49 protein-coding genes, 1 tRNA gene and 1 pseudogene (2 of these 51 cut by a window edge) are annotated in these 56,396 nt (G+C 62.1%); 24 read left to right on the forward strand and 27 right to left on the reverse strand.

Annotated elements, in window-relative coordinates; translation table 11 throughout:
* The 4 genes from tldD to IWX85_RS02835 all read left to right on the forward strand — a co-directional run.
* Positions 1 to 1,402, forward strand: partial view of a metalloprotease TldD gene (gene tldD, locus IWX85_RS02820; protein ID WP_231379483.1) — the 3' portion only. 125 nt of this gene lie to the left of the window's left edge; 1,402 of the gene's 1,527 nt are visible here — the last part of the coding sequence; its start codon lies off the left edge, out of view; the stop codon is at positions 1,400 to 1,402.
* A gap of 240 nt (positions 1,403 to 1,642) precedes the next feature.
* Complete coding sequence (locus IWX85_RS02825; RefSeq protein WP_196868682.1) at positions 1,643 to 2,764, forward strand: 3-deoxy-7-phosphoheptulonate synthase; 1,122 nt, start codon at positions 1,643 to 1,645, stop codon at positions 2,762 to 2,764.
* Between the two features lie 134 nt (positions 2,765 to 2,898).
* Positions 2,899 to 3,213 (forward strand): hypothetical protein, encoded by a 315-nt coding sequence (locus IWX85_RS02830; RefSeq protein ID WP_036809083.1) that lies wholly within the window; start codon positions 2,899 to 2,901, stop codon positions 3,211 to 3,213.
* A gap of 305 nt (positions 3,214 to 3,518) precedes the next feature.
* Positions 3,519 to 4,685, forward strand: a complete 1,167-nt coding sequence (locus IWX85_RS02835) for a hypothetical protein (protein WP_196868683.1) — start codon at positions 3,519 to 3,521, stop codon at positions 4,683 to 4,685.
* A gap of 173 nt (positions 4,686 to 4,858) precedes the next feature.
* Here IWX85_RS02835 and mpl read toward each other — a convergent pair whose 3' ends face one another.
* Entirely contained in the window at positions 4,859 to 6,286 is a 1,428-nt protein-coding gene (mpl, locus tag IWX85_RS02840) for a UDP-N-acetylmuramate:L-alanyl-gamma-D-glutamyl-meso-diaminopimelate ligase (protein ID WP_196868684.1), read from the reverse strand.
* A gap of 232 nt (positions 6,287 to 6,518) precedes the next feature.
* Between mpl and IWX85_RS02845 the strand changes: the two genes are divergently transcribed.
* From IWX85_RS02845 to IWX85_RS02875, 7 genes are all read left to right on the forward strand, one after another.
* The gene (locus tag IWX85_RS02845; protein ID WP_196868685.1) at positions 6,519 to 7,115 is read left to right on the forward strand and encodes a hypothetical protein; all 597 of its coding nucleotides are present in this window, start codon (positions 6,519 to 6,521) and stop codon (positions 7,113 to 7,115) included.
* Positions 7,116 to 7,118: 3 nt separating this feature from the next.
* Positions 7,119 to 7,655 carry a TlpA family protein disulfide reductase gene (locus IWX85_RS02850; protein ID WP_370584182.1) on the forward strand — a complete coding sequence of 179 codons (537 nt, stop codon included), beginning with the start codon at positions 7,119 to 7,121 and terminating at the stop codon, positions 7,653 to 7,655.
* A gap of 336 nt (positions 7,656 to 7,991) precedes the next feature.
* Entirely contained in the window at positions 7,992 to 8,447 is a 456-nt protein-coding gene (gene accB / locus IWX85_RS02855) for an acetyl-CoA carboxylase biotin carboxyl carrier protein (protein ID WP_036809094.1), read from the forward strand.
* A 73-nt stretch (positions 8,448 to 8,520) separates the two neighbouring features.
* Positions 8,521 to 9,870, forward strand: a complete 1,350-nt coding sequence (gene accC / locus IWX85_RS02860; protein ID WP_036809096.1) for an acetyl-CoA carboxylase biotin carboxylase subunit — start codon at positions 8,521 to 8,523, stop codon at positions 9,868 to 9,870.
* A 423-nt stretch (positions 9,871 to 10,293) separates the two neighbouring features.
* A complete protein-coding gene (prmA, locus tag IWX85_RS02865; protein ID WP_036813259.1) occupies positions 10,294 to 11,184 on the forward strand; it encodes a 50S ribosomal protein L11 methyltransferase in 891 nt (296 codons plus the stop codon).
* A 65-nt stretch (positions 11,185 to 11,249) separates the two neighbouring features.
* Positions 11,250 to 12,347 carry a zinc-ribbon and DUF3426 domain-containing protein gene (locus IWX85_RS02870; RefSeq protein WP_196868686.1) on the forward strand — a complete coding sequence of 366 codons (1,098 nt, stop codon included), beginning with the start codon at positions 11,250 to 11,252 and terminating at the stop codon, positions 12,345 to 12,347.
* A 17-nt stretch (positions 12,348 to 12,364) separates the two neighbouring features.
* Positions 12,365 to 13,267: a carbohydrate kinase family protein gene (locus IWX85_RS02875; protein ID WP_036809102.1), complete on the forward strand. Its 903-nt coding sequence runs from the start codon at positions 12,365 to 12,367 to the stop codon at positions 13,265 to 13,267.
* A 249-nt stretch (positions 13,268 to 13,516) separates the two neighbouring features.
* On the opposite strand, the gene IWX85_RS02880 is transcribed toward IWX85_RS02875, so the two are convergent.
* The 8 genes from IWX85_RS02880 to IWX85_RS02915 form a co-directional block, all read right to left on the reverse strand.
* Complete coding sequence (locus tag IWX85_RS02880; RefSeq protein WP_196868687.1) at positions 13,517 to 14,146, reverse strand: histone; 630 nt, start codon at positions 14,144 to 14,146, stop codon at positions 13,517 to 13,519.
* 206 nt (positions 14,147 to 14,352) lie between these two features.
* Positions 14,353 to 15,519 (reverse strand): ribonucleotide-diphosphate reductase subunit beta, encoded by a 1,167-nt coding sequence (locus IWX85_RS02885; RefSeq protein ID WP_036809107.1) that lies wholly within the window; start codon positions 15,517 to 15,519, stop codon positions 14,353 to 14,355.
* Positions 15,520 to 15,677: 158 nt separating this feature from the next.
* A complete protein-coding gene (locus IWX85_RS02890) occupies positions 15,678 to 18,587 on the reverse strand; it encodes a ribonucleoside-diphosphate reductase subunit alpha (protein WP_196868688.1) in 2,910 nt (969 codons plus the stop codon).
* Positions 18,588 to 19,029: 442 nt separating this feature from the next.
* Positions 19,030 to 19,629 carry a 1,6-anhydro-N-acetylmuramyl-L-alanine amidase AmpD gene (gene ampD, locus IWX85_RS02895; RefSeq protein ID WP_196868689.1) on the reverse strand — a complete coding sequence of 200 codons (600 nt, stop codon included), beginning with the start codon at positions 19,627 to 19,629 and terminating at the stop codon, positions 19,030 to 19,032.
* Positions 19,616 to 21,064, reverse strand: coding sequence for a sigma-54 dependent transcriptional regulator (locus IWX85_RS02900; protein ID WP_196868690.1), 1,449 nt, complete (start codon positions 21,062 to 21,064; stop codon positions 19,616 to 19,618). The genes ampD and IWX85_RS02900 overlap by 14 nt, the downstream gene beginning before the upstream one ends.
* A gap of 6 nt (positions 21,065 to 21,070) precedes the next feature.
* Positions 21,071 to 22,777, reverse strand: coding sequence for an ATP-binding protein (locus tag IWX85_RS02905; RefSeq protein ID WP_231379484.1), 1,707 nt, complete (start codon positions 22,775 to 22,777; stop codon positions 21,071 to 21,073).
* Between the two features lie 12 nt (positions 22,778 to 22,789).
* A complete protein-coding gene (locus tag IWX85_RS02910; protein WP_196868692.1) occupies positions 22,790 to 23,032 on the reverse strand; it encodes a PP0621 family protein in 243 nt (80 codons plus the stop codon).
* Entirely contained in the window at positions 23,029 to 23,829 is an 801-nt protein-coding gene (locus IWX85_RS02915) for an inner membrane protein YpjD (protein ID WP_036809119.1), read from the reverse strand. Before IWX85_RS02915 ends, IWX85_RS02910 begins: the two co-directional genes overlap by 4 nt.
* Before the next feature lie 76 nt (positions 23,830 to 23,905).
* Between IWX85_RS02915 and ffh the strand changes: the two genes are divergently transcribed.
* The 4 genes from ffh to IWX85_RS02935 all read left to right on the forward strand — a co-directional run bounded on the left by ffh (position 23,906) and on the right by IWX85_RS02935 (position 28,905).
* A complete protein-coding gene (gene ffh / locus IWX85_RS02920; RefSeq protein ID WP_196868693.1) occupies positions 23,906 to 25,264 on the forward strand; it encodes a signal recognition particle protein in 1,359 nt (452 codons plus the stop codon).
* A gap of 549 nt (positions 25,265 to 25,813) precedes the next feature.
* A complete protein-coding gene (locus IWX85_RS02925) occupies positions 25,814 to 27,007 on the forward strand; it encodes a hybrid sensor histidine kinase/response regulator (protein ID WP_196868694.1) in 1,194 nt (397 codons plus the stop codon).
* A gap of 3 nt (positions 27,008 to 27,010) precedes the next feature.
* The gene (locus IWX85_RS02930; protein WP_196862091.1) at positions 27,011 to 27,430 is read left to right on the forward strand and encodes a hypothetical protein; all 420 of its coding nucleotides are present in this window, start codon (positions 27,011 to 27,013) and stop codon (positions 27,428 to 27,430) included.
* Complete coding sequence (locus IWX85_RS02935; RefSeq protein ID WP_196868695.1) at positions 27,427 to 28,905, forward strand: ATPase domain-containing protein; 1,479 nt, start codon at positions 27,427 to 27,429, stop codon at positions 28,903 to 28,905. Before IWX85_RS02930 ends, IWX85_RS02935 begins: the two co-directional genes overlap by 4 nt.
* 48 nt (positions 28,906 to 28,953) lie before the next feature.
* Here IWX85_RS02935 and IWX85_RS02940 read toward each other — a convergent pair whose 3' ends face one another.
* From IWX85_RS02940 to IWX85_RS02985, 10 genes are all read right to left on the reverse strand, one after another.
* The gene (locus tag IWX85_RS02940; protein ID WP_196868696.1) at positions 28,954 to 30,108 is read right to left on the reverse strand and encodes a sensor histidine kinase KdpD; all 1,155 of its coding nucleotides are present in this window, start codon (positions 30,106 to 30,108) and stop codon (positions 28,954 to 28,956) included.
* Positions 30,109 to 30,356: 248 nt separating this feature from the next.
* Positions 30,357 to 32,342: a glucans biosynthesis glucosyltransferase MdoH gene (gene mdoH / locus IWX85_RS02945; RefSeq protein WP_196868697.1), complete on the reverse strand. Its 1,986-nt coding sequence runs from the start codon at positions 32,340 to 32,342 to the stop codon at positions 30,357 to 30,359.
* Positions 32,318 to 33,916 (reverse strand): glucan biosynthesis protein G, encoded by a 1,599-nt coding sequence (locus IWX85_RS02950; protein WP_196868698.1) that lies wholly within the window; start codon positions 33,914 to 33,916, stop codon positions 32,318 to 32,320. The genes mdoH and IWX85_RS02950 overlap by 25 nt, the downstream gene beginning before the upstream one ends.
* 202 nt (positions 33,917 to 34,118) lie before the next feature.
* Positions 34,119 to 35,516 carry a sigma 54-interacting transcriptional regulator gene (locus IWX85_RS02955; protein WP_196868699.1) on the reverse strand — a complete coding sequence of 466 codons (1,398 nt, stop codon included), beginning with the start codon at positions 35,514 to 35,516 and terminating at the stop codon, positions 34,119 to 34,121.
* Complete coding sequence (locus tag IWX85_RS02960; RefSeq protein WP_196868700.1) at positions 35,513 to 36,199, reverse strand: hypothetical protein; 687 nt, start codon at positions 36,197 to 36,199, stop codon at positions 35,513 to 35,515. The genes IWX85_RS02955 and IWX85_RS02960 overlap by 4 nt, the downstream gene beginning before the upstream one ends.
* Positions 36,183 to 37,604: a sensor histidine kinase KdpD gene (locus IWX85_RS02965; RefSeq protein WP_196868701.1), complete on the reverse strand. Its 1,422-nt coding sequence runs from the start codon at positions 37,602 to 37,604 to the stop codon at positions 36,183 to 36,185. Before IWX85_RS02965 ends, IWX85_RS02960 begins: the two co-directional genes overlap by 17 nt.
* Before the next feature lie 41 nt (positions 37,605 to 37,645).
* Positions 37,646 to 38,989, reverse strand: a complete 1,344-nt coding sequence (gene miaB, locus IWX85_RS02970; RefSeq protein ID WP_196868702.1) for a tRNA (N6-isopentenyl adenosine(37)-C2)-methylthiotransferase MiaB — start codon at positions 38,987 to 38,989, stop codon at positions 37,646 to 37,648.
* A gap of 94 nt (positions 38,990 to 39,083) precedes the next feature.
* A complete protein-coding gene (locus tag IWX85_RS02975) occupies positions 39,084 to 39,509 on the reverse strand; it encodes a hypothetical protein (protein ID WP_196868703.1) in 426 nt (141 codons plus the stop codon).
* Positions 39,510 to 39,691: 182 nt separating this feature from the next.
* Positions 39,692 to 40,327, reverse strand: a complete 636-nt coding sequence (locus tag IWX85_RS02980) for a UbiX family flavin prenyltransferase (protein WP_051984255.1) — start codon at positions 40,325 to 40,327, stop codon at positions 39,692 to 39,694.
* A gap of 169 nt (positions 40,328 to 40,496) precedes the next feature.
* Positions 40,497 to 41,114 carry a hemolysin III family protein gene (locus IWX85_RS02985; protein ID WP_036809151.1) on the reverse strand — a complete coding sequence of 206 codons (618 nt, stop codon included), beginning with the start codon at positions 41,112 to 41,114 and terminating at the stop codon, positions 40,497 to 40,499.
* A 247-nt stretch (positions 41,115 to 41,361) separates the two neighbouring features.
* Here IWX85_RS02985 and IWX85_RS02990 point away from each other — a divergent pair, with 247 nt between their 5' ends.
* Positions 41,362 to 41,643 carry a hypothetical protein gene (locus tag IWX85_RS02990; protein WP_196868761.1) on the forward strand — a complete coding sequence of 94 codons (282 nt, stop codon included), beginning with the start codon at positions 41,362 to 41,364 and terminating at the stop codon, positions 41,641 to 41,643.
* Positions 41,644 to 41,881: 238 nt separating this feature from the next.
* On the opposite strand, the pseudogene IWX85_RS20870 reads toward IWX85_RS02990, so the two are convergent.
* Positions 41,882 to 42,468 (reverse strand): annotated as a pseudogene (locus tag IWX85_RS20870) (hypothetical protein); the annotation flags it as partial.
* 91 nt (positions 42,469 to 42,559) lie between these two features.
* Here IWX85_RS20870 and IWX85_RS03000 point away from each other — a divergent pair.
* Complete coding sequence (locus IWX85_RS03000) at positions 42,560 to 43,351, forward strand: hydroxyacylglutathione hydrolase (RefSeq protein ID WP_036809160.1); 792 nt, start codon at positions 42,560 to 42,562, stop codon at positions 43,349 to 43,351.
* A gap of 269 nt (positions 43,352 to 43,620) precedes the next feature.
* Here IWX85_RS03000 and IWX85_RS03005 read toward each other — a convergent pair.
* Both IWX85_RS03005 and IWX85_RS03010 read right to left on the reverse strand, forming a co-directional pair.
* Positions 43,621 to 43,697, reverse strand: a tRNA-Met gene (locus tag IWX85_RS03005).
* Positions 43,698 to 43,735: 38 nt separating this feature from the next.
* Positions 43,736 to 44,524 (reverse strand): enoyl-CoA hydratase, encoded by a 789-nt coding sequence (locus IWX85_RS03010; protein ID WP_036809164.1) that lies wholly within the window; start codon positions 44,522 to 44,524, stop codon positions 43,736 to 43,738.
* 105 nt (positions 44,525 to 44,629) lie between these two features.
* Here IWX85_RS03010 and IWX85_RS03015 point away from each other — a divergent pair, with 105 nt between their 5' ends.
* Positions 44,630 to 45,448, forward strand: coding sequence for an enoyl-CoA hydratase-related protein (locus tag IWX85_RS03015; RefSeq protein WP_196868704.1), 819 nt, complete (start codon positions 44,630 to 44,632; stop codon positions 45,446 to 45,448).
* Between the two features lie 147 nt (positions 45,449 to 45,595).
* On the opposite strand, the gene IWX85_RS03020 is transcribed toward IWX85_RS03015, so the two are convergent.
* From IWX85_RS03020 to IWX85_RS03035, 4 genes are all read right to left on the reverse strand, one after another.
* Entirely contained in the window at positions 45,596 to 47,479 is a 1,884-nt protein-coding gene (locus IWX85_RS03020; RefSeq protein WP_196868705.1) for a M61 family metallopeptidase, read from the reverse strand.
* A gap of 44 nt (positions 47,480 to 47,523) precedes the next feature.
* Complete coding sequence (locus IWX85_RS03025; RefSeq protein ID WP_036809170.1) at positions 47,524 to 48,216, reverse strand: MarC family protein; 693 nt, start codon at positions 48,214 to 48,216, stop codon at positions 47,524 to 47,526.
* Positions 48,217 to 48,372: 156 nt separating this feature from the next.
* A complete protein-coding gene (locus IWX85_RS03030) occupies positions 48,373 to 49,110 on the reverse strand; it encodes a DsbC family protein (protein ID WP_196868706.1) in 738 nt (245 codons plus the stop codon).
* 34 nt (positions 49,111 to 49,144) lie between these two features.
* Positions 49,145 to 50,254 (reverse strand): FAD-dependent monooxygenase, encoded by a 1,110-nt coding sequence (locus IWX85_RS03035; protein ID WP_036809173.1) that lies wholly within the window; start codon positions 50,252 to 50,254, stop codon positions 49,145 to 49,147.
* Between the two features lie 145 nt (positions 50,255 to 50,399).
* Between IWX85_RS03035 and IWX85_RS03040 the strand changes: the two genes are divergently transcribed.
* The 3 genes from IWX85_RS03040 to IWX85_RS03050 all read left to right on the forward strand — a co-directional run bounded on the left by IWX85_RS03040 (position 50,400) and on the right by IWX85_RS03050 (position 53,521).
* Positions 50,400 to 51,299 carry an MOSC domain-containing protein gene (locus tag IWX85_RS03040; protein WP_196868755.1) on the forward strand — a complete coding sequence of 300 codons (900 nt, stop codon included), beginning with the start codon at positions 50,400 to 50,402 and terminating at the stop codon, positions 51,297 to 51,299.
* 221 nt (positions 51,300 to 51,520) lie between these two features.
* On the forward strand, positions 51,521 to 52,612 hold the full coding sequence (gene ychF / locus IWX85_RS03045; RefSeq protein WP_196868707.1) for a redox-regulated ATPase YchF: 1,092 nt from the start codon (positions 51,521 to 51,523) through the stop codon (positions 52,610 to 52,612).
* A gap of 153 nt (positions 52,613 to 52,765) precedes the next feature.
* Positions 52,766 to 53,521 carry an rRNA pseudouridine synthase gene (locus IWX85_RS03050; protein WP_196868708.1) on the forward strand — a complete coding sequence of 252 codons (756 nt, stop codon included), beginning with the start codon at positions 52,766 to 52,768 and terminating at the stop codon, positions 53,519 to 53,521.
* A 7-nt stretch (positions 53,522 to 53,528) separates the two neighbouring features.
* Here the strand turns inward: IWX85_RS03050 and IWX85_RS03055 are convergent, their stop codons facing one another.
* Complete coding sequence (locus IWX85_RS03055) at positions 53,529 to 54,011, reverse strand: YqaA family protein (protein WP_196868756.1); 483 nt, start codon at positions 54,009 to 54,011, stop codon at positions 53,529 to 53,531.
* Between the two features lie 144 nt (positions 54,012 to 54,155).
* On the opposite strand from IWX85_RS03055, the gene dusB reads away from it, so the two are divergent.
* The 3 genes from dusB to purH all read left to right on the forward strand — a co-directional run.
* Positions 54,156 to 55,226 carry a tRNA dihydrouridine synthase DusB gene (gene dusB, locus IWX85_RS03060; RefSeq protein WP_196868709.1) on the forward strand — a complete coding sequence of 357 codons (1,071 nt, stop codon included), beginning with the start codon at positions 54,156 to 54,158 and terminating at the stop codon, positions 55,224 to 55,226.
* On the forward strand, positions 55,223 to 55,459 hold the full coding sequence (locus IWX85_RS03065) for a helix-turn-helix domain-containing protein (RefSeq protein WP_196862117.1): 237 nt from the start codon (positions 55,223 to 55,225) through the stop codon (positions 55,457 to 55,459). The genes dusB and IWX85_RS03065 overlap by 4 nt, the downstream gene beginning before the upstream one ends.
* Positions 55,460 to 55,528: 69 nt before the next feature.
* Positions 55,529 to 56,396, forward strand: the 5' portion of a protein-coding gene (gene purH, locus IWX85_RS03070; protein WP_196868710.1) for a bifunctional phosphoribosylaminoimidazolecarboxamide formyltransferase/IMP cyclohydrolase. The gene runs 731 nt beyond the window's last position; 868 of the gene's 1,599 nt are visible here — the first part of the coding sequence; the start codon lies at positions 55,529 to 55,531; the stop codon falls past the right edge of the window.

Genomic DNA, 56,396 nt, shown 5'->3' on the forward strand with positions numbered 1-56,396 from the left:
GCCTTTCGGCCTGGACGAAGCCGCGCTGAGCCGGGCGCTGGGTGAAATCACTTCCTACGGCGTGGACGATGCGGACCTTTACTTCCAGTACACCCGCAGCGAAGGCTGGAGCCTGGAAGAGGGCATTGTCAAGACCGGTTCCTTCAACATCGACCAGGGCGTTGGCGTTCGCGCCGTGAGCGGCGAGAAAACCGCCTTTGCCTATTCCGACGATATTTCCGAAGCGTCGCTGCTTGACGCAGCGCGCACGGTGCGCAGCATTTCGGCTGCTTCCCAATCCGGCCGCATCAAGACGCCGGCGCGCAAGGTTGCCACCAGCCGCTCGCTGTATCGCGACCTGGACCCGATTGCCACGCTGGACAGCACCGCCAAGGTCGAACTGCTGGGCAAGGTGGAAAAACTGGCCAAGGCCAAAGACCCGCGCATCGTGCAGGTGATGGCCGGGCTGGCCAGTGAATACGATGTGGTGATGGTGGCGCGCGCCGACGGCACGCTGGCCGCCGATGTGCGCCCGCTGGTGCGCCTGAGCGTGACGGTGATTGCCGAGCAAAAGGGCCGGCGCGAAGTCGGTTCGGGCGGCGGCGGCGGCCGTTTCGGCCTGGCCTATTTCGACGACACGCAAATCGGCGAGTATGTCGATGCCGCCGTGAACGCCGCGCTGACCAACCTGGAAGCCCGCCCCGCGCCGGCTGGCCAGATGACCGTGGTGCTCGGCTCGGGCTGGCCCGGCATCTTGCTGCACGAAGCCATCGGCCATGGCCTGGAAGGCGACTTCAACCGCAAGGGCTCCAGCGCATTTTCGGGCCGCATCGGCGAGCGCGTCGCTGCCAAGGGTGTGACGGTGCTTGACGACGGCACGATCGCCGATCGCCGTGGCTCGCTCAATGTCGATGACGAAGGCAATGTCAGCCAGCGCAACGTGCTGATCGAGGACGGCATCCTGAAGGGTTACATCCAGGATTCGATGAATGCGCGCCTGATGAACGTCAAGCCCACCGGCAACGGCCGGCGCGAAAGCTATGCCCATGTGCCGATGCCGCGCATGACCAACACCTACATGCTCGGCGGCGACAAAGCGCCTGAAGAAATCATCGCCAGCATCAAGAAAGGCCTGTACGCCTCCAATTTTGCGGGCGGCCAGGTCGACATCACCTCGGGCAAGTTCGTGTTCTCTGCCAGCGAAGCGTTCTGGGTTGAAAACGGCAAGATTCTCTACCCGGTCAAGGGCGCGACGATTGTCGGCAACGGCCCGGACGCACTGACCCGCGTCACCATGATCGGCAACGACATGAAGCTCGACAGCGGCGTCGGCACCTGCGGCAAGGAAGGCCAGAGCGTGCCGGTCGGCGTCGGCCAGCCGACGCTGCGCATTGACGGCCTGACGGTGGGCGGCACCGCGTAAGCGGTATTACTTCAAGCTGTGCTACATTCCTGCAGATGAATTCCGCGAAATTTTCTTTTGCTTACTTTTGGCTCTCAGGCGCTTCCGGCGGCAGAGAGATTTTTGCGTAGGCGCCAGAAAACGCAGCGAATCTCCAAAAACCGCCGGGCCTCCCGGCGGTTTTTTTTTGCCCGTCCCGATTTGCCAACCCCGTGAAACAGCCCGAACCCGTTTTGAAATCTTAGACAAAGGAAGCCCGTGATGAATGCCAACGCCACCCCCGCCAGCGCCAGCTGGTATGCGAATGTCGAAAAAACCAGCGAGACCGACGACAAACGCATCAAGGACATCACCGTGCTACCCCCTCCCGAGCATCTCATCCGCTTTTTTCCGATTGCTGGCACTGCGGCCGAATCGCTGATCACCCAGACCCGCCAGAACATCCACAACATCATGGCCGGCAGCGACGACCGGCTGCTGGTGGTGATTGGCCCGTGCTCGATCCACGACCCGATGGCCGCGCTCGACTACGCCCGCCGGCTGGCCGAGCAGCGCAAGCAATACGCCGGGACGCTGGAAATCGTGATGCGCGTGTACTTCGAGAAACCGCGCACCACGGTGGGCTGGAAAGGGCTGATCAACGACCCCTACCTGGATGAAAGCTTTCGCATCGACGAAGGCCTGCGCATTGCCCGCCAGCTGCTGATCGACATCAACCGCCTGGACGTGCCGGCCGGCAGCGAATTCCTGGATGTGATTTCGCCGCAGTACATTGGCGACCTCATCTCTTGGGGCGCGATTGGCGCGCGCACCACCGAAAGCCAGGTGCACCGCGAACTGGCGTCCGGCCTGTCGGCGCCGATCGGCTTCAAGAACGGCACCGACGGCAACATCCGCATTGCCACCGACGCCATCCAGGCCTCGGCGCGCGGCCACCACTTCCTGTCGGTCCACAAGAATGGCCAGGTGGCGATTGTGCAGACCAACGGCAACCAGGACTGCCACGTCATTTTGCGCGGCGGCAAGGCGCCCAATTACGACGCCGCCAGCGTGGCCGCCGCCTGCAAGGAACTTGAAGCCGCCAAATTGCCGGCGACGCTGATGGTCGATTGCAGCCATGCCAACAGTTCCAAGCAGCATGAAAAGCAGATGGACGTGGCGCGTGACATTGCCGCCCAGGTCGCCGCCGGCTCGCGCCAGGTGTTCGGCTTGATGGTGGAAAGCCATCTGGTGGCCGGCGCGCAAAAGTTCACCGCCGGCAAGGACGACGCCAAATCGCTCGAATATGGCCGCAGCATCACCGATGCGTGCCTGGGCTGGAACGATTCGCTGGACATGCTGGCGACCTTGTCAGCCGCTGTCGAGGCGCGTCGGGCAAAATGAGGTGTCACATCCGCAAGCCTGCCAAAGGCCGGGCTGGCGGGCACTTGCCGGGCCTTTTCACTTTTCAGTGACCGCGATATGGCGCGGCGCTGGGGCTGGCGCCGGATTTGTCATCACCACTACAGGAAACCCTCATGCGCAGCGAAGTCACTGTCACCTTCAAGAGCCAGCCCCCTGTTCGGATTGAACTGCATGATCAACCGGAGCCCATGCCCCCCGAGGCGGCCCGCCGCTGGCTCGACGAACAGTTCACGCAGATGGGCTGCGAGCCGCTGCGGCCCACCGGCAAGCTGCTGACCGCCGACAAGGTCGTGGTCGTGGCCGAGGCCGCCGGTCCCGAGAAATTTGCCGACGCCCAGTGGGCGCAGGCTTTTGCCCGTGCGGTGACCACGGCGCTGGGCCGGCCGATGGTGAACATCGACGTGACGGCCCTGAGCATCAGTTATTGAGCCGGGTTTGGCGGCACAGGCCCACGGGCAAATTTTTTTGCTATTGAAAAAATAGCAGCTTATGCTTGCAGGTATTGCGCAAAAGCCATAAATCATTGAAAAATAGCGGTTGATGCGCTCACCTTGCTTGGCATTCTGCAGCCGCCAGGATCACCTGGCGTTCTATCTCCACGGCCTGAATGCTAACGATGCAACCGATTGCTGCGTACTTTTCGCCTCGTGCGCGACCCGCATGCCAAGGCTTTTGGTCGCAACCCGATGCATGGCGGCATTCTTCACCGGTTCCCTTTATTGACGTCCCAACCATGAAAAAACCTAAGGTCCCCTCCACATCCAAACCCGATCTGTCCGCCAAAGCCGCGCCTGCCGCAACGCCCGGCACCGCCCTGCGGCTCGATGGCGGCAAGGACGGGCCGCGCCTGTCCGCCGCGCAGCAGCGCTTTAACCGGTTGCTGGCAAAAATCGACAAGCTTGAAGGCCAAGTCACCGAAATCAAGACGCTGGCCGATGCCTTCCGCCCGCTGTACCAGAGCACGCTGGAGCCGCTGCGCGAGGCACACCGGGCGCTGATGCGGCGCATGGCGCTGGCCCTGGACGAGCGGCTGCAGCGCAAGGGCGTGACGCCGACCCAGAAGCGCAACGGCCTGGAAATCCTGTGCGCGCTGTGCGAAACGCTGGCGGCCTTTGGCGATGAGGCCATGGCTGTGCTGCACGACCAGCGCAGCGCGCGCACCCTGCGCCAGAAGGAAGAAGACCAGGCCGCGATGATGCGTTCGATGATGGAACAAGCGCTGGGCGCACCGCTTGACATGCCGGCGCAGGATGATTCACTGGACCCGCTTGAAGCGGTGATGCGCGCCGGCCGCGAGCGCCTGCACGAAGCGATGCAGGCCGAAGAGGCGCAGCGCGAGGCGGCCCAGGTCAAAAGAAAAAAGAAAAAACCCACGCCGGCCCAACTCAAGGCCGGCCAGCAGCAGGAAGACGCCGACACCGTCTTGCGCCAGGTTTACCGCCAGCTGGCCAGCGCGCTGCACCCCGACCGTGAGCGCGATCCGGACGAGCAACAGCGCAAAACCGCCCTGATGAGCGAAGCCAACGCCGCCTATGCCAGGCAAGACCTGGTGGCGCTGTTGCACCTGCAGTTGCGCATTGCCCAGGCCGACATGCAGGACATGCTGCAGCAACCCGAGGAACGCATCGCCGCCATGAGTTTGCTGCTCAAGCAGCAGTCCGCCGAGTTGGAGAATGAATTGTTTGCCCGGCAACGCCACCTTCAGGATGAGTTCGACCTGGCGTTCTACCAGGCGCCGACAGCCGCCCTGCTGCGGCGGCAACTGGAACAGGAGGCAAAAGACCTGAAGGGCGAACTGGCGTTCATGGAAGCGGACATTGCGCTGGTGCAGGACGACGCGGGATTCAAGCGCTGGCTGAAAGAGCAGGCCAGGATGGGCCGGAATGCGGATTATTTTTGACCGGCAGCGCAAATTTCTTGACTGCTCAGCGTCGCCGGTTTACACCTTCCCCGCCGGGAAATACGTATTGCAAAATTGGCGGCACAAGGGGGCCTCAGACGTTACGCGATTTCAGGTCTTTTAACCGTTTTGCGCAATACGGGTGTGCATCAGAAGCTACTGAATAAATAGCATCAAGGCTGCGCCAGCGCTGCCAGCAATTTCGCGTGAATTCCGCCAAAGCCGCCATTGCTCATGCACAGCAAATGGTCGCCTGGCCGGGCAGCGGCGCTGACCTGCGCCAGCAGATGCGCCAGGCTGTCCGCCACCTGGGCGCGTTCGCCCATGGGCGCCAGCGCAGCCCGCGCATCCCAGTCCAGCCCGCCGGCATGGCAGAACGCCAGGTCGGCCTGCGCCAGGCTCCAGGGCAGTTGGGCGGTCATGGCACCGAGTTTCATGGTGTTGCTGCGCGGCTCGAAAATCGCCAGGATGCGTTCGTCGCTTTTTCCCGCACTGTTCAACTGGCGGCGCAGGCCATCGACCGTGGTGTGAATGGCCGTCGGGTGGTGGGCAAAATCGTCATATACCGTGATGTCGCCCCCTTTGCGCTGCACCACGCCGCGCACTTCCATGCGCCGCTTGACGTTATGGAACGACGCCAGCGCCTCGGCGGCTACTTGGGGCGCCACGCCGACATGCTCGGCCGCCGCCATGGCCGCCAAGGCATTGCGCTGGTTGTGCATGCCGCTGATGTCCCACTGCACCCGCGCCACGGCAACGCCCGCCCTGAACACCTTGAAGTCGCCAGGTTCGCCCCGCGCGCTGAAGCCACCGTGATCTGGCGTGCTGCCAAACGGCACCTGTTCGCTCCAGCAGCCCTGGGCCAGCACACGCTGCAGGCTGGCTTCGTTTGCATTGACGACCACCCGGCCCTGCGACGGAACGGTGCGGACCAGGTGATGGAACTGCCGCTCGATGGCCGCCAGGTCATCAAAAATATCCGCATGGTCGAATTCGAGGTTGTTCAAAATTGCCGTGCGCGGGCGGTAGTGAACAAACTTGCTGCGTTTGTCAAAAAACGCGGTGTCGTATTCATCGGCCTCGATCACGAAGGCATTGCCCGTGCCCAGCCGCGCCGACACGCCAAAGTTCAATGGCACGCCGCCGATCAGAAACCCGGGCTGCAGGCCGGCGCATTCGAGAATCCATGCCAGCATGGCGGTGGTGGTGGTCTTGCCGTGCGTGCCGGCGACGGCCAGCACATGGCGCGGGCCGGTGGCATGGTGCGTCGGGTGGTGAAGCACATGGCCCGAGAGCCATTGCGGGCCGCTGGTGTAGGGCTGGCCGCTGTTCAGAATAGCTTCCATCAAGGGGTATTTGGGACTGCCGTCCGGCAGGCGCGCCCGGGACACCACGTTGCCCACCACGAACACATCGGGCGCCAGCGCCATCTGGTCGGCGCCGTAGCCTTCGATCAGCTCGATGCCCAGGCCGCGCAACTGGTCGCTCATCGGCGGGTAGACGCCGGTGTCGCAACCCGTCACCTTGTGCCCCGCCTCGCGTGCCAGCGCGGCCAGGCCACCCATGAACGTCCCGCAGATTCCCAGAATATGTATGTGCATCGCCCATATTTTAGGGAGGCTATTTCAGGCCGCTATTTTTTATAAAAAATAAGCTTCCGGCGCAATCAGGATGTGCGCAAGCAGCTATATATTTCATAGCGAACGAAGATGGCCCTGAACTTTGCGGGCAGGCGCGGCCCTAATGTGGGCACAATTGCTTTCAACGCCTTCGGGCTGACTTTCAACTCCCTGACCCTTCGCTTCTGGCTCCGCAGGCCGGTCGACCCTGAAATTGAATACCCTCAAATCTGAAATTGCCGCCACGGCCGCGGCGCTGGTGGTGGAAGAAGGGCTGGAATACGGTCCGGCCAAACGCCGCGCGCTCAAGCAGCTGGCCTTGCCGGCACGCACGGCCTTGCCCGACAACGGCGAAATGGAAGACGCCGTGCGTGACTACATCGCGCTGTTTTGCGCCGAGACCCAGCCGGCCGAACTGGCTGCGCTGCGCGCGCTGGCGCTGGTGTGGATGCAGCGTATGGCGTCGTTTCGGCCTTACCTGGCCGGCGCGGTCTGGCACGGCACGGCGACCCGGCTGTCGGACATCTATATCCAGCTGTTTTGCGACGATCCGAAATCGGCTGAAATCGCGCTGATCGAGCACAACGTCGATTACGAGCCGCGCACCGTGACCGGCTTTACTGGCGGCAGCGTCGAGGCGCTCTCCCTGAGCAGCCTGTGCCAGGCGCTGAATGAAAACATCGGCGTTCACCTGATGGTCTATGACCATGACGACCTGCGCGGTGCCTTGCGGCCAGATGCCAAAGGCCGTTCACCGCGCGGTGACCTGGCTGCCGTGCAAAAATTGTTGACTACCCCTTCAGGAGCCTGACCCGTGAATCGCAGAAACATGCTGTATGGCGGCGTTGCCGCTGCGGCCGCCCTGGCCGGTGCCGGCGCTGCCTGGTGGAAATTCCAGCCGCACGCGACATTGAATGGTCCGTCGGCCAAGGCCGTGAGCGATGCCTTCTGGGCAGCCAGTTTTGACTCGCCTGACGGCAAGCCCTTGGCCATGGCCAGTTTTCGCGGCAAGCTGCTGCTGGTCAACTTCTGGGCCACCTGGTGCCCGCCCTGCGTGGAAGAACTTCCACTGCTGGATTTTTTCTACCAGGAAAACAAGGACAAAAACCTTCAGGTAGTGGGCCTGGCGGTGGACCAACCCAGTGCGGTGCGTACCTGGCTGCAGACCCGTCCGCTGAATTTCCCGGTGGGCATGGCCGGCCTGGGCGGAACCGAGTTGAGCAAGTCGCTTGGCAATACGTCGGGCAGTCTGCCCTTTACCGTGGTTTTCAGCCCTGCCGGCGCGCTGCTGCATCGCAAGATCGGCAAGGTGACGCCTGAAGAACTGGTGCAGTGGACGCACCTGGTCTGATCGCCGGACTGGCGGGCGTTGCCATTCTTCGCACTGACCTGAAGTGCCCGGGGCTCGGGAGTGGCCAGCCGGCAGGTTTTGAGAGCGCCGGGTTTTGCCCTCCCGGCCACGAACTGCTGGCTTTGCCGGATACACCTTGAGGTACACTCTGGATTTTTTCGGCGCCAAGGCACTCTGCGTTGTCTGGTATTCATTATCGGATACGCGCCGTAAAGCGAAATAAGAGAAAGTAAGCGAATGAAGAGGGGAAATCGGCCCGACACGCCACCTTGCTCTTCGTTTAAACCGCGCGTCCATGGACCGCAAGCCAGCCTCCACCTCCGTTGGAAAGAATCTATGGATTTAAGAAAACTCAAAACCCTGATTGACCTTGTATCAGAGTCCAATGTGTCCGAGCTTGAAATCACGGAAGCCGAAGGCAAGGTGCGAATCGTCAAGTCCAGCGGCGTTCCGATGATGATGATGCACCAGCCTGCCATGAACATGGTGCCCAGCCACCAGGGCCAGACGGCGCCGCCGCAGGCTCCAGTGCCCGAGGCGCCAGTGGCGCAAGCTGCCGGCCATGCGATCAAGTCGCCGATGGTCGGCACCTTTTACCGCTCGTCGAGTCCCGGTTCCAATCCTTTTGTTGAAATCGGCAGCGTGGTCAAGGAGGGCGACACGGTCTGCATCATCGAGGCCATGAAGATCCTCAACGAAATCGAAGCCGACAAGTCGGGCACCGTCACCAAAATCCTTTCCGAAAACGGCCAAGCCGTCGAATATGGCCAGCCCCTGTTCATGATTGAGTGATCGGGCCTGTTGCCCTTTATCGCCAGACCGGCCGGAACGCCGGCCCCATCGGCCAGACCAGGTACTTCGACGCATGTTTAAAAAAATACTGATCGCCAACCGCGGCGAGATCGCCCTGCGCATCCAGCGCGCCTGCCGGGAACTCGGCGTCAAGGCCGTGATGGTCTATTCCGAAGCCGACCGCGAGGCCAAATACATCAAGATGGCCGACGAAGCCGTCTGCATCGGCCCCGCGCCGTCGTCGCTGAGCTACCTCAACATGCCGGCGATCATTTCGGCGGCCGAGGTGACCGACGCCGAGGCGATCCACCCGGGCTATGGCTTTCTAAGCGAGAACGCCGATTTTGCCGAGCGGGTCGAAAAAAGCGGCTTCAAGTTCATTGGCCCATCGCCCGAGTCGATCCGCCTGATGGGCGACAAGGTGTCGGCCAAGCAGACCATGCTGAAAGCCGGTGTGCCCTGCGTGCCGGGTTCCGAGGGCGCCTTGCCGGCCGATCCGGCTTTCATCAAGCGGGTGGCCAAGCAGATCGGCTACCCGGTCATCATCAAGGCCGCTGGCGGCGGCGGCGGACGCGGCATGCGCGTGGTGCACACCGAAGCCGCACTGCTCAATGCCGTGCAGATGACCAAGGCCGAAGCCGGCGCGGCTTTTGGCAATCCGGAGGTCTACATGGAGAAATTCCTGCAGAATCCCCGGCATATCGAAATCCAGATCCTGGCCGACCAGTACAAGAACGCGGTCTGGCTGGGCGAGCGTGATTGCTCCATGCAGCGCCGCCACCAGAAAGTCATCGAGGAAGGCCCGGCGCCCGGCATCCCGCGCAAGTTGATCGAGCGCATCGGTGCGCGCTGCGTGACAGCGGTCAAGAAGTTTGGCTACCGTGGCGCGGGCACCTTCGAGTTCCTTTATGAGGACGGCGAGTTCTATTTCATCGAGATGAACACACGGGTCCAGGTCGAGCATTCGGTCACCGAATGGATCACCGGCATCGACATCGTCAGGACGCAGATCATGGTAGCGGCCGGTGAGCGCCTGCCCTTTGCCCAGCGCGACATCCAGATCAGGGGACATTCCATCGAATGCCGCATCAATGCCGAAGACCCGTACAAGTTCACGCCTTCGCCGGGACGCATCACCAACTGGCACCCGCCGGGCGGCCCCGGCGTGCGCGTGGACTCGCACATTTATTCCAACTATTTCGTGCCGCCCAACTACGACTCGATGATCGGCAAGATTATTGTGCATGCCGACACGCGCGAGCAGGCGCTGGCGCGCATGAGTGCAGCACTGGGCGAAACCGTGGTTGAAGGCATCAGCACCAACATTGCGCTGCACCGCGAACTCATGGTGGATGCCAAGTTCATGAGCGGCGGCACCAACATCCACTACCTCGAAGAGTGGCTGTCCAAGCGTGAACGCTGAAGAGATGGCCCCCACGGTCGCTCACTGCGTGTGCTTCCTGCCCCCCGAGGGGGCCGCTGCGCCTGCGGTCTGGCAAAGCCAGCCCCGCGGCCCTGGCTGGGAGGGAAAGCCCCCACGGTCGCTCACTGCGTGTGCTTCCTGCCCCCCGAGGGGGCCGCTGCGCCTGCGGTCTGGCAAAGCCAGCCCCGCGGCCCTGGCTGGGAGGGAAAGCCCCCACGGTCGCTCACTGCGTGTGCTTCCTGCCCCCCGAGGGGGCCGCTGCGCCTGCGGTCTGGCAAAGCCAGCCCCGCGGCCCTGGCTGGTAGGGAAAGCCCCCACGGTCGCTCACTGCGTGGAGCTTTCTGCCCGAGGAGGCCGCTGCGCCTGCGAACTGGCAAAACCAGCCCTGCGGCCCTGGTTTGAGCAGACTGTTGTGGATAAATGATGTTTGAAATAATCTTGCTAGCCCCTGTTGCCCAGGTCGAAACCCTCAGCGATGCGCTCGACGCGCTGGATGCGCTCAGCGTCTCCGTGGAAGACGCCGATGCCCACACGCCGGCCGAACAAGCCCTGTTTGGCGAACCCGGCATGCCGCCGCCCAAGGCGGGTTGGGAGCGCTCGCGCATTGTGGCGCTGTTTGCTACCGATTCCTTGGCGCGTGAAGCGGCGAACCTCTTGCAGATGCAGGATTTTTTTGCCGGCTGCCAGTTGGTCGCCATCCAGATGGTCCCCGAACAGGACTGGGTGCGGCTGACGCAGTCGCAGTTCACACCGGTCGAGATCACGCCGGAATTCTGGATCGTGCCGACCTGGCATGAACCGCCGGCGCAGGCGAAGCAAGTGATCCGGCTCGACCCGGGGCTGGCGTTTGGCACCGGCACGCATCCGACGACACGGATGTGCCTGCGCTGGATTGCTGGCCAGGGTGTTGCCGGGAAACCATTGGGCCGGGTGTTGGACTACGGCTGCGGCTCCGGCATTCTGGCCATCGGCGCTGCCAAGTTTGCCGCTCAGGAAATCGATGCCGTCGATATCGACGAGGCCGCTGTGGAATCGACCCGCGCCAACGCCCAGGCCAACCATGTGCAGCTGCAGACAGGCCAGCCCGACAAGGCTGTGGGCCTTTACCAGACGGTGCTGGCTAACATTTTGGCCACGCCCCTGCGCGTGCTGGCGCCACTGCTGTGCGCGCATGTGCAAGCAGGTGGCAACCTGGTGCTGGCCGGCATTCTGGATCGTCAGGCCGATGAATTGAAGGCTGCCTACCTGCCTTATTGCCAGCTGGAGGTTCATGATGCGCAGGAAGGCTGGATCCTGATGACGGCGCAGTTCTGAGCGTGCTGGCGTAACCCAGCGTCTGGCCCGGTGTGTCTTCGCAACTTTTCAACCCATTGCGCCCGATGAGCCAGATCACCCGCTGCCCTTCCTGTGCGACGATGTTCAAGTTCGTTGCCGGCCAGCTCCAGGCGGCGCAAGGCTGGGTGCGCTGTGGTCAGTGCGGCGCAGTGTTTGAAGCGTCGCTGCATCTGGTTTCAAGCAGTACGGGCGGGGCGGATGCACTGCCGCACGCCTTGCAAGACTTGGCGGATAAAACCGCCTTGCCGCCGGAGAAGGTTCCGTTATTTCCTCTGCCTGGTCATGCGACTGGCTGGCCGCCGGAATCCATCAAGGAACCTGCCGATGGTGCGTCTGCCGTAGCACCGATGCAGCCTGCTGCTTCAGTTAGCCATGACATTTCACGCATGCCCTTGCCTGACGAAAAGCCGGTCACGCATGCGCTTCGTACAGGCCCCGAAACTGTCGATCTTTTGGCTGGGAGTGAGGGGCGGCATGAGCCGGTCTTCAGTGCCGAGGGCTTCAATTTCAAGCCTTTCGCTGCGACGCCACACGCCAGCGGGCAGGATCTACAGGATTCTGCGTTGCGGCAGGATTCCCGGGAATTTCCCGATGTGTCCTTCGTTCGCGAAGCGCAGCGCGAGAATTTCTGGACGTCGCCGCTGGTTCGCAGCGTACTGTGCGTGATCTGCCTGGTGCTGGCACTCGCATTGGTGCTGCAATGGGCTGTCCGGCAAAAGGATGCTTTGGCCGCGCAGGCGCCACGACTTGCGCCCTGGCTTCAGGCCATGTGCCGCCCCTTGGGCTGTGAGGTCAGGCCATTGCTGCGCATTGAATCGCTGGTGATCGAAAACGCCAGCTTCAGCCGGACCGGCCCCGATGCCTATCGCCTGAACTTCACCCTCAAGAATACCGGCGATGCGAACCTCGAAATTCCGGCGCTGGAAGTCACCCTGACCGACAGCCATGACCAGGCCGTGGTGCGCCGGGTGGTGATGCCAGCGGAGTTTGGTGCTACGGCCACCACGCTCGCTGCCTATTCGAAGCTGGCTGGCGCCTTGATCCTGACAGTCGATGGCGCTGGCGGGCAGGGGCCTGCACCTGCGGTGCAAACTGGTTTCCTGCCGGTGGCCGGCTACCGTATCCTGGCTTTTTATCCCTGAACTGAATCGAGAACTGAATGTCTTCTGTAATTTGTGGCTCCCTGGCCTTTGACAACATCATGAGCTTCGAGGGCCGGTTTGCCGAGCAGATACTGCCCGACCAGCTGCACATCCTGAACGTGTCCTTCCTTGTGCCCGCGCTGCGCCGCGAGTTTGGCGGTTGTGCCGGCAACATCGCCTACAGCCTCAAGCAACTGGGTGGTTCGCCGCTGCCCATGGCGACCGTGGGCATTGACGGCGCCGACTACCTGGAACGCATGCGGGCGCAGGGTATCAGCACCGAATTTGTTCGCATGGTCGATGATCTCTATACCGCGCAGGCGATGATCATGACCGATCGCGACAACAACCAGATCACGGCTTTTCACCCCGGCGCCATGACCCAGGCCCATGTCAGCCGGATTGAGGCGCGCAGCGACATCAAGCTGGGCATGATCTCGCCTGATGGCCGCGATGCCATGCTCCAGCATGCAGAACAGTTCAAGGCCGCCAGCATTCCCTTTGTTTTTGACCCTGGCCAGGGTCTGCCCATGTTTGACGGTCAGGAGCTGGCACATTTTGTCGATTTGGCAAGCTGGGTCACGGTCAATGATTACGAAGGCCGGATGCTATGCGATCGGACCGGCTTGTCATGCGCCGAGTTGTCACGCCGTGTGCAAGGCCTGGTGGTAACACTGGGCGCAGAGGGCTGCGAAGTCTGGGTTGATGGCGAAAAGACCCTGGTACCACCGGTAAAAGCCAGCGCGGTGGTGGATCCGACAGGTTGCGGCGATGCGTTCCGTGGCGCGCTGCTGTTTGGACTGGAACAAGGCTGGTCGTTGGTCCGTTGCGCGGCGCTGGGGAACCGGGCAGGTGCGCGCAAGATCGCCAGCCGCGGCGGGCAGAACTATTTGTTGGATTTGGCTGAAATTAGTGTTTAGCGCAAATGGATTGAGCGCTTCTAGCTATAAAAAAAGTAGCATAAAGTCTGGCGATTGGGTATTAGCTGGTCAGGCAGGACATTTTTCCGAATTCGTTTTTCGGCGGATGGCACACGTTACGCTAAAGCGAAGGCCGTGACCGGCCTGCTGGCAATGCTGAAATTGCAAGGCGCATGTCGGTATAAAAGAATACATTGAAAAAGCCCGACGTTTTGCAACATCGGGCTTGGGGCGCAAGGCCTGAAAAACTTAAGGCTTGCTGCCCTTTGGGAAGGGCCAGGACGCCTGCGGGCTGATGGTTGTCTGAGCCGTTGGCGTGGCTGCTTGCGTCTTGGCGGCAGGTTTTTTCTCTGATTTCTCGACTTTTTCCGCTTGCACCGCTTTTTTTGCCGCCGGCTTTTTTACTGCTTCAGCGGTTTCTGCCGGCTTGGATTCGGCCTTTTTTACAGCGGATTTTTTGGCCGTTGCAGCTTGAACGGCTGGCTTTTCAGCCGCTCCCGTTTTGGGCGCTGCTTTCGCAGGGACCACTTTTTTAGCCGCTGCCGGTGTCGCAGGAGGCTTTGCCGCTGCGGTTTCAGGTGACTTGACCGCGGCTTTTGCGGCTGCCTTTTTCGCCGCTGGCTTGGGAGCTGCAGCAGGTTTTGCGGCTGGAGCGGGCGCCGGCGTCACTTTTTCAGCTGCTGCCTTTTTCGCCGGGACTTTTGCCGCCGCTTTCTCTGGTGCCTTGGCAGAAGATTTTGCCGGAGCCTTTTTGGCCGCCGGCTTCGGAGCCGCAGTTGTTGCTTGCGCCGGTGCTGGCGCAGCTGTAGCGGTCACTTTTTTGGGTGCTGCTTTCGCAGGAGCGGCTTTTTTTGCCGCTGGTTTTTTCGCAGTTGCCATGGTTTTCTCCTCGATCAGTTTGCAAAAAGCACTTCGTCTGGGGTGCAGGCGAAGTGATTCGCGGCATGGGGCCTTCGGATCACCGGGCCCCGTGCCGCAAACACAGGCGCAACGGTCCCGGCGCACTCTGGGGTGCTGGCCTGGACCATTGCGAATCTAAAAATCATTGTTGTGTGGACCTTGTGCTTTTTGTCAATCGTATGCTGTCAATCCCAGGAGAGAGCACCGCCAGACTGGTATTCGATCACACGAGTTTCAAAGAAGTTGCGTTCTTTTTTCAGGTCAATCATTTCGCTCATCCACGGGAACGGATTTTCCTCGTTTGGAAAAAGCGTTTCAAGTCCGATCTGCGTGGCACGGCGGTTGGCGATGTAGCGAAGGTAACCTTTGAACATGGAGGCGTTGAGACCCAGTACGCCGCGCGGCATGGTGTCTTCGGCATAGCGGTATTCGAGTTCTACGGCTTTCATGAAGAGGGCGTTGATCTCGGCCTTGAATTCGGCAGTCCAGAGGTGGGGATTTTCCAGCTTGAGCTGGTTGATCAGGTCGATGCCAAAGTTGCAGTGCATCGACTCGTCGCGCAGGATGTACTGGTACTGCTCGGCCGCGCCGGTCATTTTGTTTTGCCGGCCCAATGCCAGAATTTGTGTGAAGCCAACATAGAAGAACAGGCCTTCCATCAGGCAGGCAAACACGATCAGTGACTTGAGCAGGGTCTGATCTGCTTCGGGCGTGCCAGTCTTGAAGGTTGGATCGGAAATCGCTTCGATGAACGGGATCAGGAACTGGTCCTTGTCCTTAATGGACTGCACTTCGTTGTAGGCGTTGAATATCTCGGCCTCGTCCAAACCCAGCGACTCGGTGATGTACTGGTAAGCGTGGGTATGAATGGCTTCCTCGAAGGCCTGGCGCAGCAAAAACTGGCGGCATTCGGGCGCGGTGATATGGCGGTAGGTGCCCAGCACGATGTTGTTGGCAGCGAGCGAGTCGGCTGTCACGAAAAATCCGAGGTTACGCATGACGAGCCGGCGCTCGTCATCGGTCAGGCCATTGGGGTCTTTCCACAGCGCGATGTCGCGGGTCATGTTGACCTCCTGAGGCATCCAGTGGTTGGCGCAGGAGGACAGGTATTTCTCCCAGGCCCACTTGTACTTGAATGGCACCAACTGGTTGACGTCGGTCTGCCCGTTGATGATGCGCTTGTCGGACGCCTTGACGCGCTTTGCCTTTGCGGCAGGCGCAGGCGCTTCAGCCGCTGGATGCGCTAAAGGAGCATGAGAAGGCGACGTGACATCCGCTGAGCGGCTGGCTGGCAAATCGCTGGGGTAGGAAATCTGCAAAGATGGTTTGACTTCTTCGTCCCAGGTCAACATAGGAAATTCCAATACTTGAAGATTATGAAAGCAGCGGTGAAAAATGAAAAGTGTTGATTCGCGCCGCTACGGGGTTTTGTTGTGCAGTTGCACCGGCTTTTTGCGTCCGATTCAAAGCGAGTCGAACAGAAAATTCCGGTCAGCAATGCGCAACTTTTTTATTGACAGGCTTCGCAGCCTGGATCGTCAATCGCGCAGAACTTGATGTCGGTTGCAGGTGACGCGCTCATCTGTGCCTGCGCGGCTGCCGCTGCCTTGTCGATGGCGCTCATGCCCGCGGCCGCCGTTTGCGAACCTGAAGACACAGAGTTCATCTTGCCGGCGGTGACGGTTGATTTCTCGACGTGCGTGGCACTTTGGGTGCGCAGGTAGTAGGTTGTTTTCAGGCCCCGAACCCAAGCCAGCTTGTAGGTTTCGTCCAGCTTCTTGCCCGAGGCGCCGGCCATGTAGATGTTGAGCGACTGCGCCTGGTCAATCCATTTCTGGCGGCGCGATCCGGCTTCCACCAGCCACGAGGTTTCGATTTCAAATGCCGTGGCGTACAGCGACTTGATGTCCTGGGGCACGCGGTCGATGGGCCGCAGCGAGCCGTCGAAATGCTTCAGGTCCACCACCATCACGTCGTCCCACAGGCCGAGCTTTTTCAGGTCGCGCACCAGGTAGTGGTTGATGACGGTGAACTCGCCCGACAGGTTGGACTTGACCGACAGGTTGCCGAAGCAGGGTTCGATGCAGGCATCGACGCCGATGATGTTGGAAATCGTCGCGGTGGGGGCAATGGCGACGCAGTTTGAGTTGCGCATACCGTCTTTTGCAATCTTCTGGCGCAGCGCGTCCCAATCGAGCGTCGCGGAGCGGTCCACTTCGACATAGCCGCCGCGTTCCTTGGCCAGCATGTCCAGCGTGTCGAGCGGCAGGATGCCTTTGTCCCACAGCGAACCCTGGTAGCTGGCGTACTGGCCGCGTTCCCTGGCCAGTTCGGTCGAGGCCCAGTAGGCGTGGTAGCAGATGGCCTCCATCGACGTGTCCGCAAATTCCACTGCTGCCTGCGATGCATAAGGCACGCGCAACTCGTACAGGCAGTCCTGGAAACCCATCAGCCCCAGTCCGACCGGGCGATGCTGCAGATTGGAATGGCGGGCCTTTTCCACGGCGTAGTAGTTGATGTCAATCACGTTGTCCAGCATGCGCATGGCCGTGGTGATGGTCTTTTTCAGCTTGTCGTGGTCGAGCGCGCCGTCTTTCAGGTGCTGGACCAGGTTGATCGAGCCCAGGTTGCAGACGGCGGTTTCGGTTTCGCTGGTGTTGAGCGTGATCTCGGTGCACAGGTTGGACGAATGCACGACGCCGACATGCTGCTGCGGCGAGCGGATGTTGCAGGCGTCCTTGAAGGTGATCCACGGATGGCCGGTTTCGAACAGCATCGACAGCATCTTGCGCCACATGTCGGTGGCCTGCAGCTTGCGCGAGGGCTTGAGTTCGCCGCGCTCGGCGCGCGCTTCGTAGGCTACGTAAGCCTTTTCAAAGTCCTGGCCGTACTTGTCGTGCAGGTCGGGCGTGTCGGACGGCGAGAACAGTGTCCAGCTGCCTTTTTCCATCACGCGGCGCATGAACAGGTCGGGAATCCAGTTCGACGTGTTCATGTCGTGCGTGCGGCGGCGGTCGTCGCCGGTGTTCTTGCGCAGTTCCAGGAATTCCTCGATGTCCAGGTGCCAGGTTTCCAGGTAGGCACAGACTGCGCCCTTGCGCTTGCCGCCCTGGTTGACCGCCACGGCGGTGTCGTTGACGACTTTCAGGAAGGGTACGACGCCTTGCGATTCGCCGTTGGTGCCCTTGATGTGGGCGCCCATGGCGCGCACCGGCGTCCAGTCGTTGCCCAGGCCACCGGCAAATTTTGACAGCAGCGCGTTTTCCTTGATGGCGTCGTAGATGCCGCCCAGGTCGTCGGCCACGGTGGTCAGGTAGCACGATGACAGCTGCGAGCGCAGCGTGCCGGCATTGAACAGCGTCGGCGTACTCGACATGAAGTCGAACGACGACAGGATTTCGTAGAACTCGATCGCGCGTTCTTCGCGATTTTGCTCATTGAGCGACAGGCCCATGGCCACGCGCATGAAAAAGGCTTGCGGCAACTCGATGCGCTGCTTGCGAACGTGCAGGAAGTAGCGGTCAAACAGCGTTTGCAGGCCAAGGTAGTCGAACTGAAGGTCGCGTTCAGGCTTGAGCGCCGCGCCCAGGCGCGCCAGGTCGAACTGCTGGAGTTTTTCGTCCAGCAGTTCGTTTTTCACGCCCTTGGCGATGAACTCGGGAAAATAACTTGGGTAGCGCAGCACCATGGCTTCATGGTTGACTTCCTCGCCCAGCACTTCCCGGCGGATGGTGTGCATCAGCAGGCGCGCAGTGGCGTAGGTGTAGTCAGGGTCCTTTTCAATCAGCGTACGGGCCGCCAGGATGGACGCCTTGTAGACCTCGTCGATGGGCACACCGTCATAGAGGTTGCGCATGGTTTCCGAAACAATCGGGTCGGGCTTCACGTCGGCGCCGAGGTTGGCGCAGGAGGCCTGGATCAGCGCCTGCAGGTTGGCAATGTCGAGCGCCACCCGCTTGCCGCCATCCATGACATGCAGTTGCGGCACGGCAGGCGTCTGGGTCTGCAGTTGCCGGGTTCGCTCCTGGTTGTGCTTTTCGCGGTACAGCACATAGGCGCGGGCGATTTCGTGGTGACCGCCGCGCATCAGGCCAAGTTCAACCTGGTCCTGCACATCCTCGATGTGGAAAGTGCCGCCGCTGGGGCGTGAGCGCATCAGCGCGCGAACGACGGCCTGGGTCAGGGTGTCGACGGTTTCGCGCACACTGGCCGATGCCGCGCCCTGGGTGCCATGGATGGCTAGAAAAGCCTTCATCATGGCAACGGCAATCTTGTGCGGCTCGAATGCGACGACCGAGCCATTGCGGCGAATGATCTGGTAGTTGGCCAGCGCGCCGGAAACAGCCAGTTCGGTGTTGCGGGTAGAACTGCTGACGGGAACATTGGATGAATGGGGCACGGCGTAGGGTGCTGTTTGCATGATTTCCTCTGAATTTTTTGTGGCGAACAAGTGATATGCGGGATCAGTAAAAAGAAGAGGCCTGTCGAAAACCAGCGTTTCGACAGACTGGTTTTCTCTTCAATTGGGTGACCAGTCCCAAATGGGCTGATTGATGGTTAAGCACTATACCTAGTGTCTGACGCCGCTGCAACCACTACCGGTAGTGTACCGTTGCCTGGTGTTGTCGGTATCCAACCTGGCTTTTTTATTATTTTTTAATGCCGTCAAAGAGCTCCGGTTTTCCATGCGACCTTGCGCAAGCCTGATGGAATCAGGCTTTTCGATACCCGGCCTAGTGCTGGCGCGGCTTTCCGCCGGTTTTGGTTTGCAGACGCTTATAAAGCCTCGACAGGCAAGATGTTCAGGCTGGGATCATGGCATGCATGCAGGGGCCTGCAAGTCGACACACACGAGAGTGCCCTCAAGCAAGTCGGGGTAAATACCGATTGGGCAAAGCCAGTGAATCCTGCAGCAGGCGCCAGTCGAAGCCAGGTCCCGGGTCTAGTTTTCGCCCCGGCGAAATATGCTCGTGTCCGGCGATATGCGCCACGGGATAGGCCTGCATAAGCGCTGCGCACAGGCTGGCAAGTGTTTCATATTGCGGTGCTTCAAAAATGCTTCCTTCCAGGCCTTCGAGTTCGATGCCAATCGAGTCGTCATTGCACTGGCTTCGTTCCCGGTAAGCCGAGTGGCCGGCATGCCAGGCACGGTCGTCGCAGCCGACGAATTGCCAAAGGGCCCCTGTGCGGGTGATAAAAAAGTGCGCTGAAACCTCAAGTCCCCGGATGCCCTGGAAGTAGGGATGCGCGTCCCAGTCGAGCTGGTTGGTGAAAAGGCGCTGCACGTTGCCATTGCCGAATTTCCCCGGCGGCAGGCTGATTGAGTGAATCACGACCAAATCAATTTTCGCGCCAGCAGGGCGCTGATTGACGTTCGGCGACACCATGGCCCGCGCATGCCGATACCAGCCGTGCTGCCACAAGCCAGTGCCTGGCGGCAGGCCTGCTTCAGGCAAGGTCATCGAGGGCTTCGGCCGCATCATCGTGGCCTGGCGTGGTGATTCCCAGGCGGGCAATGCGGTAGCGGATCTGGCGCAGGCTCAAACCCAGCCGGATGGCGGCAGCCGTGCGGTTGAAACCGGTTTCCTGCAATACCTTGACCAGGATGCTTCGCTCCTGCTGGTCTAGAAAATTTTGAAGATTTTCTGGAACTGCTACAGGCTGCTCTGGCGGCGTGTCAACCTGCGACAGACTGTCTTCACCCAGGGCGACAGCCCGATGCAGGATATTTTCCAGTTCGCGGACATTGCCGTTGAGCGGCAGCGAACGCAGATGGGCGAGCACCGCAGGATTCAGCACGGGTACCTCCAGGCCGGATTCCTGGCAGATCCGGGCCAGCAGGGCATGGCAAAGTGCTGGCAAATCGTCCAGCCGTTCGCGCAGCGGGGGCACCGTGATCTCGATCACATTGAGCCGGTAATACAGGTCCTGGCGAAAACTGCCAACCTCGACCCCCAGTGCCAGGTCCTTGTGGGTGGCGCTGACGATGCGAACGTCGACCATGTCTTCCTGCGGCGAGCCCAGCGGCCGTACGGTGCGCTCCTGGATCGCCCGGAGCAGCTTGGACTGCATGGCCAGCGGCAGGTCGCCAATCTCGTCGAGAAACAGCGTTCCGCCCTTGGCCGCCTGAAAGTAGCCCTGCCGGTCCTGCACCGAGCCAGTGTAGGCACCCTTGCGCGCGCCAAAGAACTCGGCTTCGAGCAGGTTTTCGGGAATCGCGCTGCAGTTGACGGCCACAAAGGGATGGGCCGCACGGTGGCTGCAGCCATGCACGGCGCGCGCCACGAGTTCCTTGCCGGTGCCGGACTCGCCGCGAATCAGTACTGGCGCCATGCTGCCGGCGACCTTCACGATGCGTGACTTGACGGCTTGCATCACGGGCGTTTGACCGACCAGCTTTTGCAGGATGGGCGCCGCGTCAGGCGGTTTGCCGGGCGCCGGGACAGCCGCCCCGGCCGTTGGGCTGCGGCTATCGGCCTTGGCAAGGGCCTGGCTGACGTTTCGGGTTTCCTGCACGGCCGACGCCACCACACTGCGGAACTGCTGGAGGTCAACCGGTTTGGTGAGGTAGTCAAAGGCCCCGGCCTTCAGTGCCTCGACCGCATTTTTGGCCGAACCGTGCGCCGTGATGACCACGCAGCGTTCTGCGCGTTGCTGTTGGGCCAGTTCGCGCAGCAGTTCAAGCCCCAGCCCGTCAGGCAGGCGCATGTCGGTGATCACCGCATCGAACCGGGCGGCTCCAAGATGTTCGCGAGCCTGTTGAATCGTGCCGGCGGCTTCTATGCGGTAGCCCTGCCGAAGCAGCGTCAACTCGTACAGGGTGCGCAAGTCGGGCTCGTCGTCAACGATCAGGATGCGGGCGGGTAAGGGTAAGGGTGCGGGTGCTTGCGAATGCATGATTTTTCAGACGAGGACGGAATCCATGCTCGGCAGCTCGGTGCGCAGGCGCTGTGACGCAGGCTGGAACATGATGAAAAATTCATTGCCCTGGATATTTTCCCGCGGCACCCGCTGGTAACCGATCTGGGCGCCGTAGCGCTCGCACAGTTCGCGGCAGATATACAGGCCCAGCCCGGTAGACCGGCTTTCGGACGAGAAGAAAGGCTCGAACAGATGGGCCTGGACGGTTTCCTCCAGCGTCTGGCCATCGCTCCAGACTGACAGCCTGGCCTGGCCTGGCGCCACCCGCTGGGTGCTGACTTCAATCCCCTGGGCTGCGCCACTGGTGTAGCGCAAGGCATTGTCGAGCAGGTTGAGCATCAGGCGCCGCAAATGGTCGTCGTCAAAGCCGACTTCCGTGTTCGCGCAGTCGGTGCAGATGCGCAATTGTCCGGAGCTTGCATTTTGCCGGGCCCAATCATTCGCGATCCGCCGCGCCGCTTCGTCAAGCCACAGGCTGGTGGTCTGCGGTGCCGGAATTTCCTGCTGCGCGCGCGATATGTCGAGCACTTCATCAACGATTTTTGCCAGGCGCTGGGCGTTTTGAGCAATCATTGCGGTGAGCTGGCGCTGGCTTGCCTCTTGCAGGTCTTCTTCAAGCAGTGCATTGGCCTGTGCAATGGCGGCCAGCGGGTTGCGGATTTCATGCGCCACCGCAGTCGACATGCGCCCCATGGCCGCCAGCTTCTCAATCCGAACGCGGGCCTCCATTTCACGCAGGTCTTCCAGAAACATCACGCACAGGCTTTCATGCGGGCCGTCTCTTGACTCGGTCAGCCGGGAACGAACCTGCAGGCGTCTGGCGTTCAGGCCCGGATGGACGAGGCTGATGTTGCTTTCATACGCCGATTGTTGTGCAAAAGTATGTTGCATCAACTCGACCAATGGTTGCCAGGCTGATTGTGCGCCCAGCTTGAAAGGCGCTGGGAACGCTGTTTCCTGTGCGGCCAGCAGGCGTCGTGCCGCAGGATTGGCTGAGCGTACAAAGCCATTGCCATCCATGACCAGCACGCCTTCCGCGAGTGTGGCCACCACCAGTTCATTGACCTGTATCTGCATGCGGGCAGCCGACTGGCTTTCCTTGGTCAGTTTTTCTTCCCGTGCGAGCCGCGTGGCCAGCTGGTTGGCGAGCAGGGCCACGAGAAAAAATCCGGAGCCGCTCAACGCTGCCTGCAAAAGACGTGCGTTGACTTCACCGCCGCCTTGCACTGCAGTCCCTGCGGCGTCGGCCAGCAGCAGCAGTGTCACGCTGGCTGCCGTGCCAAAAGCCAGCACGATGGGGCCAAGCACCGAAGCCAGCAACACCGGCAGCGCAAAAAGCGGCGTGTAATTCGGGACGCTCGCCTGGTAAAAGTTGAGCAGCGAGAACACCATCACATCCACGCCGATGGTCAATACCCAGAATCCGTCAAACGTGCTGTTAAGCGGGCGGGGGGGGGCCCAGAGGCGAACGGCCAGTGTTGCGCCAAGATAGGCAATACAGACTGCCAGCGTCCAGAAGTTCAGCGGCGTGCCCAGGGCCTGGAGCGCCTCTTGCAAGATGACCAGCACGGCTGCGATGGCGACGCGGGCATTCAGGAACATGCCCCACAGTCGCCCGAAGGAGCCCTGCGCGGTTTCCGGCTCCCAGGCGCCAGCGGCGTTTTCTGTTGTGTTTCGCCAGAACAGCATCGGCCCTCTCATCTAGGCCCCGGCCTCACGACGGTGTGCCTCGCTGCAGTAAAAGCCGTCACGCCCGATCAGGGCTTCAGACTTGGCCAGGTGAACGTGGCAGAAACCGCAGGCGACCATTTCGGTGATTTCTTTTTTCTCTGAGGACTTGCTTTGTGTGCGACGCGGCGGCGCTGCCTTTTTCGGACCCGGCCGGCCGCTGCGCCAAAGCCAGAAAACCACCAGGATCAGGAGAATGACGAGCAAGTATTTCATGCCCGCCTCAGGATGACTTCAAGCACAAAGCGCGAACCGGCATAGCTCAGCAGCAGCAGTCCGGAACCCAGGTAAAGCACGCGAACGGCCGTCAGGCCGCGCCAGCCCAGCCGTGCGCGCCCGATCAGCAAGCCGGCGAAGACGGCCCACGCCAGCAGTGAAAAAATCGTCTTGTGGTCCCATTTCCAGCCCAGACCGGGACCATACAGGGTTTCGGCAAACAGCCAGCCCACAGCCAAGGTGGCCGACAGCAGCACGAAGCCGGCTTCGACAAACCGGAAGGTGAGGCGTTCCAGCGTCAGCAGGGGAACGCCGGTGTCGCTTTGCTCGGCCTGCCGGATGGCGCGCTCGGCCCGCACCATCAGCCAGCCATGCACCACGGCCACCGCAAACAGCCCGTAGGAGGCAATGCCCAGGGCCCAGTGCAGAGGCAGCCACGGCGAGGCGATCACGTGGTAGCTGGTGCCCGGGAAAACCAGCGACAGGATGACGGCGGCGCTGCCCAGTCCGGCCAGCGCCCAATGGGCATGAAGCTGCGGAAACAGCCTGCGTTCCACTGCATACACCGTCAGCACCAGCCAGACCGTCATGGAGATTGCCGGGGCAAAACCAAAACGAGGAGGCGTGCCAAGCAGGGCCTCGACCAGCGTGAGCGCATGCAGTCCCCAGGCCGCCAGCAGCAGGCCGCGCAGGGCCCCTTCGCCCAGACGGGGCGTCGCCAGTGCAAGCACTGCATAGGCCGCCGCCGCACCAGCTGCCGCCCCGAGACCCCATCCACTGCTGAAAGCTAAAATCATTCGCAGAGTTTAGCGCCTGGCCCGGTCTCCTCCGGCCTTTGGCTCCCCCGCAGCGCCCGTTTCAGGACACCACTTCATGGCTACAGCCCTTACCGACAAGTTATCCCGCCTCGTCAAGGAAATGCGCGGCCAGGCCCGCATCACCGAATCCAATGTCCAGGACATGCTGCGCGAAGTGCGCATGGCGCTGCTGGAGGCCGACGTGGCCCTGCCGGTGGTGCGGGACTTCATTGCCCGCGTCAAGGAAAAAGCCATGGGCCAGGAGGTGATGGGCTCGCTCTCACCCGGCCAGGCGCTGGTCGGCATCGTCAGCAAGGAACTCGCCGCCACCATGGGTGAAGGCGTCAGCGACATCAACCTGGCCGCGCAGCCACCCGCCGTGATCCTGATGGCCGGCCTGCAGGGCGCGGGCAAGACCACCACCACCGCCAAGCTGGCCAAGCACCTGATTGAAAAGCGCAAGAAAAAAGTGCTGACGGTGTCGGGCGACGTGTACCGGCCGGCCGCCATCGAACAGCTGAAAGTCGTCACCAAGCAGGCGGGTGCCGAATGGTTCCCCAGCTCGCCCGACCAGAAGCCGGCCGACATCGCCCGCGCCGCGCTCGACTACGCGCGCCGGCATTTCTTTGACGTGCTGCTGGTTGATACCGCCGGCCGGCTGGCGATTGACGAAATCCTGATGAATGAAATCAAGGAACTGCATGCCATCCTCAAGCCGGTCGAAACGCTGTTCGTGGTCGATGCCATGCAGGGCCAGGATGCCGTCAACACCGCCAAGGCGTTCAAGGAAGCGTTGCCGCTGACCGGCATCATCCTGACCAAGACCGATGGCGACTCGCGCGGCGGCGCGGCGCTGTCGGTGCGCCAGATCACCGGCGCGCCGATCAAGTTCTCGGGCACCAGCGAAAAGCTCGACGGCCTGGAAGTGTTCGACGCCGAACGCCACGCCGGGCGTATTTTGGGCATGGGCGACATCGTCGCGCTGGTCGAGCAGATGGCTTCGGGCGTCAACATGGCCGAAGCGCAAAAGCTCGCCGCCAAGATCAAGTCCGGCGACGGGTTTGACCTGAACGACTTTTTAAGCCAGCTCCAGCAGATGAAAAATATGGGCGGCTTGAGCAGCTTGCTCGACAAGCTGCCAACGCAGATGGCGGCCAAGGCCGGCGCCATCGACATGGACAAGGCCGAAAAGGACATGAAGCGCAAGGAAGCCATCATCCTGAGCATGACGCCGCTGGAGCGCCGCAAGCCCGACCTCATCAAGGCAACGCGCAAGCGCCGCATCGCCAACGGCTCGGGCGTGCATGTTCAGGAAGTCAACCGCCTGCTGGGCGAGTTCGAGCAGATGCAGGGCATGATGAAAAAGATGAAGGGCAGCGGCATGATGAAGATGATGAAGCGCATGGGCGGCATGAAGGGCATGCCGAAGTTTTGAAATGCTGGCTTTTAGATCAAAACAGGCCCTGGCGCACTCCGTATATGCGCATGATGCTATTTTTTCAATAGCATCGAGCATTTTTGGTCGTGCAGGCTGCAAAAGCGTCCCAGGTGTTCCGCAACATTCGCACCGCGCTGAAAATGTAGGACAACTGCTCTACGTTGTGCCGGCTGATACTCCACCCGGGAGACGCGTCCTGCGGTTCACTGGCGATGAGTTCATGGGTTTTCCCTTGGAAGTTACGAAAACTCATGTTTCGTCGCGTCCAGGCGCCCAAGCTTTGAAGCAATTCACTCCTGAAACCAAAAGGGTAATGGCTTGACTTTGAAAAAATCATGACCACACTTGACTGTTCGGCGTTTCAAATAAAACTTTCTGTTTGTTGTTGCCGAAATCTGTAAGTGGTTACCCGCTGACTCCCATGAAAATCAGGTTCTACCCTGCGATCATCGGCAGATGGTTTGTTCAAGGAAAGGTCATTGATTGCAGCCACATAAAAATTCCTCTTTTCCAGAAAGCCAAGAAATCCCGCAGGAGCTGGCCAGCATGCTGCGTGAAGCCAATGAGCACTTGGTGATTGCTTCCTTGCGGGCGCAGGATTTGCAGGATCAGGCCGAAGCCTCGGTGGAGCGGCAGACAGAATTCTTGTCGATGCTGGCGCACGAATTGCGCAACCCGCTGGGGCCCATCGCACTGGCGGCCGAAATGCTCGGAAAAATTTCCACGGCCCATCCGCTGCTGCCTGACATCCAGCAAATCATTGCCCGGCAAATCGCCCACATGAAGCGGCTGCTGGAAGACTTGCTCGACGCAGCGCGTGTCAACAGCGGAAAAATCACTCTTGAAAAAGGCTTGCTGGTGCTGAGCGGCATTGTGCAAAGCGCGGCTGAAATCAGCCAGCCGCATTTCCTCAAGCTCGGCCAGCAACTGATCGTTGACCTGCCGGGCGAGCCCGTCACGCTTGATGGCGACGGAGTGCGCCTGTCGCAGGTGTTCTCCAACCTCCTGATCAATGCCAGCAAGTTTTCGCCGCGCCAGGCATCCATCACCGTGTCGGCGCGCCTGTCTGAGGCTGGCACGGTGCGCATTTGCGTGAAGGACCAGGGCATCGGCATTGATCCAAAAGTCCAGCCTTTCATTTTTGACCTGTTCACGCAGGCAAGCAACACGCTGGACCGTTCGCAAGGCGGGCTGGGCATCGGGCTGTCCATGGTGCGTACGCTGGTGCAAATGCATGGCGGCACTGTGCAGGTACGCAGTCAGGGAGTGGGTTGCGGCAGCGAGTTCATCGTTGAGCTGCCAGTGTCCGCACAAGCCATGGCCTCTGAAGCCCACCTGACCATCGATGCCCATCCGGCCCGGCCTTGCCGGATACTGGTGATTGAAGACAACCTTGATGCCAATGCAACGCTCAATAGCTGCCTGACGCTCTATGGTCATGCTGTCGATTCTGCCTACAACGGCCTGGACGGGCTTGCCATGGCAAAAGATGGTCTTTACGACATCGTGGTCTCCGATATCGGCTTGCCGACCATGAATGGCTATGAGGTGATCCGCCGAATCCGGGCGCTGCAGCTGGTGCCCAAGCCTTTCTGCGTGGCCATCACGGGCTACGACCAGCAGGGCTACCTGGTCCATGCCAAGGAAGTGGGTTTCGACCATTATTTGATCAAGCCGGTTTCCATGGAGATGCTGGAGGCGCTGATTTCAAAAAATTTCCCTTCAGACGCCATCACCTGACCCATGGAAAATACTGAACCTACGCGCAGCCAACTGATAGAAGCGGCGCTGACCACGCTTCCTGAAACGGTGGCAAACGTTACCCTGCACCTTTGGGAGCGGCTGGCGCCCCAACTGATTTCAATCATTGGCGAGGGCGGTTTCAAGCCGCTTTACACGCGCAGCCTGCGCCTGGCGTCCAGGCTGCATCCCTGGATTGCGCCAGACCTCACAAAATCTGCCATCCAGGAGCGTTTCACTCACTTGCAGGCCGTCCTTTCGCAGCAGGATGCAGCCGAGGCCCGGTTTGGCAGCCTCGCGCTGTTCACCATTTTTCTGGATGTACTCGCTTCATTGATAGGCGAGGAATTAACAACTCATCTTTTGCACTCGGCCTGGAATGACAAGACTTTCGACACATCCGCTAAGGACTTTCCAAAATGAGTAAAAGAGTAACCATACGCCAACTGCCAACAGGGGTTGCCGGACTGGATGAACTGCTGGGCGGTGGCATACCGGAATTTTCCTTCAACCTGATTGCCGGCACGCCCGGCTCGGGCAAGACCACGATGGCGCACCAGATCATGTTCTCGCTGGCCAACCCGCACCGGCGCGCGCTGTTTTTTACCGTGCTGGGCGAGCCGCCGCTCAAGATGCTGCGTTACCAGCAGCAGTTTCCCCACTTTGACATCGACAAGATCAACACGTCCATCAAGTTTGTCAACCTTTCGGGCGACCTGCTCGACGGAGAATTTGACCGCGTGCTGGCCCGCATCGTTGAAGAGGTGGAAATCTTTTCGCCCAGCCTGGTGTTCGTGGATTCGTTCCGTTCGATGGTGCAGCCGGTCAGGGATTTCAGAGACGACAGTGCGTGGGGATTGCAGCACTTTATTCAGGCGCTCGGTGTGCAGATGACCAGCTGGCAAGCTACAACTTTTCTGATCGGCGAATACCCGGCGCAGGAAGAAAATTCAAGCCCGGTATTCACCGTGGCTGACGGCATTGTCTGGATGTCCCAGCATGTCCACCGCGACGCGATGGTGCGCAAGCTGCAGGTGGTCAAAATGCGGGGTCAAGCGCAGCGGCCCGGTTTGCACACCTTTCGCATCACCGATGAGGGGGTCGAGGTGTTCCCGCGCGTCATTCTGAAGGACGACGGCAGCCAGAAAAAACAATTACCCAGCAACCAGCGCCTGACGATGGGCGTGCCGCTGCTCGACAAGATGATGGGCGGGGGCCTGCCGGTGGGTTATTCCCTGCTGGTGGTGGGACCAAGCGGCAGTGGAAAAAGCGAGCTAAGCACCGAGTTTCTGGCCGCAGGTGTGCGGCTGGGCGAGTCGGGGGTGATTGCCGCATTTGAAAAAAGCCCCAGCCAGTTGCTCGACAGCCGGCTTCAGAAGCTGATTGAAAGCGGCAAGGTGTCGGTCATTGATACGCGCGCGCTTGACCTGTCCATCGACGAAATCATGCATGACCTGGTCAGCCTGATCAAAAGAACCAAGGCCAAGCGGGTGGTGATTGATTCGCTGTCGGCGTTCGAACTGGCGCTGGCGTCAATTTTTCAAGAGAACTTTCGCGAGTCCCTGTACCGCCTGACGTCGGTGCTGACCAACATGGGCGTGACGGTCTTGATGACCGCCGAGCTCGAAGACCGCTACACCGACCTGCGCTTTTCGTCGTACAGCAATGCGTTTTTGACCGATGCCATCTTGATGCTGCGCTACGTTGAACTTGGCGGGCAGTTCAAGCGCGTGATCTCGGTCGTGAAGGTTCGGGCCAGCAACCACAGCAAAGAAATTCGTTTCTTTGACATCGCCGATGACGGTATCAAGATCGGCAAGGCGCTGACAAATTACCATGGAATCTTGTCGGGCGAGCCCACCTTGCGTGATGAGTCTGACCCCAAAACGCCGGCTTGAGTTGGTGCCGGGAGCCTGCCCTGCATTGGGGCAGCGGGGTCTGCTTTCTTACGCCTTGGCCTGCGGCGCAACCGGCGCGTGCGGGAGTTTGACGGTAAATACCGTGCCGGAATGCTCGTTCGACGCCACTGAGAGGGCGCCGCCGTGGGCCATGGTGATTTCCCGGGCGATGAAAAGCCCCAGTCCCAGGCTGCTCGAAGGGGCGCCTTCCAGCAGCCCTGATTCGACCGAGAGCTGAACCAGGGGATCGAAAATGGCTTGCAGCGACGGGGCGGGAATCACCGGGCCGTGATTGCACACCTGTACCGTGATCGAATCGGCCTGGCCCACGGCTGTGATCGTGACCGCGCGCGTGTCGTCGCGGTACTGCGCTGCATTGTTGAGCAGGTTTGAAAAGAGCTGCTGCAGGCGCGCACTGTCGAAAGCACCCGACAAATCACCCGACGCTTCCAGCTCAAAAGGGCAGTCCGGGTAGCCGGCCTGGGCGTCATCCAGTGCCGCCTGGCAGATGCTGGCCATGTTCTCGGGGCGCAGGGTAAGCGGGATTTCGCCCCCCAGTTGCGTGCGCGCGTATTCCAGCAAATCCTTGACCATGGCGGTCATGTTGGCGGCGCTGCGGGCCACGCGGGCGCCCATCTCGCGGGTGCCTTCCGTGCCAATGGCGGGCCGTATCAGGTAGCTGCCTGCCAGTTTCATCGTGAACAACGGGCTGCGCAAGTCGTGGCCCAAAATGGCCAGGAAGGTGTCGCGCGTGCGGTCGGCGTTTTCAGAATACGTCACCACCGATTGGGCCAGCGCCTGGTCCATGGCTTCGTTGAAGCGCATCATGTCGGTCACGCTTTCGGGCGTGCCCAGTTGCATGTGCGGCATCCACAGCCTGAGCACGGTGGCGCGCAAGGCCCGGTATTCAGCGGTGAGCTGGGTCAGTGTGAAACCGCTGGCCTGGCGCAGTGTGCCGTGAATGGCTGCCGCGCTCTTCTTGCTAACGTTTTCATCGGCCTGGCCCTTGGACTTCTCAGTCTGCTGCGCTGCCGTCTGGTGCGTTTCAATGTCAACGACGATTGCCTGCAGGATTTCCCCGGCATGGTCGCGCAGGATGTGATGCGGCGGGGCAGGCGATGCCGCAAACAGCGTTCGGGCAAAAGCGTCCCACTCGACAAGGATTTTCTCAAGATGGGCGGTGATGAACGTGGAGAGTTTCATGGGTCGTTTGAGTAACCCATCAGAGAAGGGCGGGTTGATGTTCTGGGCATTGCTTTGCTGACAAAATATAGGCATAAGTTACATTTTATCAATTTTATTGTTTCTGTGGTTTTCCGGGTTACTCAAAGCCAGCAAAAGCAGAAAGAACCTTTTTTCAAAAGAAAAAAGGCTCTTGCGCTTATTCCGAATGCTTCTCTAGCTATGAAAAAAATAGCATCCTGCAAAATTTGTTATTGCGCGCTTGACCCTCAGGCTGCTTTCAGTCGCGGCTTGGCAAGCTGGCTGGCATGCAGCCAGGCGCGGCGCAGCACGGCGGGCGAGCGCGTTTCTTCCGGAATCAGCAAATAGTTCTGCGCCCGCATCGCCGTGCCCACGCCGACCTTGCTGGTCAGGACAGTCATCGGAATCGACAGCAGCAGTGGCAAGCCGACCGGCAGCAGCCAGATGAGCGCGCTGGCGTCGATCATCGCAATGCCGGCGGCGAGCACCAGGACCACGCTGCTCATGGGCGCAAGCTGCGCCAGCGCATGGCGCCATGGCACGGCGGCGGCTTCGCGCGGGGGCGATTTCCATTCCAGCTTCAGGCCTGTGAGCGCGATGACGACGAACAGCGAGTGCGCCAGCATGCGGATGGGCGCCTGGAGCAACGCGATCAGCGTCTCGAGCAGTGCGCTGCGCAGCAGGCTGGCGGTGCCGCCATAAGCCTGCTGCTGGCCCTTGAACAGCACAGCCACGATGCCCAGGATGCGCGGTAAAAACAGCATGGACAGCGTCCAGGCCCACAGCGACAGCAGTTCGCCGGGCAAAACATCCCAGTTGCTGACCATCGGCGAGCCCGACAGCCACAACGCCGTGCCCATGGTCATGAAGCACAGCCACAGCGGCGCCGACAGATAAGCCATGGCACCGGTGGCAAACATCGAGCGGTGCACCGGGTGCATGCCGGGCTCGGCGATCAGGCGCGAGTTCTGCAGGTTGCCCTGGCACCAGCGGCGGTCGCGCTGCAACTCGGCCAGCAAATCAGGCGGCTGCTGCTCGTAGCTGCCGATCAGGTCGGCGACCAGCCAGACGTGGTAGCCAGCGCGGCGCATCAAGGCGGCCTCGACGAAGTCGTGCGACATGATGCTGCCGGCCATGCCGCCGGTGCCCTTGATGCGGTCCAGCGCACAGTGCTGCATGAAGGGCTCGATGCGGATGATGGCGTTGTGGCCCCAGTAGTGGGACTCGCCCATCTGCCAGAACTGCATGCCCAGCGTGAACAGGCGGCCGGTCACGCGCGAGCCGAACTGCTGCGCCCGCGCATGCAGCGTCACATGGCCGATGGCCTGGGTGGCGGTCTGGATGATGCCGGCGCTGGGGTTGGCTTGCATCAGCTTGACCATGGACACCAGGCAGTCACCACTCATCACGCTGTCGGCGTCGAGCACCACCATGTAGCGGTAGTCCTTGCCCCAGCGGCGGCAAAAGTCGGCCACGTTGCCGGCCTTGCGGTCGGTGCGGCGCTTGCGCAGGCGGTAATAGACCTCGATCTGCGGCTGGTCGGGCTGACTGGCGAGCTGGCCGCGCAGATATTCCCAGGCAGCGCGTTCGGCCTTGATGATCGCCGGGTCGTTGCTGTCGGACAGCACGAAGACGTCGAAATTCTGCACGTGTGCCGTCCCTGCGACCGATTCGCAGGTGGCGCGCAGGCCGGCGAACACGGTGCTCACGTCCTCGTTGCAGATTGGCATGATGATGGCGGTGCGCGTGGACTTGTCCAGCGTATGGTGCTGGACTTTTTTGGCCGACAGGGTGTGGGCGTCGCCGAACAGGGTGACGTAAAAACCCATCATCGCCGTCATGAAGCCAGTGACCACCCAGGCCGACAGCAGCGCAAACAAAGCCAGCTGGCCGTATTGCAGGAAGGCGTTGTCATAGACCGGCTGCATGTCGGCAAACAGCCCCGTCGCCATCACCGTGCTGATCAGTGTCAAGAGCATGAACACTGTGCGGCGGCGCCTGGCGGCATGCTGCCACGGCGCCATCGCCTTGGCGGATGCCGGTTGTTCGAGCGTCTTGCGGCCGGTGAGCCTGAGCACCGGCAGCAGCGCCGCCGTGCCCAGGCTGTTCCAGAAACCGCGCCACGGACGCGGCGCCATCGAGCCCCGGTGCACCTGCGGTGCGGTGACCGCATTGGGATGACGCTCTTCACGCAGCTGGCTGCGCCGATTCAGTTGGTGATCAGGTTGGTCCATGTTTCGCTCAGGGTTTGTTGGTTGTGTTGGAGAAAGGCGCGCAGTTCAATCGGCTGGACCGGCTCGGCGGCGTTGGCTGGCTTGAGCCGCTCGACGCGAAGGGTCATGCGCCAGGCGCCGGTGGCCGGGTTGCGGTAGGCCAGGCTTTCGACCACGCGGGCATTGCTGCCCGCCGTGGTGACGGCCTCGACCTTGGCACTTTCAGGCAGGGCGTCCAGGGCTGGACCGGCAAAATCAACGACAAACTGGATCTGCTGGCCCAGCGCGTCGGCGCCGAGCTTGCTATAGCCGATGCCGCGGCGTGACTGCGTCACCCAGCCGTTGGGCGGCAACTGCTGGTTCTTGCCCTGCCAGGCGATCTGGTAAGCCAGGTCCAGCGGCTCGCCGGCGGCCGGCATTTTTTCCGGCACCCAGTAGGCGGCCACGTTGTCGTGGGTTTCGTCGGGCGTGGCAAATTGCAGCAGTTCGACACGGCCGGCGCCAAAGTCTTTCAGCGGCGTCACCCAGGCGCTGGGGCGCTGTTCGTAGCGCGCTTCGGTATCTTCGTAGCTGCGAAAAGCCCGGTCGCGCTGCATCAGGCCAAAGCCTTTGAGTTTTTGCATGCTGAACGAAGTGACCAGCGGCGATGCCGGGTTTTGCAGCGGGCGCCAGAGCCATTCGCCCCCGCCCTTGCCGTCATCGGTGGCAATCATCAGGCCGTCCGAGTCGTGCACTTCAGGCCGGAAGTCGCCGGGACGCGGCTGGTTTTCGCCAAAGAAAAACATGCTCGTCAGCGGTGCGATACCCAAGGTGGTGACCGGCTTGTCGGTGGGCCGCATGAACAGGCGGGCGCGCACTTCGGTCACCGTCTGCTCGCCGGGCTTGACATCAAAGCGGTAGGCGCCAGTCATGCGCTCCGAATCCATCAGGGCATAGATCGTCAGCGGTGCGCCTTCGGCGGTGGGCTTTTCCAGCCAGTAGTCGGTGAAACGCGGGAATTCTTCCTGGCCCGGACCGGCCGTGTCCACCGCCAGGCCGCGCGCGGACAGGCCGTACAGCTGCCCGGAGCCCAGCGCCCGGAAGTAGCTGGCGCCCGAAAAAACAATCAGCTCGTCCTTGTAGGTCGGCGAGTTCAGGTTGCTGAAAAAGCGCACGCCGCCATAGCCCAGGTCGCCCCAGCTTTTCGGCGACAGCTTGTTTTTGCCAAAGTTGAAGCGGGCCGGGTCGTAGGGAATGCGCTTGACGCCTGCGGCGGTGATTTCATGGACACGAACCGAGTCGCCATGCCGGCCGACATGAAAAAAGTTGGCTTCATACGCCAGCTTGTCGGCGCGCCACAGCGTGCTCTCCGGCTTGAAGCGGATGTCGCGGTAGTCGTCGTACTCCATCTTGGCCAGCTCGGCTGGCACGGCCTGCGACGCTGGCTTGAACGGTGCTTTCGCGCGCTGGCTGGCGAGTTTGGCGACATCTTCAAGACTCCACGCCATTGCCGGGCTGCTGCCCAGGGCCAGCACGGCGGCGCAGGCCATGGCTGAAAAAGACACCTGCCAGCTTGGCGCGCCGGCAGGTTGTAAATGATGAAAAAAGGCTTGCATGGAATCACTAGGGCAAACCCTGTGCCAGCTTCTAAAAACCTTTTAAAATCAATAGCTTGTATGAAAAATATGATTTTCGGCAGTGAAAATCCGGGCAAAAAGCGCGAAAACCCCGGTTTTTGTCGCCAGCCAGCGACAAGATTCCGGGGAGGATCTGAAAGTTGTTTTAAATCAACGGCTTAGCGTGTCGCCAGAAAGCGACTCACTCCGGCGAAGGCTGCGAGCTGCCGGGCTTGAAGTGGCCGGGTGTGAGGCCGTGTTTTTGCATCAGCCGGTAAAACTCGGTGCGGTTGCGGTCGGCCAGCCGGGCGGCGTCGGCCACGTTGCCATCGGTCAGCTTGAGCAGGCCGACCAGATAGTCGCGCTCGAAGCGCTGCTTGGCCTCGGCAAAGGTCAACACCTGGATGCTCGGCGAGCGCAGGGCGCGCTGCACCAGCGCCAGCGGCACCAGCGGCGTGCTCGACAGGGCGCAGACCTGCTCGACCACGTTGTAGAGCTGGCGCACATTGCCCGGCCAGGCCGCGGTGCTCAGGGCCTTGAGCGCCTCGGGCGCAAAGCCGCTCAGGCGCTTGTGGTACTTGGCCGCCAGCGTGACCAGGAAATGGTTGGCCAGCAGCGGAATGTCCTCGCGGCGGTCAGACAGGGGCGGCAGGCTCAATGTCACGACATTGAGCCGGTAGTACAGGTCGGCGCGGAAATCGCCGGCCTCCATGGCGTCATCCAGGTCGCGGTGCGTGGCCGAGATGATGCGCACATCGACCGGAATCGACTGGCTGGCGCCCACCGGGCGAACTTCTCGCTCCTGCAGCACCCGCAGCAGCTTGACCTGCAGCGCTGGCGGCATGTCGCCGATTTCATCCAGCAGCAGCGTGCCGCCGTCGGCCGCCTGGAACAGCCCCTTGTGGTTGCTCACCGCGTCGGTGAAAGCGCCCTTGACATGGCCGAACAGTTCGGATTCGAGCAATGCCTCGGGAATGGCGCCGCAGTTGACCGCGATAAAGGGCTTGGCGGCGCGCGGGCTGGCCTGGTGGATCGCCTGGGCCAGCAGCTCCTTGCCCGTGCCGCTTTCGCCACGCAGCAACACGCTGGCATCAGTGCCGGCCACCATGTGGGCTTCGGCCAGCACTTCGGCCATGCGGCTGGAGCGGCTGATGAGGCGGGTTTGCCAGGCCTCGGCGCTGCCCTGCCGGGACGGATGGGCCGGCGCGCTCAGCGACAGCGCTTCGGCAATCTTGTCGAGCAGGCCCTTGCCATCGAAGGGCTTGGTCAGGTAGGTGAAGACGCCGCGCTCGGTGGCCTCGACCGCGTCGGGAATGGTGCCGTGCGCAGTCAGCAGGATCACCGGCAGGGAAGGGTGCAGGATGCGGATGTCGTCGAACAGCGCCAGCCCGTCCTTGCCGGGCAGGCGCACGTCGCTGAGCACCAGCTGGGGCCGCTTGAGCTGGAGCTCGGTCAGCGCGGCCTCGGCCGAAGTGACGGCCGTGACACGGTAGCCCGCTGCCGTGAGGCGCATGGTGAGCAGCCGAAGCATGTCGGCGTCGTCGTCCACCACCAGCAGGTTGGCTGCCGTTGGCGAGAGTGTGTCAAGCGCAGGACTCATGGCGCGGGCGTGCGGCCACGGCTGGCGGGTGCCGACGCAGCCGGTGCCACCGGTGCGGCCGCGCGGCTGGTCAGGCTGCGCTCAATCGCCTTGAGCGCTTCCAGCCTTTCGTTGGTCTGGTCGAGCCGGCGCTGGACCTCGCGGGTTTGCTGGTTCTGTTTTTCCAGCAGGTCTTCGAGGCGGCGCTGTTCGCCATAGCGGGCGGCCAGCAGGCGGGCCAGCGGATGCAGCACCTGGGCCTGGGCATCGGGATTGGCCAGCAGCCGCGTCAGCACCTCCTGCGCCCGTACCAGCTCCGGCGTCTGGCGCAACTGGCTGAGCACAATGGCCAGCTGCAGCTGGCTGGCCGGAAGGTAGGGATTGCCCAGCCGCGCGACTTCCTGACTCAGTTCTGCGGTGGACATCGAACGGACCCGGTCTGCATGGGCCAGCACCCGAACTACCGCGTCGCGTTCGGGCGCTGGCCCCGTGTCTGCCGAAAGCGGGGACGGCGCCGCTGCGTTGCCGTTAGCGGCGGCGGCGCTGCTGGCCGGCGTCGCCGGGGCCGGCGCTGCGGGCTGCTGAACGCCTTGCGGCGGGCCCACCAGCGAGCAGGCCGTCAGCAAGGCAGCCGCCAGACCAGCGCTTGACAGGCGTAAGCCAATCCGGCCGAAGCGCGCAAAGAACTCAGCTCTTGTAAACATGGGGAAACTCGATTCTGAAATGGGAGCCCGCTTCCTGCGGCAGCAACTCGATGCGTCCGCCATGCGCGGCGATGTATTCCTGCACGATCGACAGCCCGATCCCGCTGCCGCGAACGCCACCTTGCGGCTGGCGTTCGCCCCGGTAAAAGGGCTCGAAAATCCGTTCCCGGTCCGCTGGCGCGACACCGGCACCCTGGTCCCGGATGTCGATATGCACCAGGCCAGGCTGCTGCCTCAGTGAAAGTTCAATGGTACCTTTGAGCGGCGAGTAGCGGATGGCGTTGGACAGCAGGTTGGCCAGCGCGGTACCTATTTTTTCCGGGTCCACTTCCATTTTCAGCGGCTCGCCGCCGACCACCACCTTCAACTCGCGGGCGCGCCATTGCAGGCGCTGCGCATCGACCTGCTCTTCGATGAGCTGCAGCAGGTCCACGGTGCGGCGGTGCAGCTGGCGCGCCTCGAAGGCGGCGGTATTGAAGCGCAGCAGGTCCTCGATCTGGCTTTGCAGCATGCCGGTGTTGTGTTTCAGGATTTGCGCAATTTCACGTTGATCCTGGCTGAGCGGACCGGCCACGCCATCTTCCAGCAGCGACACGCCTTCGCGCAGTGAGGCCAGCGGGGTTTTCAGCTCATGCGAGATGTGGCGCAGAAAGCGCGACTTGTCCGCATCCAGCTCGCTAAGGCGCAGCCGCAGCCAGTTCAGCCGCTCGCCGACCAGCGCCAGGTCGGCCGGGCCGTGAATGGCGATCACCTGGTCGAGCCGGTTCTCGCCCAGGCCGACGATGGCGTTTTCCAGCCGCTTGAGCGGCCGGGTGAACCACACGCCGAAGGCCAGCGCCATGAAGACCGCCAGCACGATGGCCCCCGTGACCTGCTGCGCCAGGTGCTGGCGGCTGGTTTCGAGCTTGTCCTGCAGCGACTGGTTGCGCTGCTGGATGGCCTGCTGCACCTGCACGGCAATGGCGGTGTTGATACTTTCCAGTTCGCGAAATTCCTGCGCCAGCTGGTGCTCGCGCTCCAGTGCCGTGTCCAGCGGGCCGGTCAGCAGGTCCAGCACCGTGTCCAGGTGCTCGCGCCAGGGCCGTTCCCGGGCGGCCGGTATGGCTTCCTGCGCCAGCCGGGCCAGGATGGCGCTGGCGTCGCGCGCCTCGTCGCGAAAGCGCTGGCGCAGGATGCGGTCGTCCAGCACCACCGACTGGCGCGAACTGCGCTCCATCGACATGCTGCGCTCGCGCAGCGACTGCGCCGCGCCGCTCAGGTCGAGTGCCCGGGCGGCGTTGTCGCGGCTTTGGCGTGTCAGGTCTTCCAGCGCAAACAGCGCGCGCACCGCAGCCGTGCCGAGCAGCGCGGCAATCAGCAGGAAGGCGATCACCAGCAGGGGCCGGAATGAAAACCGCTGCAGCATGGGTTGGAAAGGCAGGTAAGGACGGGTCAGGGAAGGCGCGCTCAGGCGGCCACCGCGTCGCCTTGCGTGACCACTTCGCCGCGCAGGGAGCGCTGGCTGGTTTCAATGATCTTCACATCGACCATCTGGCCGATCAGGCGCGGCTGGCCCTTCAAAATGACGACGCGGTTGCATTCGGTGCGGCCCATCAGCTCGCTCGCATCCTTGCGTGCCGTGCCTTCGACCAGGATGCGCTGGCGCGTGCCGAGCCGGCTGGCGCTGATGGCGCGCACGCTGTCGTCCAGCACCGCCTGCAGATGCTGCAGGCGCTTGAGCTTGACCTCGTGCGGCGTGTCGTCCGCCAGGTTGGCCGCCGGGGTGCCGGGACGCGGGCTGAAGATGAAACTGAACGAGGTGTCGTAGCCGACGTCTTCGACCAGCTTCATCAGCTTGCCGAAGTCGTCCTCGGTCTCGCCCGGAAAGCCGACGATAAAGTCGCTGCTCATCGCCAGGTCGGGCCGGATGGCGCGCAGCTTCTTGATGGTGCTTTTGTATTCCATGGCGGTGTAGCCGCGCTTCATGGCCATCAGGATGCGGTCACTGCCGTGCTGCACCGGCAGGTGCAGGTGGCTGACCAGCTTGGGCAAGGTGCTATAGGCGTCGATCAGGCGCTGGGTGAATTCATTCGGATGGCTGGTGATGTAGCGGATGCGTTCGATGCCCGGAATCTCCGAGACGTATTCCAGCAGCGTGGCAAAGTCGGCAATCTCCGCCGTGCCGCCCATGGTGCCCCGATAGGCGTTGACGTTCTGGCCCAGCAGCGTGACTTCCTTCACGCCCTGGTCGGCCAGGCCGGCAACCTCGACCAGCACATCCTCGAAGGGCCGCGAGACTTCCTCGCCGCGCGTGTAGGGAACGACGCAGTAGCTGCAGTACTTGGAGCAGCCTTCCATGATGCTGACAAAGGCGCTGGCGCCCTCGACCCGGGCCGGCGGCAGGTGGTCGAACTTTTCGATCTCGGGAAAGCTGATGTCCACCTGCGGCTTGCCCAGCCGGGCGCGGCTGGCCAGCAATTGCGGCAGGCGGTGCAGCGTCTGCGGGCCGAACACCACATCGACATATGGCGCGCGCGCGATGATGGCCGCGCCCTCCTGGCTGGCGACGCAGCCGCCGACGCCGATCAGCACGCCTTTTTCCTTCAGGTGCTTGACGCGGCCCAGGTCGCTGAAGACCTTTTCCTGCGCTTTTTCCCGCACGGAGCAGGTGTTGAACAGGATCAGGTCGGCCTCGTCGATGTTTTGCGTGTTCTCGTAGCCTTCGGCGGCATGCAGCACGTCGCCCATCTTGTCCGAGTCGTACTCGTTCATCTGGCAGCCGAAGGTTTTGATGAAGACTTTTTTGCTCATGGTGATGTGCTACTGTATTGATAGCTGTTAGCGCCCGTGGGTAGTGCGCGGAAGGCTGATTTGATCGATAAAATTGGGAAAAGGCCGCCGCGCCTCAAGGCGCCTTGACGGTCGCCGTGGTAGCGCCAACATCAGTGGCGGGACCCAGGCTGAACCAGGACGCCTTGGTGTTGGGTCGCTTCAGTCTGGCCTCCGCGCTGCTCAGAATCCAGACTTCATGGACATTGCCGGCGTTTTCGCGCAGGTAGTTGACCACGACCTTCTGGTTGACCAGCGCGCCCGACATCACCAGCAGGTTGTTGGCGTCGCGGATGCGCGAGCCGGGCGACAGCCGGTCGGCCTTGCCGTCCAGTGTGATAACCGGCGGTGCCAGCACCACCATTTCGCCGCGCAGGGCGGCTGCTGGAAATTGCCTGACGCCAGGTGTGGCGCCGGTGGAGTCCTTGGCGCAGGCCACCAGCAGCGCCGATGCGGCCAGAACGGCGAGGATGGCCAGGGTGTGCGGTGTGCAGCGGTTCATGGTGTGTGTCCAGAGGCTGTAGTGGGGAAAGCCGGCCATTATCTCAGGGCTGAGGCCTGCCATGCCTTGCGGGATGCCGTGGCTGCAGGGCCGATGCCCGGCAAGCGGCCGGACCCGGTCGGACGGCTGTTGCCCGTGCAGGCAGAAAGACGGCGCAAGCGAAAACCGTTGACGCCAGGGCGTCAGGCCGCTGCGGCCAGTTCGATGTCGTTCCCGTACTGCGACAGGCTGTGCGGCACATCGAGCAGGTCGAGCGTGCGGGCCACCGTGTCGTTGACGAGGTCGCAGAGGGTTTCCGGGTGCAGGTGGAAGGCGGGCACCGGCGGGCAGACGATGGCACCCATTTCCGTCACGCTGAGCATGTTGCGCAGGTGCGTCAGGTGCAGAGGCGACTCCGTGGTCAGCAGCACCAGGCGGCGGCGTTCCTTGAGCATCATGTCGGCCGCGCGCGTCAGCAGGTTGTCGCCCAGCCCGTGCGCCACCGCTGCCAGCGTGCGCATCGAGCACGGCGCGATCACCATGCCGCTGCAGGCCAGCGGGCCGCTGCCGATGGCGGCGCCAAGGTCGTGAACGTCATGCACCTGACTGGCCATGCCTTCGATGAAGTCGCGGTCCATGTTCAGTTCGTCCTGCAGATGGTGCCAGCCGGTGCTGGACACCACCAGGTGCGACTCGACGCCTGGCAAGTCCCGCAGGACCTGCAGCAGGCGTGCGCCGTAGACGGCCCCGCTGGCGCCTGAAATGCCGACGATGATGCGGCGCGGCGAAGGGGCAGGGGTGTAGGTGTAGGTGTGGGTATGGGTGAAAGCAGTGTTCATGGGGCTGACACGGCCGCAGCGCGTGTGATGGTGATGTTGTGGTGGAGCCTGGCAGTTGGCTGCATCATGGCATTAAAGGGCGTTGCGCCCGCTGCTTCTTGTCGCAGGAGCGCCACGGGCCGGGGCATGGAAAAAAGAACGGGTCAAGGCGGTCATTCGGTCCGGGTCGTCAGGCCACATACAGCAGCACGGTGAAAAAATGGCAGATGCTTCCAGCCAGCACGAACAGGTGCCACAGCCCGTGGCCGTGGCGCACCTTGTGGTCCAGGGCGTAAAACACTATGCCGAGCGTGTAACAGGCACCTCCCGCTGCCAGCCAGGCAAAGCCGGCGGGGCGCAAGGCGCGCCACAGCGGCATCACCGCCACCATGGCGAGCCAGCCCATGAGTATATAAATGATCAGCGACAGGATTCGCGCACCCTTGGCCAGCCAGATTTCCTGCGCGATGCCCACCAGCGCCATCCCCCAGATCACGCCAAAAAGCCACCAGCCCCAGCCGCCGCGCAACGACACCAGCGCAAACGGCGTGTAGGTGCCGGCAATCAGGAGGTAGATCGAGCAATGGTCAAACTTGCGCAAGACGTTCTTGGCCGGACCGCGCACGCTGTGGTACAGCGTTGAAAACACATAAAGCGCGACCAGCATCACGCCGTAAATGCTGAAGCTGACGATTTTCCAGGGATCGCCCAGGCGGGCCGCCAGCACCACCAGCACCACAGCGCCGGCCAGCGCCAGCGCCGCGCCGACCAGGTGCGTGATGCTGTTGAAACGTTCGCCGGGGTACATCGGGGGTCAGACCGCCATGGCGGCACGGGGACAGGTTTGGCGCGTGTGTCCGGTTTCTGTTGTGTGGACGACATGACCGCTCTGTCCGCGCTTCGCATTCAGGCCGGGGCGTGAGATGCGGGCCGGGCAAAAGGGCACGGGATCAGCCTCCAGTCTTTGCTTGGGAACTGGGTTTTTCATCGGCGCAAGAATACTCCTATGTCACAAGCCCCTTTGCGGCTTGCCGCCACGCAGGTCAACAGGGTCCTTGGAGCGTCGTCACCGCACGCCCGACCGCGGCAATCAGCCAGCAAACGTTGCGTCGTTTGAGTCCGGTTTCCTGGCGCAGCACCATGTCGTGTTCACCATCGGCCTACAACTGGATGGCGCGTTTGCGTTTGAAAACTGTTCATTCCGGTCTTTCGGCAAGGCAGCCTCACCGACATTGATCCACCAGGCTGAACCAAAAAAACAGTTGCCAAGAAAAATCCTCGCGGGTGGAGCGGCCATCCACTCGCTGTCTTTTGGTCATTGCACAGGCAAGGCATGAAAATTTCTCTTGGCAACTGCGGACGCGGGTTTTGATGCCAACCAATGTTTGTTGCACCAAGCGCACCCAGGGGTTTGCCCTGCAAGCAGTCAGCTCTCACCTGCGGGCGGGTGTTCGGTGAAACACTGCCCTTGTGATTCGTACCAAAAATACAGATGTCAACAACCCACAGAAGACAATCCCGCCTGTCATTTCTAGAACAGGACAGGGCCCGAAGCTTGCGAGTTGTGAGGAAGAAAGCGGCGTGGTGGTTGTCCAGGGGGCGAAACCAGCGCAGGTAGCTGTCCAGACAACATGGGCAACACCGTGCAAGCGTTGCAGCCACGGCTTGAGGCTGCCGTGATGCGCTTTGACGTTCTGGACCACCTGGACGGCCCCCCTGACGCGCACGCCTGCGCGCAGGTTGAGGGCTTCGTGCGAGAGGTTCGCGATCTGTGTAAAGCCGCGGTAGGTCGGGTTGCCATTGCTTGCCCTCAGCGCATCCGCGGCCAGCATGGGCTGTAACGCGTAACGCGCTGGACAGTTCGGCCCTTGTTACCGGTCCGTGTCCCGGGACCCAGTCCAGGGGCCGCCCAGTGCGGTTGTGTGCCACCGAAACGCATACCTGTTCATTGGATAATCCCCGTTTGCCCCCGTTGCCACCGCGCGGCCCCAACTTGTGGCGGCCCTTGCGGGACTCCGGAAAACACGGCTTGGCGACTCGATGACAGCCAGCTTTTTTTGCTCGCCATCGAGCGTATCAAGCCGCTTTCCGAGCAACTCCCGCTGGTGCCGCGTGAACCAGGCTACTGGTTTCATCAACCCATTCAAAGTCTTGGCGTTGATGGTTGCCGCCTGGAGGATTCTGCGTTTACTCTCCTGCTGTGGAAGAAAATTTCCGCATGTAACGGTGACATACCCACTGAGAAAGACGCCCATGATTGTCGAACGCATCTGGACTGGCAATGCCTACCGCAATTTCAACTACCTGATTGCCTGTCCCGAAACCGGTGAAGCCCTGGCGATCGACCCGCTGGACCATGAAAAATGCCTTTCGATGGCCAAAGTGCGCGGCTGGCAGATCACCCAGCTGCTCAACACCCACGAGCACAGCGACCATACCGGTGGCAATGCGGCCGTGGTCGCGGCCACTGGTGCAAAAGTGATTGCGCACTACAAGGCAGGCAGCCGGATCAGCGGAATGGACCGTGGCGTGAAGGCGGGGGATGTGATCAAGGTGGGCAAGACGGTCGAATTGGAGTGCTTGGATACGCCAGGGCACACCCTGTGCCACATCTGTCTGTTGGCCCATACGGACCAGCCTGCTTTGTTTTCGGGTGACACACTGTTCAATGCCGGGGCTGGCAACACCCATAACGGCGGCAACACCAACGCCCTTTTCGATACTTTTGTCCATCAACTGGCCCGGCTGCCCGATGACACCCGCCTGTATCCCGGACATGACTACATGGAGTCCAATCTGAAATTCACGCTCTCTCGTGAACCCGACAATGCCGCAGCGCAGACGCTTTTGACTGAGGTGGCGGGGCACGACCCCGCAGCGTCCGTGGTGACAACGCTTCAAGAAGAGAAGCAGCACAACACTTTTTTTCGATTGAAAAACGCCACCATCATCGCGAAATTGCGTGAGAGCTTTCCCGAATTGCCAAAGGAACCCGACGCAAAAATGGTCTTTGGGGCATTGCGGACGCTGCGAAACCAGTGGTAGCTTTCGCTGACTTTGGCTCTGGAAAACGTATTCCTCGCCAAGTAACGCTGCAGGTGTTGCCGTGCAGCCAGGCAATGGGGATGTTTTTTCTTGGGGACGCTGCGGCTGACGTCAACCGAGCAACTTCAAACGAAAAGCAAACCGCATCAGCAACATGCCATTCATCGTCAAGAAATCTCGGCCATGTGCAACACCTTTGTGTAGTACACGCCAACAAAATGGCATGAAAAAAGCCGCTGATCCAGTGAATCAGCGGCTTTCCGGAAATCTGGTGGTGATAGGTGGACTTGAACCACCGACATCAGCATTATGAATGCTGCGCTCTAACCAACTGAGCTATATCACCTGAAGAGCGGAATTATAGCCAATTTTCGAGGCTATTTTTCAGCGATGCGTGAAGACGGGCTTGCGTTTGTTGACGAAGGCGTCCATGCCTTCTTTCTGGTCTTCGGTCGCAAACAGCGCATGGAACAGGCGCCGTTCGAACATCACGCCGTCGCTCAGGCCGCTTTCAAACGCGCGGTTGACCGCTTCCTTGGCGGCAAACACGCTCGGCTGGCCGTAGCTGCAGATCATCAAGGCCGCACCCAGCGCCTCGTCCATCAACTTTTCCAGCGGCACGACGCGGCTGACCAATCCGGCGCGCTCGGCTTCCGTGGCGTCCATCATGCGGCCGGTCAGCGCCAGGTCCATGGCCTTGGCCTTGCCCACGGCGCGCGGCAGGCGCTGCGTGCCGCCGGCACCGGGAATGATGCCCAGCTTGATTTCGGGCTGGCCGAATTTGGCGTTGTCGGCGGCAATGATGAAGTCGCACATCATCGCCAGTTCGCAGCCGCCGCCCAGCGCAAAGCCGCTGACGGCCGCAATCACCGGCTTGCGAACGCTGCGGACTTGTTCCCAGTTGCGCGTGATGTAGTCGTTGTTGTAGACATCGGCAAAGCTGTACTGCGCCATGGCGCCGATGTCGGCGCCGGCGGCAAAGGCCTTTTCACTGCCGGTCAGGATGATGCAGCCGATGCTGTCGTCGGCGTCAAAGGCCTTCAGCGCGCTGCCCAACTCGTCCATGAGCTGGTTGTTGAGTGCATTGAGCTGCTTGGGCCGGTTCAGCGTGATGATGCCTGCCTGGCGGGAGTCGGGGCCTTGGGTAGACGTCACAATCGTTTCATAGGTCATGGTTCGGTCCTTGTAAAGCCTTTCATCATGCCATCCCCGCAGGGCAGTGAGAACCGGGCCGGCCCAGGCCTGGCGGCAATGCTAAATTCAAGGCAGGAGAAAACCATGACCCATCCAGAATCCGAACCCCGCACCGAATCCACGGTGCTGTATGCCGCCCAGGGCGCCGTTGCCGTCGTGACGCTCAACCGCCCGCAGGCGCTGAACAGTTTCAGCCGCCAGATGCACCACGACCTGTGGGCCGCGCTGGACCAGGCCGAAGCCGATCCGGCGATCCGTGCGCTCGTCATCACCGGCGCGGGCCGGGCCTTTTGCGCCGGCGCCGACCTGTCGGAGTTTGATTTCACGCCCGGCCCCAACCTGATGGAGCGCGCCGACCCGGGGCCGCTGATCGAGCAGGCCTTCAACCCGACGGCGCGCCGCCTGCTGGCACTGCGCATGCCGACGGTGGCCGCCGTCAATGGCGTGGCGGCAGGCGCGGGTGCGTCGCTGGCCCTGACCTGCGACATGGCCGTGGCCGCGCCGACCGCCAGCTTCATCCAGGCCTTCAGCAAGATCGGCCTGGTGCCCGATGCGGGCGGCAGCTGGCTGCTGGTGCAAAAGCTGGGGCTGGCACGCGCCATGGGGCTGGCCTTGACCGGCGACAAGCTGATGGCCGCGCAAGCCAAGGAATGGGGAATGGTCTGGGACGTGGCCGACGACCCGCTGGTCGCCGCCATCAATCTGGCCCAGCGGCTGGCCGTCATGCCGACCAAAGCGCTGGTGGCGACCCGGCATTTGCTGCAGGGCGGCATCACCCGGACGCTGGACCGGCAGCTCGACGAGGAGCGCGACCAGCAGTCGGCCCTGTCGCGGACGCATGACTACTTCGAGGGCGTCACGGCTTTTCTTGAAAAGCGGCCGGCCGCTTTCAAGGGCGAATAGCCGGGCGCAAGTTGCAGGGCGCGTTTGTTTTGACTGGAAAACAAATTTTCAGCACCAAATAGGCATTTGACGTACGTCTGGTATGCACAAGCAGCTACTGATTCAGTAGCAAAATTTGCAGATCATATCGTATGCCGAAATGGCAAATCAGGCTGATTTGCCGCTTGGGTCCAGCCATTCATTGACCCGCGCCTCGTTCCTGACAGCCAGCCGCCAGGTCGTGATCGCAGGCGGCAGGATCAGTTCAAGCCGAAGCAGACGCTTGTCGCGCGACACCAGCGCGATGACTTTCGTGGCATGGCCGGCATACAGCAGCAGGTCATCAAGCTTGCTCAGGCGCCAGCCCGCGTCTGGTTGCCGGGCCGTTTTGGATGAAACCGGCTTGCCGATCAACGCCAGCCCCAGCCATTCGTCGCCAGCCGAAAAACCGGCCTGTTCTGCCGCGCCACCGCGCAGCACGGCCTTGACCTGGACGCTGTGGTTTTCAGCGACGCGCAGGCCCAGTCGCTGCGCCAGCTGTGCCGGTTCATCCAGCACCGCCACGCCATGCTGCTCCAGCAAGTCTTTCAACGGCAGTTCGTCCCGGCCATGCACCCAGGCGGCCAGTTCGGGCGCAAAGGAGCGCAGGCCCAGCGTTTCCAGTACGGCGGCCACGTCCAGCTCGCGCATTGGCCCGGCCTTGCAGCGCTTCCACAGCGCGCGCATCACGTCGTCGAGGGTGTTTTCATGCGTCGTGCGGCCTTCGCTGCGCAGCGTCAGGTCCAGGCACAGGGCGACCAGCGCGCCTTTGGTGTAGTAGCTGATCGTCGCATTCGGTGTGTTCTCGTCGGGCCGGTAGTACTTGACCCAGGCGTCAAAACTCGCCTCGGCCACAGACTGCACGAGCCGTCCGGGTGCTTGCGCCACCTGGTTGACGGTGGTGGTCAGTCGCTTCAGGTAGCCGGCGTTGTCCAGCAGCCCGGCGCGGCGCAGCAGCAGGTCGTCGTAGTAGCTGGTGAAGCCTTCAAAGAACCACAGCAGTTCGGTGTAGTTTTCCTGCCCATATTCGTACTGCTCAAACTCGGCCGGGCGCAGGCGCTTGACGTTCCAGGTGTGGAAATACTCGTGGCTGATGAGGCCGCACAGTGTGGCGTAGCCGTCGGAGGTTTTGGCATCGTCCTGGCGCGGCAGGTCTTTGCGGTTGCAGATCAGCGCCGTCGAGCTGCGGTGCTCCAGCCCGCCGTAGCCGTCATCGACCACGTTCAGCATGAACAGGTAGTTTTGATGCAGCGGTTTGCGGTTGCCGTGCCAGAAGCGGATTTCTGCCTCGCAGATTTTTTGCGTGTCGGCCAGCAGCCGCGCGCCGTCGAAACTGTCCGCCGCGCCTGCCACGACAAACCGGTGCGGCACGCCGCATGCGGTAAAACTGCCGCTCCAGAATGCACCCATTTCGACCGGGCTGTCGACCAGCTCGTCGTAGTCGGCCGCCTGGTAGCGGCCAAAGCCCCGGCTGTCGATGGTTTGCGGTGTCAATCCAGTAGCCAGCGACCAGCCGTCCAGGGCCTTGTTGGCCGGAATTTCCAGCACATGCGGCAGGGCTTCCTGGCCCTCGACCTTCAGGCAGACGCTGGTGCCGTTGAAGAAACCGCGGTTTGCATCCAGCCAGGCGGTGCGCACCGAGTTGTCATGCGCATACACCTGGTAGCGCAGCACCAATGCGCTGTCCGGCGCGCAGGCGATCTGCCAGCTGCATTTGTCCAGTTGTTCGACGGCCAGCGGACGCGGGTTGCGGCTTCCCTGGTACGCCTGAAGGCCTTGCAGGTTTTTGGAAAACTCGCGTACCAAATAACTGCCCGGAATCCACACCGGCAGCGACACACGTTGCAGCGCGGCCGGCCTTTCAATCGTCAGCGAGACCTGAAACAGGTGGGCGTGCAGGTCGCCCATCTCGACGCGGTAATGATGCGCTGGCAAGGCGGGGGCCGGCTTGCCGGAATTTCTGGACTTCGGGGTTTTCGGGGGGTGGGCGGTGTTGGGCGTGGAGGCGGGCATAGGCCTGCAAGGATAATGCAACCGGCGCAGCGCCCCGGCGGGCTTCAGGTGAAGGAGGGTGCCTGGATCACGCCGCGCAACAGCTCTTCCAGGCCATCCCAGACAATCTGCACGCCCAGGCACAGCAAAATGAAGGCCGAGAGGCGCAGAAAAATCACCGAACCCGCATCGCCCAGCGGCTTGAGCAGGCGCTGCGCATACTTGAGCGCCAGGTACAGCACGATGCCGATGACAAACAGCGCCAGCACGCCGCCGCCCATGCGCGCCAGCGACAGCGCCAGTTTCTGGTCGTGCAGCGACACCCCTACCGTGATGGCCGCAGCAATCGAGCCAGGACCGCAGCTGATGGGAAAGGTCAGCGGGTAAAAAGCCTGGCGACGCGCATGCTCGACCGTGAACGATTCGGCCAGTTCGGTGCGCCTGTCGTCCCCGGCATGGCTGGCGTTGAGCAAGCGCCAGGCATTGGCGGCAACGATCAGACCGCCGCCCACGCGCACGATGGGCAGTGAGATGCCAAACAGATCGAGCACATACGAACCCACCAGCATTGAGCCAGTCATCAGCGCAAACATGTTGCGCGCAATGCGCCGGGCCAGCAGTGCGCGGGTGCTGATCGAAGCGCCCTCGGTCAGCCCCAGAAAGATCGGTGCCGTTGCCGCCGGGTTCAGGATGGGCAAAAGCGCGGCCAGCACAAACAGAAAGCTCTTGCCGAACAGAATCAGTAATTCGATGACCACATGCCGCTTTCGTCGCCAGACTTTGTCAGTGCCATGCTCATCTTTGCGAGCTGGCAGCCTGATTTGCTATGAAAATAATAGCTATCGGCGCCGACAGGGAGAGCGCCAAAGCCACTATTTGTTTGTAAGCTGAAAGAAAATCACCCAGCCCGGGGTTTATTTGCCTGCGGCGCTGGCAAGCTGCTTTTCGATCTCTTGCGCGCTGATGGCGCCTGGCACGCGCGTGCCGTTGGCAAAAAATACTGTCGGCGTGCCGGTGATCTTGTACTTCTTGCTGAAGGCCAGGTTGCGCTCCAGCGCGGATGTGTCGCAGCTGGCCTTGGCAGCGGCCTGGTCGCGCACCATCCAGTCGAGCCAGGCTTTGTTCTTGTCCTTGGCGCACCAGATGTTTTTCGACTTTTCCACCGAGTCCGCACTCAGGATGGGAATCAGGAAGGTGTGGATCGTCACATCGTCAACCTTTTGCAGGTCGCGCTCGAAGCGCTTGCAGTAGCCGCAGTTGGGGTCTTCAAACACCGCAAGCTTGCGCTTGCCGTTGCCGCGCACCTGGGTGAAGGCGTCTTTCAGTGGCAACGCATCAAAGTCGATGGCGCTGAGTTTTTCGGTGCGTTCCTCGGTCAGGTTGCGCTTGCCCCGGGTGTCGATCAGGTTGCCCTGGATCAGGAAGTTGCCTTCGGCGTCGGTGTAGAAAATGTCGCTTTCGTTGACGCGAATTTCATACAGGCCGTTCATGGGCGTCTTGCTGACTTCATCGATCTTCGACAGCGCTGGCAGCCGTTCGGCCAGGTTCTTGCGAATCACGGCTTCCTGCGCCAGCGCGGAGCCCAGGGTGCAGGCCAGCAGGCCGGCCAGTCCTGCAAGCCTGAGGCCGGCAGTCAGTTGAGGGTGTTTCATGGGGTTCCTGTTGTTCAACGAATTCTTTGGAGGGTCACAGGCCGGCGGCCTGGCGCGTGACCCAGCGCTTGAGCAGGCTGCTGCGCGCAAAGCCCTTCATGCCCCAGTTGCGCAGCGCCTGCCAGCGGTCATCGGGCTGGGCGAACAGGCCCTGCAGTCCATCGGTCACCGCGCCCATGGCGGCCACATCGGCCTTGCGCGCACGCTCGTAGCGGCGTAACAATTTTTCATCGCCCAGGGCACGCCAGTATTCGCGCTGTCCCAGCACGCCCGCCAGGCAGACGGCGTCGGCCAGCCCCAGGTTCAGGCCCTGGCCCGACAGCGGATGCACCGTGTGTGCGGCATCACCGGCCAGTGCCCAGCCATGGCCGACCCAGTGGTCGGCGTTGGACAACGCCAGCGGCCAGCTTGCCCGGTCGCTGGACAATGTCAACTGGCCGGCCTCGGGTCCGCAAATGGCCTGCAGGGCCGCGCAGAACTTTTCCGGCGTCATCTGCTCCAGTGCCGCTGCGCGCTCCAGCGAAGCCGACCAGACCAGCGCCACGGCATTCGCGCCGTGGCCTCCCAGCGGCAGCAGCGCGACGATGTCGCCGTTCACGAACCACTGGCGCGCGATGCCCTGGTGCGGCAGGTCGGCATCGAGCCGCGCGGCAATGGCTTTTTGCGGATAGGCCTTAACCGTCCACTGCACGCCGAATTCCTCGCGGCTGGCGCTTTTCTTGCCTTCGCAAATCACCGTCAGCGCGGCCTTTGCCGGCGCGGCGACGATCTCGATCTGCGGCTGGTAGCGCACCGCCTGGGTCAGCTGCTGCTCCAGCTCGGGCACATCGACGATCCAGGCCAGTGCGTCCTGCGCGACGCTGTCGGCGGTGAAACCAATCTGGCCACCGTCGTCGCCCCAGACCTGCATTTCCCGGACCGGCGTGGCAAACGGCGCATCAGGCCAGACCCGCAGGGTCTCCAGCACCTTGCGCGACGCGCTGTTCAGGGCGTAGGCGCGCACATCGGCCGGGGGCAATTCGTCCGGAGCCTGCTGCGGCCGGGTGACCAGCGCCACGCGCAGACGCTCGCGCGCCAGCAGCAGCGCCAGGGTGCGGCCCACCACGCCGTCGCCACGAATACAGACATCAAAGGTTTTGGACATGCCCCATTTTAGGAGTGAGTGCAAAATCATCGCTTTGCAGGGCTGGAGTGAAGGGTGATGCGTGTGAAATTTTCCTGCTGCAGCCCTGAAAACGGCCAGAAATGGACAAAGAGTGAACGATTCATTGAGCGAAACACTGCCGGACATGGCTGACCTTGCAGCGCCAGACCATGCTTGCGATCTGGCAGCCGTCATTGCCGGGCTGTTTGTCTACCCGGTCAAGTCCTGCGCCGGCGTGCAGGTGGAGCAGGCCCTGCTGCTCAATACCGGGCTTGAATTCGACCGCGCCTGGATGGTGGTGGACGGCCACGGCAATTTCCTGACGCAGCGCGAACTGCCGCGCATGGCGCTCATCAAGCCGCAGCTCAAGCACTTCGAGATGATCCTGCGCGCGCCGGGCATGCTGGCGCTGCACATTGCGCTGGACCAGGTCGAAGCCCCCGTGCGGGTCGGAATCTGGAATGAGGACGTGGCGGCCTTCGACATGGGACCGGTTGCCGCCCAGTGGTTCACCGATTTCTTGGGCGTCCGGGCACGGCTGGTGCGCTTTGACCCGGACCACCCGCGTGTCAGCAATCTGGACTGGACCGGCGGCACCCTGGCGCTGAACCAGTTCAGCGACGGCTATCCGCTGCTGGTCATCAGCGAGGCGTCGCTGGACCAGTTCAACAAGAAGCTCACCGCCCAGGGCTTTGCCGCCGTCGGCATGGAGCGTTTTCGCCCCAATATCGTGCTGGGCGATGCGCCGGGCGAATTGCCCCTGGCGCCGCACGACGAAGACCGGCTGGTCCTGCTCCACATTGCCACCGCGTACGGTCCGGTCCGGCTCCAACCGGTCAAGCCGTGTGCGCGTTGCCCGATTCCCAATATTGACCCGGCCACGGCCATCAGCAGCCATGCGGTGGGTGACCTGCTGCAAGGCTACCGTCAGGATGCGCGGCTCAATGGCGCGGTGACCTTCGGCATGAACGCCATCGTGCTTGCCGGCATTGACCAGCTGCTCAGGGTCGGCCAGCCGATCGGCGCGAGTTACCGGTTCGAGTGATTCCCTCGCGTAGCCACCAGCCGGCCGGCGCGCGAACCCGGGCTTGACGACTCATTACAATTGCCCGAGTTCTTGCCGGGCAAAATCCGGTACAAAGCCGGGCGCAAGCCCAGGGTCGGGACGGGGTTGTTCCCAGCCTTGACACCTCCTGCTGGTCCACGTCGGGCCGCTCCACGGCACCGCCTGAAGCCCGGCGGGGTAATGATTTCTAAGGAATATTGATGAGTTTGAAGTGCGGCATCGTTGGCTTGCCCAACGTCGGAAAATCCACCCTGTTCAATGCGTTGACCAAAGCCGGCATCGCGGCGGAAAACTACCCTTTCTGCACCATCGAGCCGAATGTGGGCATCGTCGAAGTGCCTGATGCGCGTCTGGACGCGCTGTCCGCCATCGTGAATCCGCAGAAAGTCCAGCGCGCGATTGTCGAGTTCGTCGACATTGCCGGGCTGGTCGCGGGTGCCAGCACCGGCGAAGGCCTGGGCAACAAGTTTTTGGCGCATATCCGGGAAACCGATGCCATCGTCAACGTGGTGCGCTGCTTTGAAGACGACAACGTGATCCACGTTTCGGGCAAGGTCGATCCGATCGACGACATCGAGGTGATCCAGACCGAACTCTGTCTGGCCGACCTGGCGGCGGTGGAAAAAGCCCTGCACCGCGTCGGCAAGCTGGCGCGCTCGGGCGACAAGGAATCGGCCAAGCTGGTCGTCATTCTGGAGAAATGCCAGGCCGCGCTGAACCAAGCCAAGCCCGTGCGCACACTTGATTTCAGCAAGGATGAGTTGCCGCTGCTGCAGCAGTTTTTCCTGATCACCGCCAAGCCGGCGATGTTTGTCGCCAACGTGGCTGAAGACGGTTTCGAGAACAACCCCTTCCTTGACCGCCTGAAAGCCTATGCCGGGTCGCAAAACGCGCCAGTGGTGGCCATCAGCGCCAAGATGGAAGCCGAAATGGCCGAAATGAGCGACGAAGACCGCCAGATGTTCCTTGAAGAACTGGGCCAGACCGAGCCGGGACTGAGCCGCCTGATTCGCGCCGCCTACACGCTGTTGGGCCTGCAAACCTATTTCACCGCCGGCGTGAAGGAAGTGCGCGCCTGGACCATCCATGTCGGCGACACCGGCCCGCAGGCGGCCGGCGTGATTCACACCGATTTTGAAAAGGGCTACATCCGCGCCCAGACCATCGCGTTTGACGACTTCGTCGCTTTCAAGGGCGAGCAAGGCGCCAAGGATGCCGGCAAGATGCGCGCCGAAGGCAAGGACTACGTCGTCAAGGACGGCGACGTGATGAACTTCCTGTTCAGCGCCTAGAGCCTGAACGGGCGGCGACGCCGGCAAAACACCGGCGCCTACCCGATTTTTAAGCATTATTGGCTGTTTGCGCAATATCTACGGGCGAAGACAGCTATTTATTTGATAGCGTTCAGTTTGATTTCAACCGGACACACCAGGACGCCTGCAGCCATGACCGAACCGGTACGCCTCGCCAAACGCCTCGCCGACATGCTCGCCTGCTCACGCCGCGAGGCCGAGCAGTACATCGAGGGCGGCTTTGTCGCGGTCGATGGCGTGGTGGTGGAAGCGCCACAATTCCGCGTCCAGAACCAGTCCATCGTGCTGTCGCCTGACGCCAGCCTGCTGGCGCTGACGCCGGTGACCATTCTGCTGCACAAGCCGGCGGGCTATGAAGCCAGTGTCCCGCCGGGCGACGCCAATGCCTCCGCCGGCAAGACGGCGGCCCGGTTGCTGACGGCAGCCAACCATGCGTCCGAGGACCGCTCGGGCATCCGTCCGCTGAAAAAGCATTTTTCCGGCTCCGAACTGCTCACGCCGCTGGCCACGGCGGCCAGCGGCCTGGTGGTGTTTTCCGGCGACTGGCGCGTGGCGCGCAAGCTGCGCGAAGACGCGCGCGTGCTGGAGCATGAGGTGGTGGTCGAGGTCAGCGGCGAGATCAAGCCCAGCGGCCTGGAGCGGCTGAACCGCATCGACCATGGCTTTACCTACCGGGGTGCGCTGCTGCCGCCGGCCAAGGTGAGCTGGCAGAGCGAGGCGCGGCTGCGCTTTGCGCTCAAAGGCGAAGTGCCCGGCCAGATCGCCTACCTGTGCGACAGCGTGGGCCTGAAGATCGAGGCGATGAAGCGGCTGCGGGTCGGCCGCATGCCGCTGAGCCAGCTGCCGCCCGGGCAGTGGCGCTACCTCATGCCCTATGAGCGCTTTTAATCCGGGCTCAAGCGCCGATCACACCCGGGAACGCCCAGATCAGGCTGCCGGTCATCAGGAAGTAGCGCATGAACTTGCCGACGGCCATGTAGGCCAGGCAGGGCCAGAACGGAAACTTCAGCCAGCCGGCCACGGCGCACAGCGGGTCCCCAACGACCGGCAGCCAGGCCAGCAGGCAGGCCTTGGGGCCGAGCTTTTCCAGCCAGCGAACGGCGCGGCCGTGGTGCGATGAATGCGTGTACTTGTCGGCCACCCGGTGCGCGCCAAACCCCAGCCACCAGTCGAGCGCGCCGCCCAGCGTGTTGCCGGCGGTGGCAACCAGAACGGCCGGCCAGAACATCGCCGGGTTGAGCTTGACCAGCCCGAAGACCACCGGCTCGGAACCCAGCGGCAGCAGGGTCGCCGAAATGAAGGAGACGATAAATACCGTGCTCAGCCCAAATTCAGGCAGGGCCAGCAGTTCGATCAGGTGTTGTATCCAGGCTTCCATACGGGCCTGAGTATAGGCAGGCAAGGCGCCCCAAGGCTGCGCCCTGGATTTGCAAGTTCCGCGTCCGGATTTCAATTGCTGAAATTTTGGGCAGCTACAATCGTGCCTCCTTTTTCGGCAACCCCAGGCTTTCACTCCCCCCCCATGAACATCGGTCCCTACGCTTTGGCGAACAATGTGTTTGTCGCGCCCATGGCCGGCGTCACGGACCGGCCGTTTCGCCAGCTGTGCAAAAAGCTAGGTGCCGGTTATGCGGTCAGCGAAATGGTCACGTCGCGCCGCGATTTGTGGGACACGCTGAAAACCTCGCGCCGCGCCAACCACGTTGGCGAAGCCGCGCCGATTGCGGTGCAGATCGCCGGCACCGACGCGCAGATGATGGCCGACGCTGCCGCCTACAACCTTGACCGGGGTGCGCAGATCATCGACATCAACATGGGTTGCCCGGCCAAGAAGGTCTGCAACAAATGGGCCGGCTCGGCGTTGATGCAAGACGAAACCCTGGCGCTGCAGATCATCGAGGCGGTGGTGGCTGCCTGCCTGCCGCACGGCGTGCCGGTCACGCTGAAGATGCGGACCGGTTGGGCCCAAACCCATAAAAATGCCTTGACGATTGCCCGCGCCGCCGAAAGCGCCGGCGTGCAGATGATCGCCGTGCATGGCCGCACCCGCGAGCAGGGCTACAAGGGACTGGCCGAATACGACACGATTGCCGAGGTGAAGGCCGCGCTGCGCATCCCGGTGGTGGCCAATGGTGACATCGACAGCCCTGAAAAGGCCAGGGACGTGCTGGCCTACACCGGCGCCGATGCGGTGATGGTGGGCCGCGCCGCGCAGGGCCGGCCCTGGATTTTTCGCGAACTGACGCATTTTCTGGCGACCGGCCGCCACCTGGCGCCGCCGCTGGTGGCCGACGTCAAGCGCCTGCTGCTCGACCACCTGCTCGACCATTACCAGCTCTATGGCGAGTATTCGGGCGTGCGCACGGCGCGCAAGCACATTGGCTGGTATGTCAGGACCCTGCCCGGCGGGGAGGCGTTTCGCGGCCGGATGAACGGGCTGCAGGATTGCCCGGCGCAGCTGGACGCGGTGAACGAATTTTTTGACGGCCTGGGCGAGGGCAGGGACCGCATCCCGGCCGCTCCCCGTGGCCCCGATGCCACGGTAGACGAATTCATGAACAACGATAAAAACAAGGAGAAAGCTGCACCATGAGCAAAATCAATCTGGAGGAATGCGTGCGTACCAGCCTGGAAGGCTATTTCACCGACCTCGGGGGCACCGCGCCCGACCGCATGTACGACATGATGGTCCGGGTGGTTGAAAAGCCGCTGCTCGAAGTGGTCATGCAGCATGCCGAGCAAAACCAGTCGCGCGCCGCCGAATGGCTGGGGCTGAACCGCAACACGCTGCGCAAGAAGCTGGTCGAGCACAAGCTCATCAAGTAAGCCGGCGGCGCCACTCCATTTTCTATGTGCGGGTTCTTCCGCACTTCTGCATTTTTAACAAAGAAGCCCATGAACGCCCTGATTTCCGTTTCCGACAAAACCGGCATCCTTGAATTTGCCCAGGCGCTGCACGCGCTGGGCATCCGGCTGCTGTCCACCGGCGGCACCGCCAAGCTGCTGCTTGATGCCGGCCTGCCCGTGACCGAAGTGGCTGAGCACACCGGTTTTCCGGAAATGCTCGATGGCCGCGTCAAGACGCTGCACCCGAAAGTTCACGGCGGCCTGCTCGCCCGGCGCGACCTGCCCGAGCACATGGCGGCGCTGCAAACCCACGGCATCGACACCATTGATCTGCTGGTGGTCAACCTCTACCCGTTTGAATCGACCGTGGCCAGGCCCGGGTGCACGCTGGAGGACGCGATCGAGAACATCGACATCGGCGGGCCGGCGATGGTGCGCTCGGCGGCCAAGAACTGGAAAGACGTGGGCGTGCTGACCGACGCGTCGCAATACGCCGGCGTGCTGGCCGAACTCCAGGCCGATGGGACGCTGACCGACCGGACCAAATTCGCCCTGTCGGTGGCCGCCTTCAACCGCATCAGCCAGTACGACGGCGCCATCAGCGACTACCTGTCGTCGGTCGCGTTTGACGCCGCCAGGCTCGCACCAAGCCATGTGCCCGAGCGCTCGATGTTCGCCGGCCAGTCGAACAGCCAGTTCACCAAGCTGCAGGACCTGCGCTACGGCGAAAACTCGCACCAGCAGGCCGCGCTGTACCGCGACCTGCATCCTGCGCCCGGTTCGCTGGTGACGGCCAAACAATTGCAGGGCAAGGAACTGTCGTACAACAACATCGCCGACGCTGACGCCGCCTGGGAATGCGTCAAGAGCTTCACGGAATCTGCCTGCGTCATCGTCAAGCATGCCAACCCGTGCG

The organism is Polaromonas sp. CG_9.11, assembly GCF_015752225.1.
Classification (GTDB): domain Bacteria; phylum Pseudomonadota; class Gammaproteobacteria; order Burkholderiales; family Burkholderiaceae_C; genus Polaromonas.

What these genes read in the sequence shown, in the direction of transcription:
- IWX85_RS02825 (WP_196868682.1), top strand. Translation starts at nt 1,643, where the DNA reads ATGAATGCCAACGCCACCCCCGCCAGCGCCAGCTGGTATGCGAATGTC.
- IWX85_RS02830 (WP_036809083.1), top strand. Translation starts at nt 2,899, where the DNA reads ATGCGCAGCGAAGTCACTGTCACCTTCAAGAGCCAGCCCCCTGTTCGG.
- IWX85_RS02835 (WP_196868683.1), top strand. Translation starts at nt 3,519, where the DNA reads ATGAAAAAACCTAAGGTCCCCTCCACATCCAAACCCGATCTGTCCGCC.
- mpl (WP_196868684.1), bottom strand. Translation starts at nt 6,286, where the DNA reads ATGCACATACATATTCTGGGAATCTGCGGGACGTTCATGGGTGGCCTG.
- accB (WP_036809094.1), top strand. Translation starts at nt 7,992, where the DNA reads ATGGATTTAAGAAAACTCAAAACCCTGATTGACCTTGTATCAGAGTCC.
- accC (WP_036809096.1), top strand. Translation starts at nt 8,521, where the DNA reads ATGTTTAAAAAAATACTGATCGCCAACCGCGGCGAGATCGCCCTGCGC.
- prmA (WP_036813259.1), top strand. Translation starts at nt 10,294, where the DNA reads ATGTTTGAAATAATCTTGCTAGCCCCTGTTGCCCAGGTCGAAACCCTC.
- IWX85_RS02870 (WP_196868686.1), top strand. Translation starts at nt 11,250, where the DNA reads ATGAGCCAGATCACCCGCTGCCCTTCCTGTGCGACGATGTTCAAGTTC.
- IWX85_RS02875 (WP_036809102.1), top strand. Translation starts at nt 12,365, where the DNA reads ATGTCTTCTGTAATTTGTGGCTCCCTGGCCTTTGACAACATCATGAGC.
- IWX85_RS02880 (WP_196868687.1), bottom strand. Translation starts at nt 14,146, where the DNA reads ATGGCAACTGCGAAAAAACCAGCGGCAAAAAAAGCCGCTCCTGCGAAA.
- IWX85_RS02885 (WP_036809107.1), bottom strand. Translation starts at nt 15,519, where the DNA reads ATGTTGACCTGGGACGAAGAAGTCAAACCATCTTTGCAGATTTCCTAC.
- IWX85_RS02890 (WP_196868688.1), bottom strand. Translation starts at nt 18,587, where the DNA reads ATGCAAACAGCACCCTACGCCGTGCCCCATTCATCCAATGTTCCCGTC.
- ampD (WP_196868689.1), bottom strand. Translation starts at nt 19,629, where the DNA reads ATGACCTTGCCTGAAGCAGGCCTGCCGCCAGGCACTGGCTTGTGGCAG.
- IWX85_RS02900 (WP_196868690.1), bottom strand. Translation starts at nt 21,064, where the DNA reads ATGCATTCGCAAGCACCCGCACCCTTACCCTTACCCGCCCGCATCCTG.
- IWX85_RS02905 (WP_231379484.1), bottom strand. Translation starts at nt 22,777, where the DNA reads ATGCTGTTCTGGCGAAACACAACAGAAAACGCCGCTGGCGCCTGGGAG.
- IWX85_RS02910 (WP_196868692.1), bottom strand. Translation starts at nt 23,032, where the DNA reads ATGAAATACTTGCTCGTCATTCTCCTGATCCTGGTGGTTTTCTGGCTT.
- IWX85_RS02915 (WP_036809119.1), bottom strand. Translation starts at nt 23,829, where the DNA reads ATGATTTTAGCTTTCAGCAGTGGATGGGGTCTCGGGGCGGCAGCTGGT.
- ffh (WP_196868693.1), top strand. Translation starts at nt 23,906, where the DNA reads ATGGCTACAGCCCTTACCGACAAGTTATCCCGCCTCGTCAAGGAAATG.
- IWX85_RS02925 (WP_196868694.1), top strand. Translation starts at nt 25,814, where the DNA reads ATGCTGCGTGAAGCCAATGAGCACTTGGTGATTGCTTCCTTGCGGGCG.
- IWX85_RS02930 (WP_196862091.1), top strand. Translation starts at nt 27,011, where the DNA reads ATGGAAAATACTGAACCTACGCGCAGCCAACTGATAGAAGCGGCGCTG.
- IWX85_RS02935 (WP_196868695.1), top strand. Translation starts at nt 27,427, where the DNA reads ATGAGTAAAAGAGTAACCATACGCCAACTGCCAACAGGGGTTGCCGGA.
- IWX85_RS02940 (WP_196868696.1), bottom strand. Translation starts at nt 30,108, where the DNA reads ATGAAACTCTCCACGTTCATCACCGCCCATCTTGAGAAAATCCTTGTC.
- mdoH (WP_196868697.1), bottom strand. Translation starts at nt 32,342, where the DNA reads ATGGACCAACCTGATCACCAACTGAATCGGCGCAGCCAGCTGCGTGAA.
- IWX85_RS02950 (WP_196868698.1), bottom strand. Translation starts at nt 33,916, where the DNA reads ATGCAAGCCTTTTTTCATCATTTACAACCTGCCGGCGCGCCAAGCTGG.
- IWX85_RS02955 (WP_196868699.1), bottom strand. Translation starts at nt 35,516, where the DNA reads ATGAGTCCTGCGCTTGACACACTCTCGCCAACGGCAGCCAACCTGCTG.
- IWX85_RS02960 (WP_196868700.1), bottom strand. Translation starts at nt 36,199, where the DNA reads ATGTTTACAAGAGCTGAGTTCTTTGCGCGCTTCGGCCGGATTGGCTTA.
- IWX85_RS02965 (WP_196868701.1), bottom strand. Translation starts at nt 37,604, where the DNA reads ATGCTGCAGCGGTTTTCATTCCGGCCCCTGCTGGTGATCGCCTTCCTG.
- miaB (WP_196868702.1), bottom strand. Translation starts at nt 38,989, where the DNA reads ATGAGCAAAAAAGTCTTCATCAAAACCTTCGGCTGCCAGATGAACGAG.
- IWX85_RS02975 (WP_196868703.1), bottom strand. Translation starts at nt 39,509, where the DNA reads ATGAACCGCTGCACACCGCACACCCTGGCCATCCTCGCCGTTCTGGCC.
- IWX85_RS02980 (WP_051984255.1), bottom strand. Translation starts at nt 40,327, where the DNA reads ATGAACACTGCTTTCACCCATACCCACACCTACACCTACACCCCTGCC.
- IWX85_RS02985 (WP_036809151.1), bottom strand. Translation starts at nt 41,114, where the DNA reads ATGTACCCCGGCGAACGTTTCAACAGCATCACGCACCTGGTCGGCGCG.
- IWX85_RS03000 (WP_036809160.1), top strand. Translation starts at nt 42,560, where the DNA reads ATGATTGTCGAACGCATCTGGACTGGCAATGCCTACCGCAATTTCAAC.
- IWX85_RS03010 (WP_036809164.1), bottom strand. Translation starts at nt 44,524, where the DNA reads ATGACCTATGAAACGATTGTGACGTCTACCCAAGGCCCCGACTCCCGC.
- IWX85_RS03015 (WP_196868704.1), top strand. Translation starts at nt 44,630, where the DNA reads ATGACCCATCCAGAATCCGAACCCCGCACCGAATCCACGGTGCTGTAT.
- IWX85_RS03020 (WP_196868705.1), bottom strand. Translation starts at nt 47,479, where the DNA reads ATGCCCGCCTCCACGCCCAACACCGCCCACCCCCCGAAAACCCCGAAG.
- IWX85_RS03030 (WP_196868706.1), bottom strand. Translation starts at nt 49,110, where the DNA reads ATGAAACACCCTCAACTGACTGCCGGCCTCAGGCTTGCAGGACTGGCC.
- IWX85_RS03035 (WP_036809173.1), bottom strand. Translation starts at nt 50,254, where the DNA reads ATGTCCAAAACCTTTGATGTCTGTATTCGTGGCGACGGCGTGGTGGGC.
- IWX85_RS03040 (WP_196868755.1), top strand. Translation starts at nt 50,400, where the DNA reads ATGGCTGACCTTGCAGCGCCAGACCATGCTTGCGATCTGGCAGCCGTC.
- ychF (WP_196868707.1), top strand. Translation starts at nt 51,521, where the DNA reads ATGAGTTTGAAGTGCGGCATCGTTGGCTTGCCCAACGTCGGAAAATCC.
- IWX85_RS03050 (WP_196868708.1), top strand. Translation starts at nt 52,766, where the DNA reads ATGACCGAACCGGTACGCCTCGCCAAACGCCTCGCCGACATGCTCGCC.
- IWX85_RS03055 (WP_196868756.1), bottom strand. Translation starts at nt 54,011, where the DNA reads ATGGAAGCCTGGATACAACACCTGATCGAACTGCTGGCCCTGCCTGAA.
- dusB (WP_196868709.1), top strand. Translation starts at nt 54,156, where the DNA reads ATGAACATCGGTCCCTACGCTTTGGCGAACAATGTGTTTGTCGCGCCC.
- IWX85_RS03065 (WP_196862117.1), top strand. Translation starts at nt 55,223, where the DNA reads ATGAGCAAAATCAATCTGGAGGAATGCGTGCGTACCAGCCTGGAAGGC.